Annotated in this window: 60 protein-coding genes (2 of these 60 only partly in view); 24 read left to right on the top strand and 36 right to left on the bottom strand. The window is 59.8% G+C overall.

Annotated features, from left to right (window positions below; translation table 11 throughout):
* On the bottom strand, window positions 1-524 hold the 5' portion of the coding sequence (locus CHH27_RS09085) for a thioredoxin family protein (protein ID WP_094071301.1). It extends 34 nt beyond the left edge of the window; the window shows 524 of its 558 coding nt (coding positions 1-524); it begins with the start codon at window positions 522-524; the stop codon falls past the left edge of the window.
* A gap of 660 nt (window positions 525-1,184) precedes the next feature.
* Here CHH27_RS09085 and CHH27_RS09080 point away from each other — a divergent pair.
* The gene (locus tag CHH27_RS09080; protein ID WP_094071300.1) at window positions 1,185-2,315 is read left to right on the top strand and encodes a type III PLP-dependent enzyme; all 1,131 of its coding nucleotides are present in this window, start codon (window positions 1,185-1,187) and stop codon (window positions 2,313-2,315) included.
* 11 nt (window positions 2,316-2,326) lie between these two features.
* The gene (locus tag CHH27_RS09075) at window positions 2,327-2,878 is read left to right on the top strand and encodes a GNAT family N-acetyltransferase (protein WP_094071299.1); all 552 of its coding nucleotides are present in this window, start codon (window positions 2,327-2,329) and stop codon (window positions 2,876-2,878) included.
* Here CHH27_RS09075 and CHH27_RS09070 read toward each other — a convergent pair.
* Window positions 2,864-3,661: a hypothetical protein gene (locus CHH27_RS09070; RefSeq protein ID WP_157738826.1), complete on the bottom strand. Its 798-nt coding sequence runs from the start codon at window positions 3,659-3,661 to the stop codon at window positions 2,864-2,866. The two genes, CHH27_RS09075 and CHH27_RS09070, sit on opposite strands and share 15 nt — an antisense overlap.
* 334 nt (window positions 3,662-3,995) lie before the next feature.
* On the opposite strand from CHH27_RS09070, the gene CHH27_RS09065 reads away from it, so the two are divergent.
* Both CHH27_RS09065 and CHH27_RS09060 read left to right on the top strand, forming a co-directional pair.
* Window positions 3,996-5,381 carry a homospermidine synthase gene (locus tag CHH27_RS09065; RefSeq protein ID WP_094071297.1) on the top strand — a complete coding sequence of 462 codons (1,386 nt, stop codon included), beginning with the start codon at window positions 3,996-3,998 and terminating at the stop codon, window positions 5,379-5,381.
* Between the two features lie 195 nt (window positions 5,382-5,576).
* On the top strand, window positions 5,577-5,870 hold the full coding sequence (locus CHH27_RS09060) for a hypothetical protein (RefSeq protein ID WP_094071296.1): 294 nt from the start codon (window positions 5,577-5,579) through the stop codon (window positions 5,868-5,870).
* 29 nt (window positions 5,871-5,899) lie between these two features.
* Here the strand turns inward: CHH27_RS09060 and CHH27_RS09055 are convergent, their stop codons facing one another.
* The 4 genes from CHH27_RS09055 to CHH27_RS09040 form a co-directional block, all read right to left on the bottom strand.
* Window positions 5,900-6,283 (bottom strand): hypothetical protein, encoded by a 384-nt coding sequence (locus CHH27_RS09055; RefSeq protein WP_157738824.1) that lies wholly within the window; start codon window positions 6,281-6,283, stop codon window positions 5,900-5,902.
* 235 nt (window positions 6,284-6,518) lie between these two features.
* Window positions 6,519-6,923 (bottom strand): hypothetical protein, encoded by a 405-nt coding sequence (locus CHH27_RS09050; protein WP_094071294.1) that lies wholly within the window; start codon window positions 6,921-6,923, stop codon window positions 6,519-6,521.
* A 26-nt stretch (window positions 6,924-6,949) separates the two neighbouring features.
* Window positions 6,950-7,339, bottom strand: coding sequence for a curli-like amyloid fiber formation chaperone CsgH (csgH, locus tag CHH27_RS09045; protein ID WP_094071293.1), 390 nt, complete (start codon window positions 7,337-7,339; stop codon window positions 6,950-6,952).
* A gap of 77 nt (window positions 7,340-7,416) precedes the next feature.
* Window positions 7,417-7,851 (bottom strand): curlin, encoded by a 435-nt coding sequence (locus CHH27_RS09040; RefSeq protein ID WP_094071292.1) that lies wholly within the window; start codon window positions 7,849-7,851, stop codon window positions 7,417-7,419.
* 178 nt (window positions 7,852-8,029) lie between these two features.
* Between CHH27_RS09040 and CHH27_RS09035 the strand changes: the two genes are divergently transcribed.
* Window positions 8,030-8,629 carry an MAPEG family protein gene (locus CHH27_RS09035; RefSeq protein ID WP_094071291.1) on the top strand — a complete coding sequence of 200 codons (600 nt, stop codon included), beginning with the start codon at window positions 8,030-8,032 and terminating at the stop codon, window positions 8,627-8,629.
* 85 nt (window positions 8,630-8,714) lie between these two features.
* Here the strand turns inward: CHH27_RS09035 and CHH27_RS09030 are convergent, their stop codons facing one another.
* Window positions 8,715-10,529 carry an adenylate/guanylate cyclase domain-containing protein gene (locus CHH27_RS09030; RefSeq protein WP_094071290.1) on the bottom strand — a complete coding sequence of 605 codons (1,815 nt, stop codon included), beginning with the start codon at window positions 10,527-10,529 and terminating at the stop codon, window positions 8,715-8,717.
* 154 nt (window positions 10,530-10,683) lie between these two features.
* Window positions 10,684-12,222, bottom strand: a complete 1,539-nt coding sequence (locus tag CHH27_RS09025; protein ID WP_094071289.1) for a SulP family inorganic anion transporter — start codon at window positions 12,220-12,222, stop codon at window positions 10,684-10,686.
* Between the two features lie 520 nt (window positions 12,223-12,742).
* On the opposite strand from CHH27_RS09025, the gene CHH27_RS09020 reads away from it, so the two are divergent.
* Both CHH27_RS09020 and CHH27_RS09015 read left to right on the top strand, forming a co-directional pair.
* Window positions 12,743-13,432: an ABC transporter substrate-binding protein gene (locus CHH27_RS09020; RefSeq protein ID WP_157738822.1), complete on the top strand. Its 690-nt coding sequence runs from the start codon at window positions 12,743-12,745 to the stop codon at window positions 13,430-13,432.
* 210 nt (window positions 13,433-13,642) lie between these two features.
* Window positions 13,643-14,311, top strand: a complete 669-nt coding sequence (locus tag CHH27_RS09015) for an ABC transporter substrate-binding protein (RefSeq protein ID WP_208988738.1) — start codon at window positions 13,643-13,645, stop codon at window positions 14,309-14,311.
* A gap of 116 nt (window positions 14,312-14,427) precedes the next feature.
* Here CHH27_RS09015 and CHH27_RS09010 read toward each other — a convergent pair whose 3' ends face one another.
* The gene (locus tag CHH27_RS09010) at window positions 14,428-16,278 is read right to left on the bottom strand and encodes an SPFH domain-containing protein (RefSeq protein WP_208988736.1); all 1,851 of its coding nucleotides are present in this window, start codon (window positions 16,276-16,278) and stop codon (window positions 14,428-14,430) included.
* Between the two features lie 107 nt (window positions 16,279-16,385).
* Here CHH27_RS09010 and CHH27_RS09005 point away from each other — a divergent pair, with 107 nt between their 5' ends.
* Window positions 16,386-17,564 carry an aminotransferase gene (locus CHH27_RS09005; protein WP_094071287.1) on the top strand — a complete coding sequence of 393 codons (1,179 nt, stop codon included), beginning with the start codon at window positions 16,386-16,388 and terminating at the stop codon, window positions 17,562-17,564.
* Between the two features lie 37 nt (window positions 17,565-17,601).
* Window positions 17,602-18,630 carry an asparaginase gene (locus tag CHH27_RS09000; RefSeq protein WP_094071286.1) on the top strand — a complete coding sequence of 343 codons (1,029 nt, stop codon included), beginning with the start codon at window positions 17,602-17,604 and terminating at the stop codon, window positions 18,628-18,630.
* A 71-nt stretch (window positions 18,631-18,701) separates the two neighbouring features.
* Here the strand turns inward: CHH27_RS09000 and CHH27_RS08995 are convergent, their stop codons facing one another.
* Complete coding sequence (locus CHH27_RS08995; RefSeq protein WP_198338382.1) at window positions 18,702-19,151, bottom strand: GNAT family N-acetyltransferase; 450 nt, start codon at window positions 19,149-19,151, stop codon at window positions 18,702-18,704.
* 12 nt (window positions 19,152-19,163) lie between these two features.
* Here CHH27_RS08995 and CHH27_RS08990 point away from each other — a divergent pair, with 12 nt between their 5' ends.
* The gene (locus CHH27_RS08990) at window positions 19,164-19,964 is read left to right on the top strand and encodes a dimethylarginine dimethylaminohydrolase family protein (RefSeq protein ID WP_094071285.1); all 801 of its coding nucleotides are present in this window, start codon (window positions 19,164-19,166) and stop codon (window positions 19,962-19,964) included.
* A 55-nt stretch (window positions 19,965-20,019) separates the two neighbouring features.
* Here the strand turns inward: CHH27_RS08990 and CHH27_RS08985 are convergent, their stop codons facing one another.
* The 3 genes from CHH27_RS08985 to CHH27_RS08975 all read right to left on the bottom strand — a co-directional run bounded on the left by CHH27_RS08985 (window position 20,020) and on the right by CHH27_RS08975 (window position 23,354).
* Window positions 20,020-21,231 carry a hypothetical protein gene (locus CHH27_RS08985; protein WP_094071284.1) on the bottom strand — a complete coding sequence of 404 codons (1,212 nt, stop codon included), beginning with the start codon at window positions 21,229-21,231 and terminating at the stop codon, window positions 20,020-20,022.
* A 121-nt stretch (window positions 21,232-21,352) separates the two neighbouring features.
* Window positions 21,353-22,723 carry a TIGR03808 family TAT-translocated repetitive protein gene (locus CHH27_RS08980; protein ID WP_094071283.1) on the bottom strand — a complete coding sequence of 457 codons (1,371 nt, stop codon included), beginning with the start codon at window positions 22,721-22,723 and terminating at the stop codon, window positions 21,353-21,355.
* Window positions 22,724-22,880: 157 nt separating this feature from the next.
* On the bottom strand, window positions 22,881-23,354 hold the full coding sequence (locus CHH27_RS08975) for a YHS domain-containing (seleno)protein (protein WP_094071282.1): 474 nt from the start codon (window positions 23,352-23,354) through the stop codon (window positions 22,881-22,883).
* A 205-nt stretch (window positions 23,355-23,559) separates the two neighbouring features.
* On the opposite strand from CHH27_RS08975, the gene CHH27_RS08970 reads away from it, so the two are divergent.
* Window positions 23,560-24,141: a TetR/AcrR family transcriptional regulator gene (locus CHH27_RS08970; protein WP_094071281.1), complete on the top strand. Its 582-nt coding sequence runs from the start codon at window positions 23,560-23,562 to the stop codon at window positions 24,139-24,141.
* Between the two features lie 30 nt (window positions 24,142-24,171).
* On the opposite strand, the gene CHH27_RS08965 is transcribed toward CHH27_RS08970, so the two are convergent.
* The 4 genes from CHH27_RS08965 to meaB form a co-directional block, all read right to left on the bottom strand.
* The gene (locus CHH27_RS08965; RefSeq protein ID WP_094071280.1) at window positions 24,172-24,633 is read right to left on the bottom strand and encodes an SRPBCC domain-containing protein; all 462 of its coding nucleotides are present in this window, start codon (window positions 24,631-24,633) and stop codon (window positions 24,172-24,174) included.
* On the bottom strand, window positions 24,626-24,928 hold the full coding sequence (locus CHH27_RS08960; RefSeq protein ID WP_094071279.1) for a helix-turn-helix transcriptional regulator: 303 nt from the start codon (window positions 24,926-24,928) through the stop codon (window positions 24,626-24,628). Before CHH27_RS08960 ends, CHH27_RS08965 begins: the two co-directional genes overlap by 8 nt.
* Before the next feature lie 207 nt (window positions 24,929-25,135).
* Window positions 25,136-25,747 carry a peptidase C15 gene (locus tag CHH27_RS08955; protein WP_094071278.1) on the bottom strand — a complete coding sequence of 204 codons (612 nt, stop codon included), beginning with the start codon at window positions 25,745-25,747 and terminating at the stop codon, window positions 25,136-25,138.
* Window positions 25,744-26,742 carry a methylmalonyl Co-A mutase-associated GTPase MeaB gene (gene meaB / locus CHH27_RS08950; protein WP_094071277.1) on the bottom strand — a complete coding sequence of 333 codons (999 nt, stop codon included), beginning with the start codon at window positions 26,740-26,742 and terminating at the stop codon, window positions 25,744-25,746. Before meaB ends, CHH27_RS08955 begins: the two co-directional genes overlap by 4 nt.
* Window positions 26,743-26,930: 188 nt before the next feature.
* Between meaB and CHH27_RS08945 the strand changes: the two genes are divergently transcribed.
* On the top strand, window positions 26,931-27,968 hold the full coding sequence (locus tag CHH27_RS08945) for a phytanoyl-CoA dioxygenase family protein (RefSeq protein WP_094071276.1): 1,038 nt from the start codon (window positions 26,931-26,933) through the stop codon (window positions 27,966-27,968).
* A 221-nt stretch (window positions 27,969-28,189) separates the two neighbouring features.
* Here CHH27_RS08945 and CHH27_RS08940 read toward each other — a convergent pair whose 3' ends face one another.
* The 5 genes from CHH27_RS08940 to CHH27_RS08920 form a co-directional block, all read right to left on the bottom strand.
* Complete coding sequence (locus CHH27_RS08940; RefSeq protein WP_094071275.1) at window positions 28,190-28,780, bottom strand: DUF1131 family protein; 591 nt, start codon at window positions 28,778-28,780, stop codon at window positions 28,190-28,192.
* 151 nt (window positions 28,781-28,931) lie between these two features.
* Entirely contained in the window at window positions 28,932-29,513 is a 582-nt protein-coding gene (locus CHH27_RS08935; RefSeq protein ID WP_094071274.1) for a TIGR00730 family Rossman fold protein, read from the bottom strand.
* A 56-nt stretch (window positions 29,514-29,569) separates the two neighbouring features.
* Window positions 29,570-30,958: a dipeptidase gene (locus CHH27_RS08930; RefSeq protein WP_094071273.1), complete on the bottom strand. Its 1,389-nt coding sequence runs from the start codon at window positions 30,956-30,958 to the stop codon at window positions 29,570-29,572.
* 163 nt (window positions 30,959-31,121) lie between these two features.
* Window positions 31,122-32,063, bottom strand: a complete 942-nt coding sequence (locus CHH27_RS08925; RefSeq protein ID WP_094071272.1) for a cation transporter — start codon at window positions 32,061-32,063, stop codon at window positions 31,122-31,124.
* A gap of 8 nt (window positions 32,064-32,071) precedes the next feature.
* Window positions 32,072-33,631 (bottom strand): helicase HerA-like domain-containing protein, encoded by a 1,560-nt coding sequence (locus tag CHH27_RS08920; protein WP_371681840.1) that lies wholly within the window; start codon window positions 33,629-33,631, stop codon window positions 32,072-32,074.
* Between the two features lie 232 nt (window positions 33,632-33,863).
* Here CHH27_RS08920 and CHH27_RS08915 point away from each other — a divergent pair, with 232 nt between their 5' ends.
* Entirely contained in the window at window positions 33,864-34,256 is a 393-nt protein-coding gene (locus CHH27_RS08915) for a DUF2780 domain-containing protein (protein WP_094071270.1), read from the top strand.
* A gap of 45 nt (window positions 34,257-34,301) precedes the next feature.
* Window positions 34,302-34,709, top strand: a complete 408-nt coding sequence (locus CHH27_RS08910; protein ID WP_094071269.1) for a DUF4332 domain-containing protein — start codon at window positions 34,302-34,304, stop codon at window positions 34,707-34,709.
* Window positions 34,710-34,807: 98 nt separating this feature from the next.
* On the opposite strand, the gene CHH27_RS28300 is transcribed toward CHH27_RS08910, so the two are convergent.
* The gene (locus CHH27_RS28300; RefSeq protein WP_094074618.1) at window positions 34,808-35,509 is read right to left on the bottom strand and encodes a helix-turn-helix transcriptional regulator; all 702 of its coding nucleotides are present in this window, start codon (window positions 35,507-35,509) and stop codon (window positions 34,808-34,810) included.
* A gap of 503 nt (window positions 35,510-36,012) precedes the next feature.
* Between CHH27_RS28300 and CHH27_RS08900 the strand changes: the two genes are divergently transcribed.
* Window positions 36,013-38,025 carry a methylmalonyl-CoA mutase family protein gene (locus CHH27_RS08900; RefSeq protein ID WP_094071268.1) on the top strand — a complete coding sequence of 671 codons (2,013 nt, stop codon included), beginning with the start codon at window positions 36,013-36,015 and terminating at the stop codon, window positions 38,023-38,025.
* Entirely contained in the window at window positions 38,022-40,187 is a 2,166-nt protein-coding gene (scpA, locus tag CHH27_RS08895; RefSeq protein WP_094071267.1) for a methylmalonyl-CoA mutase, read from the top strand. The genes CHH27_RS08900 and scpA overlap by 4 nt, the downstream gene beginning before the upstream one ends.
* A 67-nt stretch (window positions 40,188-40,254) precedes the next feature.
* Here scpA and CHH27_RS08890 read toward each other — a convergent pair whose 3' ends face one another.
* From CHH27_RS08890 to CHH27_RS08870, 5 genes are all read right to left on the bottom strand, one after another.
* Window positions 40,255-40,566 (bottom strand): hypothetical protein, encoded by a 312-nt coding sequence (locus CHH27_RS08890; protein ID WP_157738820.1) that lies wholly within the window; start codon window positions 40,564-40,566, stop codon window positions 40,255-40,257.
* Window positions 40,567-40,720: 154 nt separating this feature from the next.
* Window positions 40,721-40,942 carry a helix-turn-helix transcriptional regulator gene (locus CHH27_RS08885; RefSeq protein WP_094071265.1) on the bottom strand — a complete coding sequence of 74 codons (222 nt, stop codon included), beginning with the start codon at window positions 40,940-40,942 and terminating at the stop codon, window positions 40,721-40,723.
* A gap of 27 nt (window positions 40,943-40,969) precedes the next feature.
* Window positions 40,970-41,581, bottom strand: coding sequence for a DUF2975 domain-containing protein (locus CHH27_RS08880; RefSeq protein WP_157738818.1), 612 nt, complete (start codon window positions 41,579-41,581; stop codon window positions 40,970-40,972).
* A 6-nt stretch (window positions 41,582-41,587) separates the two neighbouring features.
* On the bottom strand, window positions 41,588-42,169 hold the full coding sequence (locus tag CHH27_RS08875; protein ID WP_094071263.1) for a hypothetical protein: 582 nt from the start codon (window positions 42,167-42,169) through the stop codon (window positions 41,588-41,590).
* 19 nt (window positions 42,170-42,188) lie between these two features.
* Window positions 42,189-42,764 carry a DUF2975 domain-containing protein gene (locus CHH27_RS08870; protein WP_208988734.1) on the bottom strand — a complete coding sequence of 192 codons (576 nt, stop codon included), beginning with the start codon at window positions 42,762-42,764 and terminating at the stop codon, window positions 42,189-42,191.
* 269 nt (window positions 42,765-43,033) lie between these two features.
* Between CHH27_RS08870 and CHH27_RS08865 the strand changes: the two genes are divergently transcribed.
* Window positions 43,034-43,711, top strand: a complete 678-nt coding sequence (locus tag CHH27_RS08865; RefSeq protein WP_208988732.1) for an outer membrane protein — start codon at window positions 43,034-43,036, stop codon at window positions 43,709-43,711.
* A 99-nt stretch (window positions 43,712-43,810) separates the two neighbouring features.
* On the opposite strand, the gene CHH27_RS08860 is transcribed toward CHH27_RS08865, so the two are convergent.
* The gene (locus CHH27_RS08860; protein WP_094071260.1) at window positions 43,811-44,473 is read right to left on the bottom strand and encodes a haloacid dehalogenase type II; all 663 of its coding nucleotides are present in this window, start codon (window positions 44,471-44,473) and stop codon (window positions 43,811-43,813) included.
* Between the two features lie 111 nt (window positions 44,474-44,584).
* Entirely contained in the window at window positions 44,585-45,019 is a 435-nt protein-coding gene (locus CHH27_RS08855) for a VOC family protein (RefSeq protein ID WP_094071259.1), read from the bottom strand.
* Between the two features lie 307 nt (window positions 45,020-45,326).
* On the opposite strand from CHH27_RS08855, the gene CHH27_RS08850 reads away from it, so the two are divergent.
* Complete coding sequence (locus CHH27_RS08850; protein ID WP_094074617.1) at window positions 45,327-46,184, top strand: branched-chain amino acid aminotransferase; 858 nt, start codon at window positions 45,327-45,329, stop codon at window positions 46,182-46,184.
* A 24-nt stretch (window positions 46,185-46,208) separates the two neighbouring features.
* Here the strand turns inward: CHH27_RS08850 and CHH27_RS08845 are convergent, their stop codons facing one another.
* Window positions 46,209-47,378, bottom strand: coding sequence for a YbfB/YjiJ family MFS transporter (locus CHH27_RS08845; protein WP_208988730.1), 1,170 nt, complete (start codon window positions 47,376-47,378; stop codon window positions 46,209-46,211).
* Window positions 47,379-47,662: 284 nt separating this feature from the next.
* On the opposite strand from CHH27_RS08845, the gene CHH27_RS08840 reads away from it, so the two are divergent.
* Together CHH27_RS08840 and CHH27_RS08835 are read left to right on the top strand one after the other, a co-directional pair.
* A complete protein-coding gene (locus tag CHH27_RS08840) occupies window positions 47,663-48,364 on the top strand; it encodes an ABC transporter substrate-binding protein (protein ID WP_094071258.1) in 702 nt (233 codons plus the stop codon).
* A gap of 89 nt (window positions 48,365-48,453) precedes the next feature.
* Window positions 48,454-49,230 (top strand): ABC transporter substrate-binding protein, encoded by a 777-nt coding sequence (locus CHH27_RS08835; protein WP_094071257.1) that lies wholly within the window; start codon window positions 48,454-48,456, stop codon window positions 49,228-49,230.
* Window positions 49,231-49,300: 70 nt separating this feature from the next.
* Here the strand turns inward: CHH27_RS08835 and CHH27_RS08830 are convergent, their stop codons facing one another.
* The gene (locus CHH27_RS08830) at window positions 49,301-49,681 is read right to left on the bottom strand and encodes a DUF1761 domain-containing protein (RefSeq protein ID WP_094074615.1); all 381 of its coding nucleotides are present in this window, start codon (window positions 49,679-49,681) and stop codon (window positions 49,301-49,303) included.
* Window positions 49,663-49,977 (bottom strand): hypothetical protein, encoded by a 315-nt coding sequence (locus CHH27_RS27600; protein WP_157738816.1) that lies wholly within the window; start codon window positions 49,975-49,977, stop codon window positions 49,663-49,665. Before CHH27_RS27600 ends, CHH27_RS08830 begins: the two co-directional genes overlap by 19 nt.
* On the opposite strand from CHH27_RS27600, the gene CHH27_RS08825 reads away from it, so the two are divergent.
* The 4 genes from CHH27_RS08825 to CHH27_RS08810 all read left to right on the top strand — a co-directional run bounded on the left by CHH27_RS08825 (window position 49,976) and on the right by CHH27_RS08810 (window position 52,747).
* Window positions 49,976-50,575, top strand: a complete 600-nt coding sequence (locus CHH27_RS08825) for a superoxide dismutase (protein WP_094071256.1) — start codon at window positions 49,976-49,978, stop codon at window positions 50,573-50,575. The two genes, CHH27_RS27600 and CHH27_RS08825, sit on opposite strands and share 2 nt — an antisense overlap.
* A gap of 201 nt (window positions 50,576-50,776) precedes the next feature.
* Window positions 50,777-51,238 (top strand): cytochrome c, encoded by a 462-nt coding sequence (locus tag CHH27_RS08820; RefSeq protein ID WP_094071255.1) that lies wholly within the window; start codon window positions 50,777-50,779, stop codon window positions 51,236-51,238.
* A gap of 55 nt (window positions 51,239-51,293) precedes the next feature.
* Window positions 51,294-52,226 (top strand): cytochrome c, encoded by a 933-nt coding sequence (locus tag CHH27_RS08815; protein ID WP_094071254.1) that lies wholly within the window; start codon window positions 51,294-51,296, stop codon window positions 52,224-52,226.
* Between the two features lie 29 nt (window positions 52,227-52,255).
* Window positions 52,256-52,747: a GNAT family N-acetyltransferase gene (locus CHH27_RS08810; RefSeq protein ID WP_094071253.1), complete on the top strand. Its 492-nt coding sequence runs from the start codon at window positions 52,256-52,258 to the stop codon at window positions 52,745-52,747.
* A 291-nt stretch (window positions 52,748-53,038) separates the two neighbouring features.
* Here the strand turns inward: CHH27_RS08810 and CHH27_RS08805 are convergent, their stop codons facing one another.
* The 3 genes in view from CHH27_RS08805 to CHH27_RS08795 are tightly spaced (at most 19 nt apart) and all read right to left on the bottom strand, a layout consistent with a single transcriptional unit that may run on beyond the window.
* Window positions 53,039-53,416: a RidA family protein gene (locus CHH27_RS08805; protein ID WP_094071252.1), complete on the bottom strand. Its 378-nt coding sequence runs from the start codon at window positions 53,414-53,416 to the stop codon at window positions 53,039-53,041.
* 19 nt (window positions 53,417-53,435) lie between these two features.
* The gene (locus tag CHH27_RS08800) at window positions 53,436-53,669 is read right to left on the bottom strand and encodes a DUF2798 domain-containing protein (protein WP_208988721.1); all 234 of its coding nucleotides are present in this window, start codon (window positions 53,667-53,669) and stop codon (window positions 53,436-53,438) included.
* On the bottom strand, window positions 53,662-53,684 hold the 3' end of the coding sequence (locus tag CHH27_RS08795) for a putative quinol monooxygenase (RefSeq protein WP_094074613.1). It continues 286 nt past the right edge of the window; the window shows 23 of its 309 coding nt (coding positions 287-309); its start codon lies off the right edge, out of view; it ends in the stop codon at window positions 53,662-53,664. Before CHH27_RS08795 ends, CHH27_RS08800 begins: the two co-directional genes overlap by 8 nt.

Below are 53,684 nucleotides of genomic sequence, written 5' to 3'. Positions count from 1 at the left end.
GAGGGGATCTGTTCGACCGGGCCCTTGCCCGTTTCGGCAATCTGCTTCATCGCCTCAAAAAGCTCGCGGCGCAGGTCCGGAGCGGAAGCCCCCATGCGGGTTGCGTCCAGACGGCCGCGATACTGCAGGCCGTGATCGCTGTTGAAGCCGAAAAAGTCCGGTGTGCAGATGGCACCATAGGCATTTGCAATTTTCTGATCGGCATCGTGCAGATAGGGGAAGGAAAAGCCGCGCTCCAGGGCCATCTTCTGCATGTTCTCGAAATTGTCCGCCGGGTAGGCAACCGGATCGTTGGAGCAGATCGCGGCCACACCGATGCCGTGTTGCTTCAGTTCATCCGCATCCCGCACGATCTTGTCGAGAATGGCAAGCACGAACGGGCAGTGGTTGCAGATGAACATCACCAGCGTGCCGTTCTCGCCCCGGACACTGTCAAGACTGTGCAGACCGCCATCGGTTGCGGGCAACTGGAAATGGGGTGCCTGCCAGTCGAAATCGCAGACAGGCGGTGTCACAGCGGGCATGGTTGTCTCATCACATTTGAAGTCCCGGAATGGTGAAGCCGCGATAGTTTGGGGCGTCACGACGGTACAGGGTGTCTCCGGCCCCGGAGATTTTGCAAGTTCTTTCTCCGAGCGTTAGGTCAAATTCCGGTTTTGAAGATTGTTCAACCACCCTGTTGTTAACCCTTGAGAAAAATCGTCCGACAGTCGAATTTTTCCTGTTGCATCCAGCGGCAAACGGGCGCATATACGCGCTGCCCAAATTCGCACGTGCCCGTGGTCGTTCATGGGGTGTCTCACAAGGCATCTCTTAAGGGGCAGCAGCCAATTCAACCGCCAAGGGGCGGGCTGCAGGTCCGGACGGCTTAAAGCAACGACGTAAGAGGGCTTTTTTAGTCTCGGCCGGGGTTTCCAACCTCCGGGGTCACTGAAGAGGCACTTGTTACATCCTTGCCCGACGTGCGGCTCGGTCTCTCCGATCCAATCAACGGCATTCCCGACGCGGGAAAGTTTTGCGCTGGTTTCAGCTGCAAGGCCCAACCGTCGCTGCGGTCAACCCGGCCTCCGGTTCCATCCCGGGGGAGGCCCGGTGCGTTCCGCAGCACCCTGCGACGTGACTTGCAGCGCGCCAATCAGACTTGATGCGCGTTTGCAGATTGATTTGAGAAAGGGGAATTCCCCATGAGCGACCGTATCCGCGACTTCCTCCGCCGACGGGACGACGATGGCCCTTGTGTTGTGGTCGATCTCGACATTGTGCGCGAGAACTTCGAAGCCTTTGCCAGGTCCCTCCCGGACACGTCTGTCTACTACGCCGTGAAGGCCAACCCGGCACCGGAAATCCTGTCGCTGCTGGAAAGCCTTGGGTCCTCTTTCGACTGCGCCTCCGTTGGCGAGATCGAAATGGTGCTGGCCACCGGTGCCACCGCCGACCGCATTTCCTACGGCAACACCATCAAGAAGGAGAAGGACATTGCGCGCGCCTATCAGCATGGCATCCGCCTCTTCGCCGTCGACTGTGTTGAAGAAGTCGAAAAGATCGCCCGCGTCGCTCCGGGATCCAAAGTCTTCTGCCGGGTCCTGTGTGACGGTGCCGGCGCCGAATGGCCGCTTTCCCGCAAATTCGGCTGTGACCCGGACATGGCGCCCGACGTCCTTGAGCACGCGCACCGTCTCGGCCTCGTCGCCTATGGCGTCTCCTTCCATGTCGGCTCCCAGCAAGCCAACCTCTCGGCCTGGGATTTCGCTCTCGCCATGGCGGCAGGCGTCTTCAAGGAAATGGCGCAGCGCGGCATCGAGCTGAAGATGGTCAACATGGGTGGGGGCTTCCCGACCCGTTACCTGAAAGACATCCCGGGCGTGCCGAGCTATGGCGAAGCGATCTTCCATGCGCTGACCAAGCATTTCGGCAACCAGCTACCGTCGACCATCATCGAGCCGGGCCGCGGCATGGTCGGCAATGCGGGCATGATCGAGGCCGAAGTGGTGCTGATCTCGCGGAAATCCGAACAGGATGAAACCCGCTGGGTCTATCTCGACATCGGCATGTTCAACGGTCTGGCCGAAACCATGGACGAGGCGATCCGCTATCCGATCCGGACTGCCCGCGACGGCGACCGGACCGAACCTTGCGTTCTGGCCGGTCCGACCTGCGACAGTGTCGACGTGCTCTACGAAAAGACGCCCTATCATTTGCCGGTCAGCCTTTCCATCGGTGACAAGGTGCTGATCGAAGCCTGCGGGGCTTACACGACCACCTATTCCACGGTTGGCTTCAACGGTTTCGCACCGCTGGCATCCCACGTCATCTGAGGCCTCCTGCCATGATCGACATTGTCGAGGAGGTGCCGGCTCACGCCGGCGCTCGCGAAGCGCTGCTCGACCTTTGTTTCGGCGACGAGCGGTTCAGAAAAACCTCCGAACGCCTGCGCGAGGGCCGTCTGCCCGTGTTCGCGTTTTCAGCGCTGGACGAATCTGGCAGGCTGGTCGGAACGGTAAGGCTCTGGTCTGTGGCGGACCGCAACGGCAATCAAAGCCTGTTGCTCGGACCCCTTGCCGTCGACCCTGCCTGCCGGGGAAGCAAGGTGGGAGACCGGTTGATGCGTCATGCGCTTAACCAGTGCGCAGTTTATGGCCACGGGTCGGTGATCCTGGTCGGCGATCTGTCATACTACACGCGTTTCGGGTTCGAAGCGGGGCGGCTGGACGATGCCAGTTTGCCGGGTCCGGTTTCCCGGGAGCGGTTTCTTGGCCTTGAATTTGCGGCTGGACATCTGGCTGGCCTCAACGGTCTGCTGTCAGCTGCCGGGCTTGCAGACCTTGCAGGACCGACTGCAGCGACCCAAGATCTTTATCCAGTCTCAAAGCTTGTTTGACTTGTTGTCCCTGGGTGGCGGCGATTTCTTCGCCGCCATCTCTTGCGTTTTCCTGACTGACTTTGTTTGCTGAGAAGTACAAACAGCCAAAGGCCTGTTGGTCGTCCTGACCAGGAAAACCGGACGCAAGACTTGAAATTCCATCAGAAACCGGTCACATCTTAGAAAAGGCGCATTAAGTGCGCTTTGGTGAATGAAGGAATTCCCAGCGGGCCGGACCCAGCTCCAGGAGAGGGGCGGCGACCATGGACAAGATTGGAGCTTGAGAATGACCGACGACAGCAACGGCGGCGCGCCAAAGAAACCAGCTCGCAAACCGGCTACGGCGAGCAAACCTACGGCGAAGGCGGCAACGGGCAAGCCAGCCGCTGCCAAATCGGCCAGCTCCACGACACGCAAGACCGCTGCCAAACCGCCTGCGGCAGCAAAGACCGCGGCGAAACCGGCCGCCAGAAGCGCTTCAAGCAAATCCAAGAAATCAGCGTCGGCGGCCAGACCGCCGGCAGCTGCAAAGCCGGCCGCAACCAAATCGATTGCCGCCACCAAGGCGGCCACTGCCCGGAAACCGGCTGCCACCAAGGCAGCTGCCACGAAGTCCGCCGCAAAACCGCCTGCGGCGGCAAAGACTGCGACTGCAAAGGCACCGGCTGCGTCAAAAACGGCGGCGGCTAAGAAACCAGCCGCTACCCGCAAGGCGGCCACCACCAAGGCAACCACGTCAACGCCAGCCACCAAGGCATCGGCCGAAACAAAGGCAATTGCCGCTGCCGGGAAACCGGCCACGTCGAAAACGCCTGCTGCGAAACAGGCAACCACCAAGCCGGCTGCGACAAAAACGGTTGCGGCTGCGAAAACGGTTGCCAGAAAGCCTGCGGCCACCCGGAAACCGGCCACTGTCAAGGCAACCGCGAAGCCGGCCGCCAAAGCGCCAGCGGCTGCGAAGACTGCAGCGGCCGCCAAGAAACCGGCGATGCAGAAACCTGCTGCTGCGAAACCGTCGGCCAAGTCAACGGCGGCAAAGCCGGCTGCAGCTGCAAAAGCACCTGCCAGAAAGCCGGCAGCCAAAGCGGGACCTGCGAAAGGGAGGATTCACGGCACCATCACCGGTCCGGTGGTGATGATCGGTCTGGGCTCCATCGGCAAGGGCACGCTGCCGCTGATCGAACGGCACTTCAATTTCGACGCATCCCGCTTCACCGTGATCGACCCGGTCGACACGGATGCGAAACTGGTGACCGATCGTGGCTACGCGTTCCAGAAGGTTGCGCTGACACCGGACAATTACAAGGACATCCTGACACCGCTCCTGACCGAAGGAGAGGGGCAGGGCTTTGTTGTCAACCTGTCAGTCGATACGTCGTCGCTCGATCTGATGAAGCTCTGCCGCAAGCTCGGCGTGCTTTACATCGACACCGTCGTCGAACCGTGGCTTGGTTTTTATTTCGACGAGACCGCCTCTGCGGCGGACCGGACGAACTATGCCTTGCGCGAAACCGTGCGCAAGGAAAAAGCCAGGAAACCGGGCGGCACAACAGCCGTTTCCTGCTGCGGCGCCAATCCGGGCATGGTCTCCTGGTTCGTGAAACAGGCCCTGGTCGACATTGCCACGGAGACAGGCGTCAAGTTCAAGGAGCCCAAGTCCCGCAAGGACTGGGGCAAGCTGATGAAGAAGGTCGGCGTCAAGGGCATCCACATTGCCGAGCGCGACACCCAGCGAGCCAAGGAACCGAAACCGGCCGGTGAATTCTGGAATACCTGGTCCGTCGAGGGATTTCTGTCAGAAGGCTTTCAGCCGGCGGAACTCGGCTGGGGAACGCATGAGACCTGGAAGCCGTCCAATGCCAGGAAACACAAGAAGGGTTGCAAGGCGGCCATCTACCTGGAGCAGCCGGGCGCCAACACGCGCGTCAGAACCTGGTGCCCGACCCCGGGTGCCCAGTACGGCTACCTGGTGACCCACAACGAAGCGATTTCCATCGCCGATTATTTCACCGTCGGGGAGGGCAAGAAGGTCAGCTATCGCCCGACCTGTCACTACGCCTATCACCCGGCCAATGTCGCGGTGTTGTCGCTGCACGAACTGTTCGGGTCCGCTGGCAAGATCCAGGAGAAACTTCATGTCCTGGACGAATACGAGCTTCAGGATGGCATCGACGAGCTCGGCGTCCTGCTCTACGGCCACAAGAAGAATGCCTATTGGTACGGATCCCAGCTCTCGGTTGAAGAGACACGCACGCTGGCGCCTTACCAGAACGCCACCGGCCTGCAGGTGACCTCGGCCGTCATCGCCGGCATGGTCTGGGCGCTTGAAAACCCGGAAGCCGGCATAGTTGAAACCGACGAGATGGACTACAAGCGCTGCCTGGAAATCCAGCGGCCCTATCTAGGACCGGTCAAGGGCTATTATACCGACTGGACACCGCTGGAAGGCCGGCCGGGTTTTTATCCGGAAGACATCGATACCAAGGACCCCTGGCAGTTCCGCAACATCCTGGTGCGGTAGATCCGACAGCGGCGTCTCGCCCATGAATAGGTTCTTGAAGACGCCGCCCAACGGGCGATGCCTTCCCGGTTGGGGCAGGGCTGAGAGGCAATCCGTGAGATCGGAATGCTCCCCGATAACGATTTTGGAACAGGGCGTTTGAGGAACAGGATCATCATGCTTTCGGGGGTGACCCGGAGAGATCGACACCTGGTGATGACCGAAGTGAATGACGCGGTCCTGCACTCAGGCGGTTGGGTCGAAGGTCACACGTTGCTTTCCAACATCGCAACGGTTTTCAAGCTTGAACTTCCCGTCAAAGGACTTCAGGTCCTGGCTGACAAGCTCGAGCCGTTGGAGGTGCGTCTCGATGAGGAGAGCAGGGAGACCGTGGCAAAGGTGACCGGCACGGCCGGGGACCCGTCTGTTGAAATCCGGGTTACGCTCAACGTGACCTTCATCCATGACGAGCCTGATTTGCGGCGCGCCGTCCCGGCTGTCCCGGGCTGAGGGGCTTGCGCCCCGCAGGTTCATTCGTGTCAGGTGGGCTGTTGGTCGGAGGCCGCCTTTTGAAGCTTCTGGTTCGCGACCTTCAGTGCCAGCAGCCGCGCCAGGACCACGGCGGCGGCAACGGCCCCCAGACCGATCAGAAGGTCGGGATAGGCGCCGAATGGCAAACGGAAGGACAGCGCGAAGATTTCCAGAAAACTGCCGGTGAAAGCCAGGAACAGGGTGCCAGCCAATGCGAAGGCCATTCCATCCCCGGAAAAGAAACCCCGGCGGCGTCTGGACTGGAAAAAGCCGGAGACGCGCAGATAGGCGTAAACGGTGCCGCAGAACAGGCCCGTGATCAGCAGCAGCAGTCCCGCGTCGGCGATGTGGTAGGTGGACAGAAAGGTCCAGGCTTTGTCGAAGTGTTGCATATTCCGCTCTCGGTGCTCCGGGCAGAAGAGGCTGCCGGAAGCCGTCAGTTCATTGATATTGTTCAGGAGCAATCAACGCTGAAGGAGCAGATGGGGATTGATTGATACACATGCCAGAGGCCCGCAAACAAATCTTTTTGTTGCCTTATTTGCCGGGCGCCGGATTGCTGTCAGGCAACTGGCGGCACCCGTTGGAGCGTGGAAGGCAGTGGGGCGGGGCAATGGTGCCACTTGATCACCAGCCGAACTGGAACGTTGTTCCGGTCTGGCCGTAGCCGTTTTGAACCACATGGCCGTTTGTGTTCTTGCCGAACTGAAACAGGCCATAGGCGTGATTGTTGCCATGCTGCTGAATGGTGCCGTTGTGACCATTGCCGTCCTGGACAAGAATGCCGTGATTGCCGAAACCGTTTTGCAGGATGCCCGCGGCATTGCCGAAACCGTTTTGCTTGATGCCGCCCTGTTTGCTCATCTCGTTGGCGATGCCAGCAGCAATGAGCCCGGCGCGCATCAGTTGTTCCTGCTCGTGGTTCTGCGGGTTCAACGTGATGGAAAACGAACCGCCTGCGAGGGCGGGAGAGGCGGAGAGACCGCTCAGTAGCACGGCTGCGGCTGTCAGGGATTTGATCTTGTAAGTCATTGAAGAATATCCTGGATCTGGTTCAGTTAAATGCTGTTGCCAATGCGCTTGCTGCAGGAATAGGTCTTGCCTGCGAGCGAGATTTCCAGGTCCGCGTCGTAGACGCCGGAGCTGGCAAGGCGAACGGTGCCGGTTGTTGCTTCACCGCTCGATCCGATGGCAAAGGCGCCGCCCTGGCTTGTGCTGGTGCTGTTGCGGCCGTCACCGCCCTTGAGCGTCAGCCTGTACTGGCCTGTCTCGCCTTGAATGCCTCTGGCGATGCCGGTCAGGACCGTCCCGCCCGATGTAGAAAGCGTTTCAATGGCGCAGGCGGACTGATAGTCCGTTTCCTGGGCATTCGAGCCGGACACAGCCTGACAGGCAGCCGCCGTTGCGGCGACCACGGCCAGAAATCCGATTTTTGCAAAGTTGCGCATGAGAGGGGCTCCTCAGGGTCGCTTCGGTGGCCAGGGGTGGCCACCGATAATGCGGGAAAGGTCAGGGAAAACCCGGCTTACGGGCAGGTCTGGACGAAGGCGGCAACGTTGCCGGAGCCGGCCTGGTTCACAGAGGCGTCGCAGCCATGTCCGACCTGAACACCGGCGGCGATGTTGCCGTTGCCATCCTGGGTCATGATTGCATTGTGATCGGTTCCGAACTGGCCCACACCTGCCGAGTTGCCGAAGCCGTTTTGCCAGGTGTCCGCGAAATGGTGAGCGCCGGTCTGACCGATGGCGGCCGTGTTGCCGTTGCCGAACTGGCGGCTGAGACCTTCATTGTGGTGGCCGTCCTGGAAGATGCCGATCAGGTTGTTGAAACCGTTCTGGGTTCCGCCGGTGACATGGCCAAAACCAAATTGCTCGATATTGATGCCGTTGGCGCTTGCAGGCAGGGAGGCAGCGGAAAAGGTCAGGGCGGTGGCGGTGGTGATGATCAGCTTGCGAAACATTTGAACGAACTCCTGTCGGGTCGGCTGTGCCGTTGTTTTGAAGACAGGTGGACGCTAACCGGCAAGCGCGGAACCCACGCTGAATGTCGCATTCAGGAAGTGTTCATCGAGCCGATTCTGGCTGGATTCAGGCCCAAAAGCCCTTATCTTGTGCCTGTTATTCGGAGGATTTTTTCAGATGTTTCAGGTCCAGGAAGGACGTCCCGTTCCCGATATTGAGCAAGACGCGCGCAAGCGGCGGCTGCGTCTTGTCGTCATCATTTACCCCTTTGCGCTGACGCTGATCGCCCTTGCCGCGAACCTGTTTCTGTTCGGTATTGGTCCGTTGGCCATGGCGTTGCCATCGCAGGAAGTGTTGGCGGTTCTGGCGGCATCAGCCGTATTGCTGCTGGTCAATCATTCCTGGCTGATGACGCAGACCGAGCTGACCAGAAGCCGGTACGGCTTGTACGCGACGCCCGAGGAATGGCAGGCAGCCCGAAAGGAGCGCGCCAAAGCGTCGGCAGAAGGGATTGCGGAGGTTGAAAGGTGTCAGAACGCCCATCGCAACACCACCGAGAACGCCGTCTATTTTGTGTTCCTGGCGGGGTTGATGGCTTTCGTGACGCCTTCATTCCCGGCGGTCGTAGCCTGGATCGGCGGTTTCGGATTGGCCCGGCTCGGATATACCTATGCCTATCTTTCGGGTAGGTCCGGGCTGCGCGGCGCATTCATGAGCCTCGGGCTCCTGAGCCTCTATGGCGTGGCCAGCTATCTCGTGCTCGCTCTGCTTCATTAAAGAAGCCGGACCAGGGTCTGCAGGCATCGATCAATCAGCCTAGCCGACAGGGCCCTGCAAAGAGACCTGATGGAACTCGCGGGGACTAAACCAGTAGCCGCACGACGTTGAGCGGTTCGGCTTTCCCCTTGACCTTTTGCGGTCCGATTGGCTGCTGTGCGAAGTCGTCTCCCAGGTTCATAGCGATTTCCTCGGAGGCCAGGATCACAACTTCGGCAGTTGCATCGATTTCCTTGCCCAGGCTTTCCAGGCGAGAGGCGGCATTCACCGTGTCGCCGATCACGGTGTAGTTGACACGCTCAGGTGCGCCGATGTCGCCGACAACAAGCGGCCCCATGTGAAGCCCGATGCGGAAGCGAACGGGCAGTTCACCGCGTTCGATACGGGTCTGGTTGTCGGTCATGACGGCGCGGGCCATGGCAAGTGCCGCCCTGGCCGCCGGAGCCGCCGCATTTTCCAGCCGTTCCGGAGCACCCCAGAAAGCCATGACGCTGTCGCCGATATATTTGTCGATGGTGCCGCCTTCCCTGGTGATTTCGGCACCAAGCAGCGACAGGTGATGGTTGACGAAGGCGGCCGTCTCGGTTGCCGACATGCCTTCAGAAGCTGACGTGAAACCGGCAATATCGGTAAAGAGCACCGCCACCTCGCGCTCTTCCGGCGGGGCGTCGGCTCGGCCTTCGCTCAAGAGCTTCTGCACCAGGGTCGTGGGCACATACCGGTTGAACGCCGTCAGTCCGCCGACCATGGCATTGAAGCCCTTCGACAGGTCGTCCAGTTCCCGGATCACGCTGGAGGGAAGGGGTGGCACGGCCGCAAGGTTCAGGTTGGCGACTTCCTTCGCGGCGTTTGACGCACGCTGGACCGGCCGTGCAATCCGCTGGGCCAGTAGAACGGCGCCGATCAGGGAGATGAACAGAAGTCCGGTCCCCACCAGAACGGCAAACAGGACCTGCTGCAACGGCTGGTCCAGGAATTCGGCCGGGAAATGCACGCCGATCCGGGCCGGCAACCCAAGCAGGTTCTCGTTCTTCTGTTCCAGAATGACAAACCGCTTCTGACCGTCCTCGGTATGGCCGACATGAAGATCGAGATCCTCGCCAAGATCGAAGGAGGCATTGTCCAGTTTCGGCATCTGTTCGAACCTGGCGAGAAAGGCATCCGGCACGTGCTTGACCGGAAACAGCGGCATGGACTCGCTCAAGGAGTCGAAAGCCTGATCGAGCGTCGGGTGAGCGATGATGTCAAAGGAGTCTTCCTTCATCAGGAAAACATTGATGTCGTCGGTCGAGATGTACCAGGTGATCTCGGACATGCGGTCCAGGGACATGCCCACCATCAGGCTGCCACGATACGTCTTGTCTTCATAAAGCGGCCGGACATAGACGAAGTAGGTGTGCTTGCGCTCCTTCATGTAAAGCGGCGCACTCCAGAACGGCGCCTTGTCCTGTCGGGCCTGGTCGGTCAGCTTGATGAGTTCGGGAATGTCCTTTGCAAGATCGACATCACCGCCGAGCAGTTTTCCGTCGGCGTCTCCTCGGTCTACATCCACGCCCAAATTCTGGTCGTCGACCATCACCAGAAAGGAAACCTGCTGGACCGGTGCCAGCATACCAAACAGATAGGTGATCAGAAGGTCAGGGTCTTCGAAGGGCAGCTCACCGGCTTCCCAGGAAAGCGCCGTGTATTCGGAGGCCTCGGTGACTGCGTGAAGTTGCTCGACAAAGGCGATCTCGGCCGAATCCATGCCGATGTCGACAATTTCGCCCCCGAGCTGGCGCACGACGGTCGAGGAGGTAAAGGCCTGTATCAGCAGGATGGTGGCTGCCGTGATCAGAACGAATGTGCCGATGACAGTGGCAAGTGTCGGCGTGATGAAAAGCTTCGTTTTTCGAGACACAATGGCAACCCGGTTCAGGATCGGTGGATTTCACATTGTGTATCTGTTCCAAATTCCGGCGATCAGGGCAATGCGGGATCGTGACCAGGCACCAAACAAAAGCCCGAGCGGCTGACCGCTCGGGCTTTTCCGGTTTTCAGCTCAGGAGCTGGGTCTAGGACGTTTTTTCCTGCGGATCGAACGTGTGACCGTAGTCGACGGCGATTTCGTAGTCGGGGTCTTCCAGAACGGAGACCTCCACAAGGTTTCCGGCCTTGTGCAGGAGTTTCTGACAGTCGGGCGACAGGTGTCGCAAATGCAGACGCTTGCCGGCGGCTTCGTATTTGGACGCCAGCGCGTCGATCGCTTCAAGTCCTGAGTGATCGACCACCCGGCTGTCGATGAAGTCGACGACCACGTCGTCCGGATCTTTCTGCGGATCGAACAGATCGACAAAGCCGGTGGCGGAGCCGAAGAAAAGGGGGCCGCTGAGGCGATAGACCTTCCAGCCTTCCTTGCTGGTGCCGATACGCGCGTCGATGCGGCTGGCTGCATTCCAGGCATAGGCGAGTGCCGAAATGATGACACCAACAACCACGGCAACGGCCAGGTCGGCATAGACGGTGACACAGGTGACCACGACCATGACCAGCGCGTCGGTGAGCGGGATCTTGTGCACGATCTTCAGGCTGGCCCAGGCAAAGGTGCCGATCACCACCATGAACATGACACCGACAAGCGCGGCGACGGGGATCTGCTCGATCAGAGGCGAGGCGATCACGATGAAGGACAGCAGGAAGAGCGCGGCCGCGATGCCGGAGATGCGGGTGCGGGCGCCTGATTTCACGTTGATCATCGACTGGCCGATCATGGCACAGCCGCCCATGCCGCCGAAGAAACCGGTGACGATATTGGCAGTGCCCTGGGCAACACATTCCTTGGACGCGCCGCCCTTGGTGTTGGTCAGGTCAGCAACAAGGTTCAGCGTCAGCAGGGATTCGATCAGGCCGATCGCGGACAGGATGACCGCATAAGGGAAGATGATCTGGAGCGTTTCCCAGGTCAGCGGCACCATCGGAATGTGAAACTCGGGCAGGCCACCGGCGATGGAGGCGAGGTCGCCCACCGACCGTGTATCGAGGTCGAAGCCGAGCACAAGGCCGGTCACGACCAGGATGCCGGCCAGGGGAGCCGGGAAGGCCTTGGTGAAGCGCGGCAGGAACCAGATCACGGCCATGGTCAGGGCGATCAGGCCGAGCATCAGGTAAAGTTGGGAGCCGGTCATCCAGGCCAGACCGCCGGCGCCGTCCGGCACCTTGAACTGGCCGAGCTGGGCCAGGAAAATCACGATGGCCAGACCGTTGACGAAACCCAGCATGACCGGATGCGGCACCATGCGGATGAACTTGCCCCAGCGGAGCAGGCCGACGGCGATCTGGATCACGCCCATCAGGACAACCGTCGCAAACAGGTATTCCACGCCGTGCTGGGCCACCAGGGACACCATTACCACGGCGAGGGCGCCGGTCGCGCCGGAGATCATGCCGGGACGGCCACCGATGCAGGCGGTGATCAGGCCGACAAAGAACGCTGCGTAGAGGCCGACAAGCGGATTGACACCTGCGACAAAGGCGAAGGCAACCGCCTCCGGCACCAGCGCAAGGGCCACGGTCAGACCGGCAAGAAGCTCGGTCTTGATGCGCATGGCATCCATTTTTACAGGTTTGACAGGCGCAAGGCCTTCCGCGCGTGCTGACACGAGCTGCTCCAGTTAATTCGTGTGGTTTTGAAGGCCGGTGCCAGATCTGCCCGCGTCTGACTCCTTGACCAAAATCAAGCTGCGACCTTTTAGTTGATTTTTTGCAATGCAGCAAGGTTGCCGTCGGGAAGCTGCCATGCAGATGACGCTGAACCATTCCATTTGCCGAACAAGAATTGAGCGCGCAAATTTCTGGTGATCTTCTATTTTGCAAAATCGATAATTGAATCTGGTCAGTGTCAGGTCAGGAGAACAGGAGCGCTTTTCTGTTTTGTAAAGAAATTCGCCTATCTTGGATCGAGGCGCTCAACTGCTCGGTTCGTCAAGGCGAAACCAGAGCAGTCAAAAGCGGGATTTTCAGAAACAAAGCGTGTCACGCTCAAGAACGACTGGTTTCAAACCGTTCCGGGGGGAAGTGTTGCTCAGGCGTCTCAGACCCTTTCTTTGCGTTTTTCTGCTAATGGCGGCCTCAGTCGTGCAGGCGCAGGAACGGCTGGTCCTTGCAACCATCGAGAACACTCCGAATGGCCGAATTGGCGCCGCCTTGCTGAAGGCAGCCTACTCCCGTCTGGATATCGAAGTCGACATTTACAGCACTTCCGGCAAGCGCGGTCTCATGCAGTCTTCGACCGGGGCAATTGACGGGGAGGTGGTTCGGTTCAAACTGGTCGGAGACATGCATCCAACGCTTCTGCGCGTGGATGTTCCCCTGATCGAGTTTGCCGTCACGGTTTTCGTCAATCAGGCGGATGGGGCCAGCGGGACCATCATGGACCTTGCAACGCGTCGAGTGGGGCATCTTGCCGGAGCCGTCAAACTGAAACAGTTGACGCTGAATTTTGACGATGTCTGGCAGGCCGCGTCCAATGAAGAGTTGTTCGGGATGCTGGCGGCCGGTCATCTGGAGGCCGTTGTCAGTGCCTCTATCGCGGGTCGCATCGCAACCAGGCAATTGGGCCTGAAGGGCATTGAGGAGCTTGATCCTCCGCTGGAGCGCGCGAACCTCTATCATTTTCTCCATGAGAAACATGCCCATCTCGTCCCGAAAATAACGCAGGTTCTGAGGCATATGCGGGAAACCGGGGAGTTGCAGGCCCTCATCGATGCCGAGATAACCGCCATGATGGAGAACATCAGTTCAGGCCCGGGTGCGGAAAAGCAGTGAAGGCCTAATTACTTAGGTAACTTCTTGGTGTTTAGGGTAAAAGTTACAATGTTTCGGGGGTGTTGTTGCTGCTATTCTCCTGAATGAAGAAGGTGTTAAATAAAAATGTAACCGGAGGTTGATAATTTGCTTGTATCCTCTATAAGGTTGCTTGTTGTGTTCGCCGTGTTTGCGGCATCTCTGCTCCCTGCGCGTGCCGACGATATGGTGATGGCGACCGATGACTGGCCACCCTTCCGGATCTCGACAGAACATGGCCTTGTGGGACTTGATCTGGACTTTATCGATGAAGTTGCCCGCCGCGCCGGCGCGGAATTGACCGTTTCCAAGATGCCCTGGGGGCGGGGCCTGACATCGATGCAATCCGGTTCGGTCGACGTGATGACCGGCCTGGCCTACAGGGACGAACGGGCTGAATACATCGCCTATACCGACACGCCCTATTTCAAGTGTTCAACTGCGTTTTACACGATCGCTGGATTGGCAGACAAGATTCAAACCTATGAGGACCTTGCGGATTACCAGATCGGATACGTGCTGCATTCCGCCTATTTTGACCAGTTCGACAACGACGAGTCCCTCGACAAGGTGGGTGTTGCCCAGGAGCAGATCCTGATCGAGATGCTGATGCGCCGCCGCTTCGGTGTCATGATTGGAACCGACTGCCAGGTCGACTATTTCATCAAGGAACAGGGCTTTGCCGGAAAGATCGAGAAGACGCCCTACGTTCCGGGCAATTCCGTCGACCTTTACCTTGGCGTCTCGAAAAAATCCGAGTGGGCCGAGAAGCTTGATCTCCTCAACAAGGTGGTCAAGGAACTCGTCGATGAAGGCTTTGTCGAGCAGATCTCGCAAGACTATTACGGGACCCATTCCTGACCCTCAAAAGAGGGTTGCCTTCTGATCGCCGACCGGCAGGCCCAGCCGCAGGTAAACCTGTGCTTTCCAATGCAGCGTCGGGAGGGAAAGGTCCCGTCTCAAGGACAACAGGTTTCCTATTGTCCGGCCGGGGGGCGTGGTGAAGCCGGCGGCTGTGCCTGGCCAAGACTGGCCCCCAACAGCGCGGCAGCCCCTGCAAACCCGCTGTCACCGCCGACAACGGTGTTGGGCACGAGCTTGCCGACCAATCCGACCAGTTCCGGTTTGCGCTCCAGCGAGGTCAGCAGCTTTTCCAGTGCCTGCAGCAGAGCAACGCGGTCCTGACCGAGGACATCCACCTGGGCGCGCTGGCCGCGGGCAAGTTCTTCCAGATACTGGCGTTCCGCACGGCCGAGCGCGGCACGTTCCTGCTCGCGCTGATTGGCCACCTGCACGGCGATCTGGGCTTCCACGAGCCGCGGCTGCTCGTCCGCCGTAGACCTGGCCTGCTCGGTTTCGATGCGTTTTTGCTGGGCGTCGGTTTCCCGTTCATAGGCGGTCGACAGCTGGTCGGCGAGCTGGACGCGCAGGCGCGAGACCAGAAGCTCGGGCGGGATGGCAGGTTCTCCCAGGCGGATTTCGCGAATGTCGACACCGGCCTTGTTGCCCTCCACCTTGATCTGCTGCTCGATGGTCTGTTCGAGCGCATCCCGGTTTTCGATGAGATCGAGCACCCGTGTCGGGCGAACGGTGAAACTCGGCGGCTGTTTCACCGTGCCGTCCGGGTTCTTGTCGGGCACCCGGATCGAGGCGCCGGCGACATTGCGCACGATGGAACGGATTGCAGGCGTCAGGATGCGGTTCTCGATTTCATCGAGACCGCCGACGGAGCCAACCACGACCGGGGCGTTGTCCGGATCAACCTGCACCAGGGCGCGCAGTTCCAGCGGAATGTCCCAGCCCTCGACCTTGACGAACACCGCCCGGTCGGCGGCGTCGCCGGGGATCTGTTCCTGTTCGGCGCGTTCGTTCTGCTGGATGTTGCCCTGCTGGTCGACGGAGAGATCGATGATGCGCTTGGTATAGCCGCCCTTGTATTCCCAAGTCTGGACGCGCGTGTCGACGAGGGTTACTTCATAGGCTTGTCTGTTGAGATAGTAGGCGCCCGGAAACAGCGGTTCCTTCCAGATACCGACGCAGCCGCGTGGCACGAGGGGCACGGTCAGAGCCTCGCGGGACACCGCGGAAGCGGAGACCTCCTCTTCAACACAGTTGATGCCCGGCTGGCTGACATTGGATTTCACGACACCGACATGGCCGGCCGGAATGATGGTTGCGTCGGTGTTTTCGTCGAGACGCACATCAAACAGATAGCGGTTGAGGCGATACTGTCCGGGTTTGAGCACGGTTTCCTGCGGGCCGCGCAGGCCGCCTTTGGTCAGGAAACTGTCAGCCTTCAGCATGTCGCCGACGCTTTCATCCGGTATGGCCGGTGCCATGAACATGCCGGATGGCATCGCCGCGCCGTCCAGTGCGGTCAGCTGGCCATAATAGCCCTCCGGAATGGTGACGACTTCCCATTCCTCGAAGTCGTAAAGAACGCGCACCAGCGGAATGAAATGGAAGCCCGGTCCGAGGATCTGCGCCTGCGGGCCCTTTTCGCCGTCAAGCGCGATGATGCGGCCCTCGGGAAGTTCCTTGAAGGCGTAAATGCGTTTCAGATGACCGACACCGTTGGCATCGACAAAGATGAAGGAGGTGGAGAGCAGCATGAATGCGCCGACCAGGACCAGGGCGATGCCCATGAACCGGCTGGCAAAAACCCGCAGGAGCCTGTGTCCGCCGGAGGGAGCAGCTGTCTTGCGCAACATGATGGCTGCACCCAGAACGATTGCGACAATTCCAACGATCACACCGAGCATTGCAGCGACCTCCCGCATGACTTCAGACCCGGGTTTCATCAGATCGCTGCGAGCGGGCTGTGTCAAATCTGATGCCCGGAATTTCCGGGTTTTTGACCACGGGGAGCGCGGAATTCGCTCGACGGACCACCGGTGGAGGATTAGAACCGGCGAAAACAGGCCCGGGAGGAAACATGAAACCGACCAATCCGGTCTTTACCGGCATCGACACGACCGTGTTTGAAACCATGTCCCGCCTGGCCATGGCGCACGAGGCCGTCAATCTCGGTCAGGGCTTTCCGGATGTGGATGGACCCGAAGACATCCGGGGCGTTGCCGCAGAGGCGCTGATCGCCGGCCCGAACCAGTATCCACCCATGCTCGGTCTGCCCGCGTTGCGACAGGCCGTCGCCGATGCCAACAAGCGTTTTTATGGTCTGGACGTCGATCCGGGCTCTGAAGTCATGGTGACATCCGGCGCAACCGAAGCACTGGCCGACTGCCTGTTCGCGCTGGTGTCGCCCGGCGACGAGGTTGTCCTGATCGAGCCGCTGTACGACTGTTATCTGCCGCTGGTGAAGCAGGCTGGCGGCGTTCCCGTCCGTGTGCGCGTGACGCCACCCACCTGGGGTCTCGACAGGGAGGCGCTCAGGCAGGCATTTTCAGAAAAGACCAAGGCCATTCTCATCAACAACCCGATGAACCCGACGGCAAAGGTGTTTTCCGAAAGCGAGTTGCAGCTGATTGCCGACCTGTGCGTCGAACACGATGTTTATGCCATCTGCGACGAGGTCTATGAACATCTGGTGTTCGATGGTGCCCGGCACCTGCCGCTCATGGGCTTTGACGGCATGCGCGAGCGGACCGTGCGGATCGGCTCCGCGGGCAAGACGTTTTCACTGACAGGCTGGAAGGTCGGTTATGTGACCGGTCCGGCGGCGCTGATGGACCCGATCGCCAAGGCGCACCAGTGGGTGACTTTCACCACGCCGCCCAACCTGCAGAAGGCGGTGGCCTATGGGCTTGCCAAGGACGACAGCTATTTCTCCGGTCTTGCCGGCGACCTGACCGCGAAGCGGGACCGTATGGCAGCCGGCCTGGCCGCGCTCGGCTTTTCCGTTCTGCCCTGCGCGGCGACCTATTTCCTGACCTGCGGCATAGCGGGGCTGGGGCTTGGCGCAACGGATGTGGAAGCCTGCGAGACGCTGGTGCGAGATGCGGGTGTTGCTGCCGTTCCCGTTTCGGCTTTCTATGGCTCAGACGCGCCGACGGGCTTTATCCGGTTCTGCTTCTGCAAGAGGGAAGAGGTCATTGACGAAGCCCTGGCGCGCCTGTCGGCATTTTTGACTGCCGACCGCGCCGAATCCGCCTAGCCTGTCATCATGCAAGTCGTCTGAAATGAGAAATTACATGGACAATCCAGCTCTGGTCGATGTCACGAGAGGCAACCTCACCGAAAGTCTTCACCGGGGCAGCGTTGCCGTGGTCGACACGCAGGGGAAACTTGTTTTCGCGATTGGCAACGTGGAAGCCCGTGTTTTCCCGCGCTCCGCGATCAAGGCCCTTCAGGCCCTGCCGCTGGTGGAATCCGGTGCGGCCGATGCGCTCGATTTGACGGACGCCGAATTGTCTCTGGCCTGCGCCTCGCATAACGGCGAAGAGATCCATGCCAATTCGGCGCGGGTGATGCTGATGAAAGCCGGCCTCACCGAGGACGATCTGGAATGCGGTCCGCAGTGGCCGAAACGCATGGAAGATGCCGCCCGACTGATCCTGGACGATGAGACACCTTGCGGCTTGCACAACAATTGCTCCGGCAAACATGCGGGCTTTCTTGGGCTTGCCAGGGTAATGGGCGTTGACACCAAGGGGTATGTGGAGCCGGGCCACCCGGTTCAACGAGAGGTCAAACTCGCCATTGAGCAGATGACGGGCGACAAGCTGTCTGAAGATGTCTGTGGCGTCGACGGCTGTTCCATACCGACCTATGCGTCACCGATGCAGAACTTTGCCCGTGCGTTTGCGGCGTTTGGCACCGGCGAGGGGCTCGAGCCCCTGCGCGCCGATGCTGCGCAACGGGTCTATGACGCCTGTATCAACGAACCCTATATGGTTGCCGGTGCCGACCGGTTCTGCACCAGGGTGATGGAGACCTTTCGCGGCCGCGTCTTCGTGAAAACCGGGGCAGAAGGTGTTTTCTGCGGCGCTGTTCCCGAGCTCGGTTTCGGTATCGCTTTGAAATGCGATGATGGCGCAACGCGTGCGGCCGAGGTGATGATGGCAACGGTTCTGGAAGCCATGCTCGACCTGAATGACGAGGAAGCTGCTCTGCTGGACGGTCTGGTCAATCCTCCGGTGTTGAACCGTCGCGGCATTCAGTCCGGCCACATCAAGCCGCGGCAGGACTTTCTGGCAGCCTTGAAGGCGGAGCTGCCGTAGGGCTGACACGAGAGGCTTTGCACAACGCTCTTATCCTCAGGGGGAGGGCATTGGTGTGGTGACTTATTCTGTCAAAGAGTTTTCTTCATCAACACCTTGTTGCCTTTTCTTGATGTTTCGCTCCAGCCGAGATGGCTGTAAAGCGCGACGTTGCCGGGCATGGCGACATGGGTCGCCAGATGGATTTCCTGCGCACCGCCGGCGCGGGCAAACTCTTCGACATGTTCCATCAGAAGCCGTCCAAGACCCTTGCCCTTGGTGGCCGGATCAACGGCGATGTTCATCAAATGGGCGGTGGTGCCGGCAAGATTCAAGATCGCACAGCCGACAATCCGGCCATCGAGTTCAGCGACAAAGACGTTGTGGGCCTCAATGTCTTCCGCAATGCCCGCAGAGACGTCGGGGAGGTCGGGCAACGCCGATTTTACCGGTTGATAGGCCTGGTCGATACAGTTTTTCAGGGCTTCCGCGTCTTGCAATTTTGCCATTCGAATGGCTGGGTGGGCGCTTGTCTTTGTCATTGGAGCTCTTTCATGGCGCATCGTCCCGGTCTGTCTTTCCGTTTCACTCACGCAATCACCCGCACACCAGCCGACAGTGTTGCCAACGGCATCCGGGCGGTGGATGCCGGAGATCCGAGTGGTGAAAAATTCCGGCAGGAACATGGGCTCTATGTGTCGGCGCTGCAAGAGGCAGGGCTGACCGTTGACGTTCTTCCGGCGCTGGAGTCGTTTCCAGACAGCTGTTTCGTCGAGGATCCGGCATTCTGCCTGCCCGAGGGCGCCATTCAGTTGAGACCGGGTACCGCAAGCCGGGAAGGCGAAGGCAAGGAAATCCGCGCTGCACTCGACAATCGTTTTGGCAAGGTCGTCGAACTGCCCGGGGCCGGCCATGTTGATGGCGGCGATGTCCTGATGCTGGATGATGTCATCCTGATCGGCCTGTCGGCACGCACCGATCGCGACGGGGCAGAGGCCTTTGCCAGGGTGCTGGGAGACTGGGGATACAACGCCGAAGTCTGCGAGACACCGGAAGGCGTGCTTCATTTCAAGACCGCCTGTTCCACGCTTGGCGATGATGTAATCCTGGCCACAAAGGTGATGGCCGACAGCGGTTTCTTCGGCCCGCGCAAGACCGTCGTGGTGCCGGAAGGCGAAGATTACGCGGCGAATGTCATTCGGGTAAATGATGTGGTGCTGGTACCGGAAGGCTATCCGAGGACGCTCGCTGCCATTGAGGCGGCCGGCTTCAGGACGGTCGTTCTGCCGACCCATGAGGCCCGCAAGGTCGATGGTGGATTGTCCTGCCTGTCCCTGCGGTTTGCGCTGTCCTAGGAGGTTCCCGCCCGGATAACGCACATCCGGACGGGAACTGTTTCTGAAAAGCCTGTTAAGGCGATACGGTCAGAACAAGTTCAAGTGCATCCCCGCTGATCCGGACGGACGGCGTGATGCCGTCCGGAAAGGCATTAAACCTGGCCCGCTGTGCGAGGCTCTGCAGCCCTGCCGACGAACCGGGGGCGGTGATCAGCGTAGAAACCGTGGACTGGGTTCCAACCGGGACAAAATAAAGCCCTGCATTGATCTCGAGCGTGCCACCCGACACGTCGACGGTGTCGGTCAGGGTGAGGTGTGCATTCAGACCCTTGAAATTGTCGATCTGGAATTTCAGGTTGCCGCCGGACTGCTGGTAATTCCTGACCGAACAGGTGCCGGTCGCCCCCATCTGAAAGTCACCGCTGGTGTTGATGATGGTATGGGCCCTGTTGCCGTTGAAGACCCCGTGCGGGTGGCTGTCGCTGACAACACCGCAGAACTGGCCACCGTCTTTCAGCTCGATCTTGTGGACGTTCGTCCCCTGAATACTGCCCGGATCCTGGAAGTTGTTTCCAACCACCTCGATCGTGTCCTTGCTCCACAGGCTGGCGGTGCCATCGGAGGAGACCTGGCAGATCTTGTCGATTGCGGTTCGGCCCACAATGAAGAAGACACCCGGGTCGATTTTCAGGAACGACTCGTCCTCCAGGGTCAGCGGACCCATGGCGGGTTGTGCGAGTTTCAGGTCCTCGTCCAGGCAGCTTCGCCCGGACTGGCCTTCCGGGGTTCCCTTGACGGTGATGATGGATTGCGCCGTCACAACAGGAAGCCTGTTGAACAGGATCCCGCCCAGGATAAGCCCGCCATAGACGCCCAGTGTCAGGTTGCCGTCGATGGTGAACCTTTCACCGGCGGGGATCTCGAACCCGGCATCGTTGCCGACGGTCAGGTTTGGCAGAGCACCACCGGTGACGCCTTTGAGCCTGGAGTTGCTGCCGTTGCCGTCGATGACGCTTCTGCCAGTTCCGCTGGCCCGGACACCATAGGTGACGGCAGCGCCCTGTTCGACCGTCAGGACCGCAAAGCCGCCATCCTGGATTTCGCTGTTCGTCGAACTTGTAACGGTTGCGTCTTTTTGGAAAGCCGTTGTGTCGGCACTGAGCGTGAAGGACGCCACAATGTCGATTGTGCTTGTCTCTCCGGCATTCACTTTCGAAATCGCGGCATTGAACTCCGCCTCGCTCGAGACGGATACGGTTACGTCTGCAGTCAGTACGTCGGCCATTGGATGCCCCCTGTCAATCAAGAGATGCAATCAATGGTGATATCAACTTCCTAATGCACTCTAAAGGAGGGTGGTGAAATTTGGAAATACACCCTTCGATTTAGATTGCCGCTCACGCGATTCAGGCTGCGACCTGGTTTCCGTGAATGGTCAGATTGGAAAATTCAGAGGCATTGTTGAGCTCACCGGTGGCTTTTTCCAGCCATCGGTAGCCGTTGATGGCACCTGTCTTCGAGCCCTGAACGATGTTCCCCGTGATAACGGCCGCGCCGGCGCCGTCGACAACGGTCACGGCAATGCCGGTGCCGCAGTCGCGAATGACATTCTGCGAAGCGGCGACATTGCGCATGTAAGGGCCCCAGCCGAGCATCAGACCGAATTTGGGAGCGCCTTCAACCACATTGCCGGTCAGGGTGGTGTCGGCTTCCACCGCTATGCCGATGCCAAAACCGGCCACTTCGGGCGGATAGGGGCCGTCTTTCTTGATGTTGCGAATGAGATTGCCGGAACACACGGCCATGCGGCCACCGTCCATGAAGTTTGCGATCGAAATGCCGATCGTGCCACCGTCGACAATGTTGTTGGCAATGACCGCGCCCTGGAAGCCGAACTCCGAATAGATGGCTGTCTCGCCAGAGCGCAGGCATGAATTGCCGATGATCTGGACATTGGAACCTGCATTGGAGCGGATCGCGGAAAAGGCGCAATCGGCGACGCGGTTGTTGGAAACCATCACGCCATGGGCACGGAAGACATTGATGCCATTGCCGAACTGGCCGGTGCCGCCATAGCGGGCGCCGATGCGTTCGACGCGGTTGCCCGAGACAATGGTGCCGTCTTCGCCTTCGCGCCAGCGATGCACCCAGATGCCGCCATTGGCACAATCGGTCACCGTGTTGCCGACAATCGCGAGCCCGGTTGCCTCGTTGGAGCGCAGACCGGCCTCGGCAGCGCCGGAGATGCGGCAGTTCTCGACACGTCCGGAGCAACGGTCAAGCAACAAGCCCATCTTGGTGGAACCGGCAATCTCGCAATTGTCGAGCGTCACGTTCCGGCAGCCGATAAAATGCAGCAGGCCTTCGGTGAAGTCGCCGATCGACCGGTTGGCACCGTCAAAGGTAATGCCGGTCAGGCCGATGTTGGAGACACCTTCGGCGCGGATGAGCTGCCCACCACCCCCCTGATAGACGAGACGGGTTCGGCCCGGAACGCCGACGATCAGGGTGCCCGACGGCAGCCGCAGATTTGCAACCGGGTAGGTTCCGGCCGGCAGAAACAGGGCGCGGCCGCGCTCCACGGCGCGGTTGACGGCGTTCTGGAACTGAGCGGTCTGGTCGTTGGCGGCATTCGGGAGCAGGCCGAGATCTTCCGAATCGATCGATCCTCGGAGATCGGCAACCTTCATCTGGGCATGGGCAACTGTCCCGGAAAGGCACAATGCTGTCCCGGCAAGAAACGCGCGTCGGTTCAGATTCGGTACGAAACGGGTCATCGGCCAGCCATTTGCTCAATTTGCGTCCCGGTTCGGGATGCGGTTCGGTGTCTGGTCCGGAAATCGCAAGTCTCGTGCCGACTGCTTGCATCTTTTCAAAAGAAAACCGGCCGGGAAGAACCCGGCCGGCTTTTCGGTCGTATGGGGCCACAGGGGATCAGAGTTCAGCCGGGTCGGCGTCCTTGAGGTCGCCCCACTTGCCGTCAGCGGCATCGATGAAACCCGGGATGTCGCCGTTCCAGCGTTCCTGAATGCTTGCAGACAGGTTCAGGTAGAGCTTGCCGTCGACGATCTTCCAGAGGTCCGGGTCTCCATCAACCTTGACGCCCATGGCCGTTCCGAAGGCGCAGAAACCACCATACTGCGGCAGGTACTGGTCCGGATTTTCCTTGAAGAGATCGCGGTTTTCCTCCGATACGAAGCGATAGGTCGCGCCATTGTGGACGGCGGTGATGGCAAAGTCGCCGTCCTGCGGTGCGCCGTTGGTGAAATAGGAAACCGGGTCGACACCACGCAGGGCCAGACCGGTCACCGTTGCATTGACGTCGAAGCCGGCGCCAAACGCGCTGGAGACAAGGCCGGCAACAATAACGAAGGCGGCAACGGAGCCGCGGATCAGATTGGCAATCATTTCTAGACACTCCCGAGGGGTTGAAGCTGGCCGGCCGTTTGCGGATTGTGCTGCTTGCCTTTTTTCGGTACCATTTGGTTCCTAATTGGGTGCAGAGCCGCGTTCAACCGGTGTGTTAGACATAGAGTTAGGAACCGATTGGTACAAAACACAAGCGCGTGAGATGTCGGTGAAGAGATCGTGATACAGCCAAGGATGGAAATACATGGCCAGACCGCGTGAGTTCGATCCTGAGATCGCCATGGACCGGGCAATGGCCCTCTTCTGGGATGTCGGCTACGAGGAAGCGTCGCTGGCCGAACTTCTGTCGGCGATGGAGATCACCAAGGGCTCGTTCTACAAGGCCTTCCAGGACAAGCAGTCCATCTATCTGGCGGCCCTGGACCGCTACAATGACAAGGTTGTCAGCGGCACGGTTGCTTTTTTATCGGACGCCAGGCAAGGCACCGGGCGTGACCGCATTCTGGGCCTGTTCGGCCGGATTTCCGAGGCGGTCCAGCGCGATGGCGACCGGCTTGGCTGTTTCCTGTGCAACGCCATGATCGACAAGGCCGGGGGCGGCGAAGCCGAGGCCAGGTTGCAGGCCATGACGCGCCGTCTGGAAGGGGCCTTTCAGCGTGCGCTGCTGGACGACGGCTGGGACATCAAAACGGCCCAAGCCACCGCCCGTGGCATCCTGTCGGCCTATTTCGGCCTGCGTGTTCTCGGGCGTGCGGGCCTGTCGGCCGACATGGCAGCCGACTGCATCGGTCAGGTAGAGCGGCTGCTGGAACCAGATGCAGCGTGAGCGGCTGGTAGTCGCCGCAGAATGGATAGATCAGGCATGATTCGAGCCCTGCGGTGCCTTTGAGGTGAACTCGGCGAAGTGGATCTGCAGGACCTGGCACCAGCCCCCAGAATAGCGCTCGCGGATCTGGGCCGCCTCGTCGGCAAGCGCCTCCCAGCCTGAATGCACAAGACGTATGCTTGTGGTGTCATCCCCATTCGGTTCAAAGGAAACCGAAATCTTCGTGGCAGCTTCGACGGTGCGGCCGACATACCACGCCAGTTCGATCCGCTGCGGTCTTTCTATGTCCGTGACATGGCCCCACACAAACCGCTCTCCGTCCGGAGAGATTTCGATGATCTGGCCCCCTGGTACCGGCTCCATGGACACGATGCCTCTCGACATCGAAAAGGGGTCCATCGGCCACCATTCTCCAATCTTGCCAACGAATGCCTCAAATGCGGCATCCTGCGGCGCTTCCACGGTGGTCTCCACAATGACTGGATCAAGCATCGCTGGACGGTTCCTTTCCAAGTTTCTTCAAGGAATTCTGCCAGTGCTCCTGGAGAAAGCGGCGTAACGCGTTCAGCTGGCGTTCCTGAATATGATAAAGCCTGCTGGCGCCCTGCGGCGTGGCAGCGACCAGGCCCGCGTCTCGCAACACTTTCAGATGCTGTGACATCACCGGCTGCGAGGTGTCGAACCGGTCCGTCAGGTCTCGAACCGTCAAGGGCGCGTCATGCAGGGCGTCCAGGATCTTCTGACGCAGTGGATGCGCCAATGCGGAAAACTGCTCTTCATAAGGCATTTCTTATATTAGGGATATCTTATGAAGCGGGTCAAGATCAAACTCATGTTGGGATCGCACGACCAGAACGGCTGGGAAAACCGAATTGCTCCCGCCAAGCGCTCACACAGGAAACTGGCGATGAGGGTGTGCCGCTGACCAGCGACAGAAGCCACACTGGATCAATTGCCAGGCTGGTCGCGAAGGTCTGTTTGCCGGCCGGGTTTCTCAGGTAATCTGGCGGGCGACTTCCTCGAGGATCTTTACGGCAGCATCTTCCACTTTTGAAAAGGCCGGCCGAGGATCGTCAGGGCCGTCCGGGAGGGCAGGCACATGCACGAAAATGCTCGGAATGCCGGAGCCGATGGAATCCCAGAGCGTGGCATTGCACAGATAGGTGCCCGCATCGTCCGACAACACAGCGGGGGCGTCTGCCAGACAGGCTGCAGCGCGAAGCGGTTCTGCAGGCAGGGTCGAGGCACGAGCCTGTTCGGCTCCAGCAGACAGCTCCGGTTTGTCCGGCAGCTTTCCAGCTGCATCCGGGCGCACCTGGTCGGTCTTGTTCACCGCACGGGTCTCAATATTGATTTCGGGACGGGTTCCGTCGACACCGAAATGGACAATCGCGACCGGCTTGATGTCCTGGCGGAGCTTTTCCGTCACGTCCTGCCGTCCGGTCCAGGTCGTCGGCAGGACATGAAATGAGAAACCAATGCCTTGCCGCGGCGCGGCCATCCGGTCGGGCAGGGACTGCATCAGGTGCTGTGTCGGATTGACGGGGGCTCCCGGAAAGGGCGAAAAGCCGGTGACCAGAATTGTCTTGGGAACAGCTTCACTCATTCATTCAATCCCATCAGGTCTGCAAGTTCGTCAACGGCCAGGGAAACAGCTGTCGTGCCCTCGCGCACTTCAGTTTCCAGCGTGATCAAGCGTTCGCCGGTGCGCTTGTTGGTTCTCAGGGCTTCCATCATGCGCTGCTGCAACATGTCCCACATCCAGGCAACCTGCTGGCGGCTGCGCTTGTCGGCCCATTCGCCGCTTGCTTCCATGCGTTCGCGGTAGATGCCGATCTGCTGCCAGAGCTGGTCAAGACCTTCATTGGCAAGGCCTGAGATGGTGATGACGGGCGGGGTCCAATTGGGGGACTTGGGCGCCAGAATATGCAGCGCTGCCCGGTAGTCGGAGGCTGCCGAGCGTGCCCGCGTGGCGCCGTCGCCATCGGCCTTGTTGACGGCAATCATGTCGGCGATTTCCAGAACCCCCTTCTTGATGCCCTGTAATTCGTCTCCGGCGCCGGGCAGCATCAGGACCAGGAAGAAGTCGACCATGTCGGCAACGGTTGTCTCTGACTGGCCGATGCCCACGGTTTCCACCAGGATCACATCAAAGCCCGCCGCCTCGCACAGCAACATGGTTTCGCGGGTTTTTGCGGCGACGCCGCCAAGGGTTCCGGCGGACGGAGAAGGACGGATGAAGGCATCCCGGTCGACAGCCAGGCGTGCCATGCGGGTCTTGTCGCCGAGAATCGAGCCGCCTGTGCGGGTGGAGGAGGGGTCGACCGCGAGCACGGCGACCTTGTGACCGGCCGCCGTCAAATTGGACCCCAGCGTGTCGATCGTCGTTGATTTTCCGACCCCCGGCACGCCGGTGATGCCGACACGCAGCGCCTTGCCGGTCAGCGGCAGCAGATCCTGGATCAGTCGCTGCGCAATCAGGCGGTGCTCCGCCTTTTTCGATTCGACCAGCGTGATTGCGCGCGCAAGCGCCGCGCGCTTTCCGATGCGCAGGTCTTCTGCAAGGCGGGCCGGGTCAATGGCGTTCGGTCGAGCGTTCATTTCTATGGCTTTAGCGCAGGTTGCGGCAAAGGTCACGGTCCCCAAAGGGCGAAGGCGGACGGCAGGGCAACAGTCCATGACTTTTTGACCCATGCCACGCTCAAGGTAAGGTTCAAGGATTGAAGTTGAGGTCAAAATCCGTGTTAGATACGCCCGATTGAGAAGAACCGTTTCCATCTTGGTGCAGCATGACACCCCTGTCTTATCTGAAAGCCCCGTTCTGGGTTCTGGGTCTTGCCGGAACCGACAAGTCGCCGCGCAAGAACCCTCTTCTGGGCAGCGAAAAGCTCAACAGTTGGGGACTTCATAAAAAACGAGTCGCTCTTGCCGCGAGCCTCGCGGCCTCCAGGCGGGTCCGGCTGGCCCGGCTGGTCGATCCGGAGCAGCGTGCGTTTTTTGACGAGAACGGCTACTTTCTGGTCAGGGATTTCCTGCCGGACGAGGTGTTTGCCCAGCTGAAGGAAGAGGTGTTCAATCAACCTTTCCCGACGCGGGAAATGCGCCAGGGCCAGGCCGTGACGCGCATGACCCTCCTGCCACCCCGGGTCCTTGGCAAGAACCCGGCGATTGCACAGGCCGTAAGGGATTCACGCGCGATCAACATGCTTCGATACGCGGCGTCGCAGGGCGGTCAGCCGCTCAACTTCCTCCAGACCGTCCTTGTCGAACCGCAAAAGGTGAAGAAGAAGGATCCGCAGTCGGATGCCCATGCAGACACATTCCACGCAACCTCCAAGGCCTGGCTGTTTCTGCAGGATGTGGCAGAGGACGAGGGGCCCTTCTTTTTCGTGCCGGGCTCGCACAAGCTCACCAAGGAGCGGCTGGAATGGGAATACGAATGTTCCCTGACGGCTGCAAGAGACCCGCGCTCGCATCACGCCAGCGGGTCCTTCCGCATTCGCACTGACGAGCTGGCCTCGCTCGGTCTGCCTCAGCCGGTCAAGATGGCGGTACCGGAAAACACCCTTGTGGTGGCCGATACGTTCGCCTTTCATGGCCGCACGCCCTCCGACAAGCCGACCATCCGTTCCGAGATCCACTGGCATATGCGCCGCAACCCGTTCCTTCCCTGGACAGGCGGTGATTTCAAATCCCTGCCATTCTTGAAAGACCGGGGCATGCCAGTGCTTATGGATCTCGCCGATATCGCTGATAAAACGCTGAAGATGCGCAACGTCTGGCGGCCGGTTGGGGACGTGATGGTGCGCTCAAAGGCGCATGTCTGAAGCGGTTGGATGAGAACCAGCCTCTCGAGATTTCCTGGTCCAACGCCCGTCCGGGGTGAACTGCCGCACCAAAGGAGTTCATCCTGAGGAGGCGTGTCAGCGGCGTCTTGAAGACTGGAACAATTGTTGTTCCCGGATGCGTTACAGATCCTTGGAGACAGCGCTAGGCGCTTCCTCAGGATAGGCTGTTATTTTTTTGGGGGCCCTTCAGGCTCGGCGAATCAGCTTTTCGGCGTCCAGAGAATCCGCTGCAGTTCGGCGTCAAACAGGTCGTTTTCTGCCGGCAGGCGGTCGAACGGGCCCTGGTAGCCCGGGATGGCGTAGACCAGTTCAACATTCGGGTGGCCGGTCGACTGGCAGATCGCCATGCCGCGCCAGAGGTTCTTGCCCACCCGGCAGTCGGCGCGCGACGTTCCGATTTCCGAGAAGGTCATGCCGATGCGTTCACCGTTCGGGCCTTGCAGATGGTGGGTCACGCCATGAACGGTGCGAACCTTGCCGTTCTGGCCCTTGAACACCTGCAGCACCTGGAAGCCGTCGCTGTTGAAGGCGGCCAGCGCCCACTCGGTGTTGTTTTCTACAGCGGTCTGGATGCCCTCGGTGGTAAAGCCGGGCAGGGCGGCCTCGATCGCCTTCTGGCCGTAAGTCGTTTCGCTGTTGATGCCGCCGATCCGGTCTTCGGTAATCTGAACCAGCGTTTCGTTCGAGGTGCGCACCAGTCTGCTGGACGTACCGTCGAGCTCTCCGGTCGGTGTACAGGCCGCAGCTGTGACGGCAAGAACAGACGCAATACCAAGGGCACTCAGACGCATAACGATACTCGGACATGTGGACGTTGCTTCGCTTTCCGCGAGCCACGAGGGATTTACCAAGTAACGTCCTGTTTGCAAAGGCGACTTTAGACCCCTGTGGAAAGTTCCTGACAAGTGCCGTAGGGGCTTTCAGGGGTTGGCAGGAGATTGCTCAGGTTTCGTCGCGCTTGATCCATTTGGGAGCAGAAGGCGGCTCATAAGCCCTGAACAGGTCGAGCATGTCTTCCGGCGTCTCCGCAATCTGGGCCATGTCGCGCATCACCTTCTTGGTGAAGCCCTCGTCGGTCTGGTGATCAAGAAACCGGATCAGGTGATCGTAGTAGCCGTCGATATTGAGAAACCCGCAGGGTTTCTGGTGGTAGCCAAGCTGGCCCCAGGTCCAGACCTCGAAAATCTCTTCCAGCGTGCCGACGCCGCCGGGCAGCGCAATGAAGGCATCGGACAGGTCGGCCATCATCGCCTTGCGTTCGTGCATGGACCCGACGAGGTGAAGTTCGGTCAGTCCCTCGTGACCGATTTCCTTGTCCTGAAGCGCGCGCGGCAGGACACCGATGACCTTGCCACCGGCTTCCAGCGCCGCATCCGCGACCGTTCCCATCAGGCCGACCCTGGCGCCGCCATAGACAAGTGCGTAGCCGCTGTCGGCAATGGCCCGTCCGGTGGTGCGTGCTGCCTCGGCATAGCTGTCGCGTGTGCCGTAGCTCGAGCCGCAAAAGACGCAAATGGCTTTCATATCTGATCTCCGTCGAACGGGCCTGGCGCGCGGCAGACCCGCGCACCGCCTGAGGATCAGCCCTCGGCCAGTTCCTTCAGGACCCGCGCCCAGGAGCGAATGCCCTTGTGGAAGCTGGTCAGGTTGTATTTCTCATTCGGCGAATGGATCTGGTCGTCTTCCAATCCAAAGCCGATCAGCAGTGAATCCATGCCCAGCATGCGCTTGAAGTCGCCGACAATCGGAATGGAACCGCCCATGCCGATCAGGGCCGCATCGGTTTCCCATTCGTCCTGTAGGGCCTTCTTGCCTTTTTCCAGGACCGGCATTGAAAAATCGAGCCGCAGCGCCGGGCTGCCTTCCTTGGCGATGAATTCGACACTGCAATCGGCCGGGATCTTGGAGCGCACATAGGCGCGGAAGGCTTCCTGGATCTTGTCCGGATCCTGGTCGCCGACAAGGCGGAAGGTGAACTTGGCATGGGCTTCCGCCGGGATCACGGTCTTGGAACCGGCCCCCTGATAGCCGCCCCACATGCCGTTCACTTCGACGGTCGGCCGGGTCCAGATATGCTCCAGCGGCGTGCGGTCGTTTTCGCCGCGCGGGTATTTCAGGCCGACATCTCCGAGGAACTCCTCGACCGAAAAGCCGAGCGTGTCCCACATCGCCTTGACGTCGTCCGGCATCTCGATGACACCATCATAAAAGCCGGGCAGGGTGATCTTGCCGTTTTCGTCGTGCAGGCCGGCAATGATGTTGGCGACGATGTGGTTCGGGTTCTGGGCCGAGCCGCCATACATGCCCGAATGCAGATCCCGGCTGGCGGCCTTGACGATGATCTCGTCGCCAACCATGCCACGCAGCATCACCGAGATGGCGGGTGTCTTGGCATCCCACATGCCGGTGTCACAGACCATGGCGAGGTCACAGGAGAGTTCGTCCTTGTTGGCCTCCAGGAACGGATGCAGTGATGGCGAGCCGCTTTCCTCTTCGCCCTCGAACAGGATCGAGACATCGACCGGCAGGTCGCCGGTTTCCTCGATATAGGCCCGGGCGGCCTCGACAAAGGTCATCAGCTGGCCCTTGTCGTCGGACGATCCGCGCGCAACGATGATCTTGCTGCCGTCTTCCCGCGTTTCGATGATCGGGTCGAAAGGATCGCGGTTCCAGAGTTCCAGCGGATCCACCGGCTGCACGTCATAATGGCCATAGAAGAGCACGTGCGGGCCAGGCTTGCCGGACTTGCGATGTCCGACGACCATCGGGTGGCCGGCGGTGTCGCGCACGGACGCCTCGATACCGATGTCAGTCAGCTCCTTCGCGAGCCATTCGGCGGCTTCGCGGCAGGGGGCCTTGAACTCGGGATCGGTGGAAATGCTCTTGATCTTGAGAAGGTCAAACAGACGCTCAAGGCTCTGGTCGAGATTGGCATCGATGCGTGCCAGGACCTTGTCGATGGAACTCATGACGGATCCTCAAAAATTGGAACTGAATGGATCGGGCCCGAAGACTCAGGCCCTTGAGAAGGCCCTAACAGGCCACAACACGGCGGGCAGCGCAAATGGATATTCTTGGACGCTGCGTCAATTGTCCGAGGCTGTGCGGCCTGCGCAGTTCCGGAAAATTCCCTTAACCGGATTGCAGCAGGTCGCTCGCCGTCACGACAATTTCCACGCGCACCGGGCCAACCGTATCCTCCAGCCGGGCAGCCAGCATATCGCGGAAGGTGTCGACGGCGCTCGCCTCGATCGGGTGTTCAGGGTCCAGATAGGCAACAACCCAGTGCATGCGACCGGCCTGCAGGACGGCGGCCCGGTGAAATCGATACTGCTTCTCCCGGGCAAGATCTCTTGCAGCGCGCGCGACCTTCGCGTGGGTGCCGCTGGGGGCGCTGACGCCGGCAAGATCGGCGAGGGTTGTCCGGAAGGAGGAGAGCGGCTGCCAGATGATCGCCAGGATCAGGATCAACACGATCACGGCATCGCCGATCGGCACATAAGGGGCCAGAACCGTGCCCTCCAGGAAGGGCAGGGACAGGAGGGCCGCTCCGGAGCCGAGGCTGAGCGCACCGTCGATGAGTGCCGCGCGGGCTTCGGTTTTCAAGATGGCGCTGCGTTTGCCGGTCTTGCGGTAGGCCCTGTGAAAATTGAACGCCAGTCCCAGGCAGATCAGCACGATGACCACAGCATAGATCGCGATCGGGCCGAAGATCAGTTCCGGTACGGTGCCGCCGGAAAAGAAGGTCCAGATCTTGCTGCCGGAGACAACCGCGGCAAAGACCAGAACACCGATCAGGATCAGGCTGCGGAAGGTGACATAGAGCACCTCGTCGAAATCATGGCCCCACGGGCGCTGGCGGGTCGGGGGGAGGCCGACACGGGCTCCGATCCGGGCTGCCGCAATGGCCGACACGAAATTGACGGCGGAATAGAGCCCGTCCACGAGCATGGCGTCGGAACGCGATGCCCAGGCCGTCGCGATACCGGCAAAGGCCATGAACAGATTGGACCATTTGCCAACAGCAAGAGCGTTGCGCTCGACATCCCGGTTCTGTGCCGCGGTGCCGTTCATGGTGCGACTCAGTTGCCTCGTTTCAGGGACCCGAGCAAGCCCCGAACCAGCGCACGGCCAAGCGAGTTGCCAAGGCTGCGCGCAGCCGACTTCAGACCGGCCTCAAGAACGGTGTCGCGCTGGCTGCGCCGGTTGCTGCGCCGCTGCCGGCTTTCCCGGCGCGGCCGGTCGTCGCGACCAAAGTCAGGCAGCTGAAAACCGGAGCGAGACCGGCGCGGTTCGCCGTGCTTTCTGGCGTGCCGGTCTTCCTTGTCCTGCCGCTTCTGTTCCTGCCTCTGGGCTTCCTCGGCGCGTTGCTGAAGCACTTCATAGGCCGAAATGCGATCCTTGGGTCGGTCGTAAAGACCGAAGACCGGGCTCGACTGGATCAGACTGCGCCGCTCCGCCTGGGTCACGGGGCCAAGGCGGGAGCAGGGGGGACGGATCAGCGTACGCTGGACAATGGAGGGAATGCCCTTGCCCTCAAGTGTCGAGACCAGGGCCTCGCCGACACCAAGCTCGGTGATGACGCGCTCTGTATCGAGATCCGGATTGGGACGGAAGGTCTCCGCAGCGGCGCGCACGGCCTTCTGGTCACGCGGGGTGAACGCCCTGAGTGCGTGCTGGATCCGGTTGCCGAGCTGGGCGAGCACGGTTTCAGGCACATCAAGCGGGTTCTGGGTGACGAAATAGACGCCGACCCCCTTGGAGCGGATCAGCCGGACCACCTGCTCGACCTTTTCGATCAGCGCCTTGGGCGCGTCGGAGAACAGCAGATGCGCTTCGTCGAAAAAGAACACCAGGCGTGGCTTTTCCGGGTCGCCGACTTCCGGGAGCTCTTCGAACAGTTCCGACAGCAGCCAGAGCAGAAACACGCCATAAAGCCGCGGGGCGGACATCAGCTTGTCGGCGGCCAGGATGTTGACAACGCCGCGCCCGTCGGGAGCGGTCCGGATGAAGTCCCGGATGTCGAGGGCCGGCTCGCCAAAGAAGGCCTCCGCGCCCTGGCGCTCCAGAACCAGAAGGCGGCGCTGGATCGCACCGATGGAGGACTTGGACACGTTGCCGTAAATCGTGGAAAGCTCGGAAGCACGCTCGGCGACATGGGCCAGCATGGCTCTGAGGTCCTTCAGGTCGAGCAGCAGCAGGCCTTCATCGTCGGCCAGCTCGAACAGGACATTCAGAACACCTTCCTGGGTGTCGTTGAGTTCCAGCAGCCGGGCCAGCAACAGGGGGCCGATTTCCGAGACGGTGGTGCGGATCGGATGCCCCTGTTCGCCAAGAAGATCCCAGAAAACCGCCGGAACGGCCTCGTAGGAATAGGAGTTGCTGATGCCGACGTCCTTGGCCCGTTTTTCCAGGAAGTCCTTGGACACACCCTCGGCGGCGAGCCCGGACAGGTCGCCCTTGATATCGGCGCAGAATACAGGCACCCCGGCCTTTGAAAACCCTTCTGCAAGGATCTGGAGAGACACCGTCTTGCCTGTTCCCGTTGCACCGGCGATCAGCCCGTGCCGGTTGGCAAGCTTGAGGGCAAGTGTTTCGTCCCTGGTGCTGGCACCGATGAAGATACTGTCTGTCGCCGTCACGTGTTCCCCCGAATCCATCCACCTTGCGGCAGCCTAGAATGTTTCGTCTGCCGAGAGAACCGCTCAGTTAGCCGGCCTGCGCAACAGCAGCATGAAACCCTCGACGCACGGGAAGCTGCGGCATTGTCGTGCACTGCCTGAAATGATCATCGACGGATGCCGTTCGGCACCTGTATAGAAAGCAAAGAAGCGCCGGGGAGACGGGCGTACAGGGATTAGGCAGGAGATTTCCATGGAAGAGCTCATCAACCGGATGATGGCGGCAGCCGGCATTGACGCAGACACGGCCAAGAGCGCGATCGGCATCATTCTCGGTTTCCTCAACAAGGAAGGTCCGGAAGACAAGATGCAGCTGATTTTCGATGCTCTGCCCGGTGCACAGGAGCTGGTGGCGGCGCGCGAAGAAGCCGGTGGCGGCGGCGGTCTCCTGGGTGGGCTCGGCAGCATGATGGGCGGCCAGATGGGCGCCATGGCCGCGCTTACCGAACTCAATGGCATCGGTCTGGACATGAGCGGCGTGCAAAGTGTTGCCAAGGAACTCATTTCCTATGCTAAGGAAAAAGCAGGGGATGACGTTGTGAATGAAGTGGTTTCACAAATTCCGGGGTTGAGCCAAATCGTCTGATTGCCCCAGGGTTCGGCTGCCGGTGATTGAGGGAGTTCTGTGCGGATGTCTTATTCCATCGACGAAATCGAGGGCATCGGCCCGACCTATGCGGCCAAGCTGGGCGAAATCGGTATCAAGACCACCGAAGCCTATCTGGAGCGGGCGAAAGACCCGAAAGGGCGCAAGGCGCTGGAAGACGAAACGGGAATCGATGGCAAGCGGATCCTTAAATGGGCCAACATGGCCGACCTGATGCGCATCAGTGGTGTCGGTGAGGAATATTCCGAGCTTCTGGAGGCTGCGGGCGTCGATACCGTGAAAGAACTCAAGCACCGCAATGCGGCCAACCTGGCGGCGAAGATGGCCGAGGTGAACGAGGACAAGAAACTCGTGCGCCAGGTGCCGAGCGAAAGCCAGGTCACCAAGTGGGTGGACCAGGCGAAAGAACTTGCGCCGATGATGACCTATTGAGGTCAGGTTCTTAAGAACGCTGAAAACAAGAAAAGGCGCGCCGGCAAGCGCGCCTTTTATTAGCCCCTGAAAATGGATCAGCCTTGCGTCGGCCAGTGTTAGACGCTGATCTGTCCGTAGCGAAGCGCTTCAACCACGGTGTGCGTCTTGTTCGAAGCGTTCAGTTTAACACTGGCATTTTGCAAATGTGCGTGGACAGTCCGCTGCGAAATGTCGAGCACGTCTGCGATTTCTCCGGCCGTCTTGCCATAGGCGGTCAGTTCCAGAACCCTGCGTTCGCGGGTCGACAACGCGCCCGGGCGCTGGCCGGAAATGACACCGAGTTCCCGCAGGCGCGAGAAGGCGGCAGCCGACAGGACTTCCAGATTGGAGAGGTCATACTTGTTGACCTGAAGCGACGGTCCGCTTGCAAACACAAAGGCCTGGAAGGGGTAGAGTTCCGTCACCGGAACCACGACGATCTGGCTGCCCTCGCCGGCAGAGGCGAGAAGATCGGAGTGTTCCATGTCGCCTGCGGTGATAGTCCAGACCCTGGCCCTGTTAGAGCCGAGGCCCAGCATGAGCGCGCTGTCATTTGCAGACAGGGACGTGCTCTCGATGCCGTCGTTGCGCTGATCCGGCCAGCGGAAACGCTGAACGAGATTGTCAATCGGACGGTTCGGCATCGGCAGGCCGGTTATGAGGATATGCGTCGCCCCCATGCGGCGGAGATTGGATTCCAAGATGTCGAGAACATGATGGGCGGCATTTGCTTCTGAGATGGCTCTCAGTTTGCTCTTCAATTCCGTTTGATCAAGCATTGTGCACATCCTTTGCGGCTTGAGGCGCCGCTTTTTGCGTCTGCTCCGACGGACGCCGGGACAGCCGCTGATGGGTGAAAGCGTGTCCACCAGCAACCCTTTCAGGCCATTGCCGGACTCGTTTGCCGCGCATTTCTTATGAGGGTAGAAATTCCCATGCGTCAGCACACATACGCTACAATACAATTGATGATCGTACCAATAGGGAAAACTGGCAAATTTAGCTTATTCCGCCAAAAAATTGGCAAACTACAACAAAATTGCTCCCAATTAGCGGCTCCTGAAATAGGTCAGTATTGTTGATCTGACGTAGTTTGGCGCACTTGTTGCGCAGGTGCTGATTATTTTGCATGCCAAATTAAGTATAGGCCGTTTTTGATTCTTGCCGAGCCTTGCAATGCGCCCTTGCGCCAGGGGCTGTGCCTCTCCAAAACCTTACCCTTTCTGCTGAGTTGCCAAGCTTTGCGGGCAGGGACTAAAACGGGCACAGGGAGACGATATCCATGCCCAACAGTTTTACCGGTCCTGATCATTTTTACACAGCGGACGAAGATGCCTGGTGGAGTGCTGTCGACAAGGCGCTCAAGGGGGCGTCACGACAGAAGCTCTTCGGAACGACAGAAGACGGGGCCCAGATCGCTCCGCTTTATGCGCGTCGACAGGACGGCCCGGCCCGCCAGTTGCGGCGGGGTCAGGGAGAATGGTCACTCGTGCAGCGGATCGACATTCCCGACGTCGGGGATGCAAATGCCCAACTTCTGGAAGACCTGACTGGTGGCGCCAGCGGGCTTGATCTGGTGTTCTCTGGGGCTGCGGCCGCCTATGGCCACGGCATCCGGATCGAGGATCTTGCCGGTCTGGAGAAGTTGCTGGCGGATGTGCAACTGGAGCTGATCGATCTGCGCTTCGAAGCCGGCCGGGAAAACATCGAGGTTTTGGCACTTCTCCTGGCTTATCTGGAAAAACATCAGATCGATCCGGCAAAGGTGAATATCACTGCCGGTTTCGACCCCTATGGCTGGATTGCGGCCAATGGGGTTGCCCTTGCGGATATGGAGCAGGCCTTCCGGCATTTCCGGGACGCAATTGTTTCCGCGGACCAGCTCGGCAGTCCGCTGCGCATGATGAAGGCGGAGGGCCGGATCTGGCATGAGGCCGGGGCGACGCCAGCGCAAGAACTTGCACTTGTTCTGGCCTCTGCGACCGAACATCTCAGAATGCTGGAAGGCACCGGACTCGCGCCGGACGCCTGGGCCGAGAAGATTTCCTTCAGCCTGATCGCCGATGCAGATCAGATCGGTACGATCGCCAAGGCCAGGGCCATCCGCGCGCTATGGTCCAGCGTGCTGGGGGAAACGGGCCTGCCGCAAGCCGCCGTGCCGCTTCACATGAGCACCTCTTATAGAATGCTGACCCGGCGCGACCCCTGGGTGAACCTGCTTCGCAACACGGTGGCCGTCTTTGCGGCAGGTGTGGGCGGTGCCGACAGCATCTGCGTGCTGCCGCACACGCAGGCCGTTGGACTGCCGGATGGTTTTGCCCGCCGGCTTGCCCGCAACACGCAATCCATCCTGCTGGAAGAGAGCAATCTGGCGAAAGTTACGGACCCGGCTGCCGGTTCGGGAGCGATCGAAGCCCGAACGGATGCACTATGCGACGGGGCGTGGGGACTGTTTCAGGAGATCGAAGCAGCCGGCGGTCTGATGAAGGCGCTTCACGAGGGCGTGGTACATGCCCGTATCGAGGCATCGCGCGCTGGTCGGGACAAGGATATCGCCCGCCGCAAACGTCCGATCACGGGGGTCAGCGAATTTCCGGATCTGAAGGAAACCGGCGTTGCGGTACTGGAACAGCCCGCGCCGGAACTGGCCGGTCTGGCATCGCCGCCGGCAGACCTGCCGGAGCCTGGCAACGGAGAACGTTTTGCTGCGCTTCGGAAACTGGCCCTGGAAGGGCGGCCGATGCAGGACCTTGGCATGCGCCTCGATCAGCTGCCGCGCGACACGAGCTATCCTTCGCTCGGCGGCGCGCGGTTGTCCGAGCCCTTCGAGAAGCTTCGCACCCGGGCAGAGGCATTCGAGGCGCAGAATGCGGTTGAACCGAAAATCTTCCTGGCAACGCTCGGCAGTCTGCCGCAATTCACCGCGCGTGCCACCTGGACGGCGAATGCTTTTGCCGCCGGTGGTTTCCAGCCGGTTGGCCAGGAGGTGTATGATACGATGGACGACCTGCTTGCGGCGTTCCGCAATAGCGGTGCGGTCTTGGCCTGTCTCGTGTCATCCGATGATGTCTATGCAGAAAAGGCAGGGTCCGTTGCCGAGGCGTTGAAGACGGCAGGAGCCCGTCATCTTTATCTTGCTGGGCGACCGGGAGAGCAGGAAGAAACGTATCGCGCGGCCGGGATCGGCGCCTTCCTTTTTGCTGGGGGTGATCTCCTGGAGCTGCTTGGCAATGCCCATGACTTGCTGGAGGCGCGCTACGGCGCCGAGCTGTCAGATCTGGAGGTCCAGTCATGAGTCGGATCCCGAATTTTGCAAAGACCCCGTTTCAAAACCGGCTGCCGAAAGCCGAGCTGGGCGACAAGGCCGCCTGGGAAACACCGGAAGGCATCGATGTGCCGCCGGTTTATGGCGCCGCCGATCTCGAGGGCTTGAAACATCTCGACACCTGGCCCGGATTGCCGCCCTTCATGCGTGGGCCCTATCCGACCATGTATGTCCAGCAGCCCTGGACGGTGCGCCAATATGCTGGGTTCTCGACGGCAGAGGATTCCAATGCCTTCTACCGGCGCAACCTGGCAGCCGGTCAGAAGGGGCTTTCAGTGGCCTTCGACCTGGCCACCCACCGCGGTTATGACAGCGATCATCCCCGCGTGGCCGGTGATGTCGGCATGGCCGGCGTCGCAATCGATTCCATTTATGACATGCGCACGCTCTTTTCCGGCATTCCGCTGGACAAGATGAGCGTCTCCATGACCATGAACGGGGCCGTTCTGCCGGTGCTGGCGCTTTACATTGTCGCCGCCGAAGAGCAGGGCGTTGCCCAGAAGGACCTGTCGGGCACCATTCAGAATGACATTCTGAAGGAGTTCATGGTCCGCAACACCTATATCTATCCACCGCAGCCATCGATGCGGATCATCTCGGATATCTTCAAGTTCACCTCGCAGAACATGCCGCGGTTCAACTCGATCTCGATTTCCGGCTATCACATGCAGGAAGCCGGGGCGACGGCTGATCTGGAACTGGCCTATACGATCGCCGACGGCATTGAATATGCCCGTGCCGGCGTGGCTGCCGGCATGGATATCGACCAGTTTGCACCAAGGCTTTCGTTCTTCTGGGCGATCGGCATGAATTTCTTCATGGAAGTTGCCAAGCTGCGCGCGGCGCGGTTGATCTGGGCGACGCTGATGCAGGAAAACTTCCAGCCGAAAAATCCGAAATCCCTGTCGCTGCGGACCCACTCGCAGACATCGGGCTGGTCGCTGACCGCCCAGGATGTCTTCAACAACGTGATCCGCACCTGTGTGGAAGCGATGGCGGCAACACAGGGACATACCCAGTCCCTTCACACCAACGCACTCGACGAGGCGCTGGCGCTGCCGACGGACTTCTCAGCCCGCATAGCCCGCAACACGCAGCTGTTCCTGCAGCAGGAAAGCGGCACGACCGGCGTGATCGACCCGTGGGGCGGGTCCTACTATGTCGAGAAGCTGACAGCCGACCTCGCCGAAAAGGCCATGGCGCATATCCGCGAGGTCGAGGAACTCGGCGGCATGGCCAAGGCCATCGAGAAAGGCATTCCGAAACTGCGCATCGAAGAGGCCGCGGCCAAGACACAGGCCCGGATCGACAGCGGCGCCCAGACGGTTGTCGGCGTCAACAAGTTCAAGCCGGAGAGCGAACAGGCGATCGACGTTCTCAAAGTGGACAATGCCCAGGTGCGGGCCGCCCAGATCGACAAGCTGCAGCGTCTGAGGGCCGAGCGCAATGAAACCGAGACCCAGGCCGCGCTGGATGCTCTCACACACTGTGCATCTTCCGGCGAAGGCAATCTTCTCGACCTGTCGGTGAAGGCTGCCCGGGCGAAGGCAACCGTCGGCGAAATTTCGCTCGCGATGGAGAAGGTCTTCGACCGGCACAAGGCCGAGATCAAGTCAATCGCCGGGGTCTACAAACGGGAGGCCGGTGCCATGTCCGACACGATCGAAAAAGTGCAGAAGCTGGTGGAGCGCTTCGAGGACAATGACGGACGCCGCCCGCGCATTCTCGTTGCCAAGATGGGCCAGGATGGGCATGACCGCGGCCAGAAGGTGATCGCGTCTGCCTTTGCCGATCTGGGCTTCGATGTCGATATCGGACCCTTGTTCCAGACACCGGAAGAAGCCGCCCGTCAGGCGGTGGAAAACGACGTCCACGTTGTCGGAGTTTCGTCACTTGCTGCCGGTCACCTGACGCTGGTGCCGGCGCTGAAAAAGGCGCTCGCGGACGAGGGCCGGGAAGACATCATGATCGTGGTGGGAGGTGTGGTGCCACCGCAGGATTATGACGAACTCTACAACTCCGGTGCCGCCGCCATTTTCCCGCCGGGCACCGTGATCGCGGAAGCTGCGATCGGGCTGGTCGGGAAGCTGAACGAACAACTCGGCTACGGGTCGGCAGAAGCTGCGGAATGACAAAGGGGCGTGGCGCCCATGCGTCACGTGCCGATTTCATTCTTTTCATGAGGCAGGCCAGGCGCCGTCAGGCAGAGCGCTTTGTCAGCGTGTGAAGCGGTGTGGGGGCCTCGAGATAGGCGATCTCGATGTGCGGTCGCGCGCGCTGCTGGACATGAGCGAGCCCGAGGCACATGTCGCCCTCGTCCTCGATGTAAAAAGTGTCGGGGAGATCGGCAGCCTCACCGGGCAGGATCAGTCCCGTGTTGCCGTTCTTGAGGTCATAAAGCGTGCAGGGACCGATGAGGTCCTGCGACATGGTCCTGAGTTTGCCGGCGCGAAGACGTGCCCGCGTCGCGGGGACCGTTCGTTTACCGGTATTGGCGTCTTTCATATGCACGTTACGGCCCTCGGTGATCCGAATTACAATCAGTGTAGAATTTACCGAGGGCGACTATTAACGCAGGAAACTTTTGGAAGGTTTGAACCGGAGATGCAGGTTTGAATCTGATTTTAGCTATCGGGGTAAGGATTAGAAGCCTGAAGGGGTTAGGTCATCCTTCGCCGGGGCCATCGGCTTCGTAGATCAGAATGTCACCAGGCTGGCAGTCCAGCACATCGCAGATCTTTTCCAGGGTTTCGAAACGCACGCCCTTGACCTTGCCGGATTTGAGCAGCGACACGTTCTGCTCGGTGATGCCGATGCGTTCCGCAAGCTCTTTCGAGCGCATCTTGCGGCGGGCGAGCATTACATCCAGTTCAATGATGATCGGCATGGTGGTCGGGTCCCCGGCGCGCTGTCGCTATATTATTTGTCTGTTTTCTTCTGCGAGCAGGGCGGCCTCGCGCAGGATCCATCCAAGCACCAGCATGAGAGCCCCAAGAATCAGGCAGGATATTTCACCGCCATCGACCGTTACGTCAACAATCCTTTGGGCCTCCGGATAGTCCATTGTTGTAATGAGGGCCGCGACGGGGTCGCTGGCGACATCAAAAAAGGCGTAGGAAATCAGCCAGACACCGGCCATGACCAGCCGCTTCAGCGTATTGGCTGAGAAAAAGTCCATGTTCTGGAGGCGGGCGCACAGCATGCGCAGGCTCCACAAGGCATTCATGAGCAGGAAGAACGATATGGCGACCAGCAGTGACAGCAAGGCACGCTGCAGGAACGACATGTTCAGAAAGCTGCGTTCAATGTCTCCGACAACAATCGATTCCTCGCCGTTGAAGGAAGGCCAGGTTGGAAAAAGGACTGAAAGAAACAGACCAAGCCCCATGATCGGCAGGGCAACGGCGCTCAGGGTCAGTAGCCATTTTACAAAGCCGGCGCACCCCCGAATGCGGCGCAGTCGTTGGTCTCTCAGTTCTGCTTCCATGGTTGTCATACCCACCTCACGAGACTGTTCAAAGGCCAACGGTCCTCAGACAAATTGCCGGTTTTCATCGGCGATCAAAGCGGCTTCCCTCAGGATCCAGCCGAACAGAAGCATCAAGGCACCGAGAATCAGAAAGAAGATTTCGCCACCATCCAGCGTGATGTCGACCTGACGCTCGCCAGGGGGAAGGTCAAAGGTCAGGATGAAGGACCCGAGCGGGTCGCTGATCAGGTCGAACACGGCGAAAGCGATCAGCCAGGTGCCGAACGCAATCACGTTGGCAAGCGTTTTGGGCGAGAAGAACTCCATCTGCTGAAACCGCTTGAAGACCTGGCGGATGTTCCAGCCCGCAATCATGAGCAGCGTGAAGGCGATCGCGGCCAGGGCAGCGATGCCGATGCGCTGAAGATGGGGAATTTCACCAAAGGAGCGTTCCACGTCGGCAACATCGAGTGTTTCGTCAGCCGCGAACATGAAGTCGTCCGGCAGGGCAATGCCAACCGTCACGATCACGCCAAAGATGAAGATCACTGCCAAAACGGCGGTCACCACCCACTTCATGATGCCCGAAACCCTGCGAATGCGGGTGAGGCGCCGTTCTCTGTCCGCGGTTTCTGAAACGGTCATGCGGGTAACTCCAAAAGTCTCAAACGAACTGCTTGTTTTCGTCCGCGATCATTGCTGCCTCGCGCAGGATCCAGCCAAACAGCAACATCAAGGTGCCGAGCACGACGAAGAAGATTTCGCCGCCGGTGATTTCCGTTTCGATGATCCGCTGCCCCTCCGGCAGATCGATGGACGCCAGCAGGGAACTGATCGGGTCGTTGGCGGCATCCAGGAGCCCGAAAGCAATGAGCCAGATGCCGAAGGTGAAGACGGTTGATAGCGTCAGGGGGGAGAAGAAGTCGGTCTTTTGAAACTGCGCAAATATCCGGCGGACGTGCCAGAACGCCCCCGTCAGCAGCAGAAAGGCAACACCGGTGAGCGCTGCCAGACCGAGCCGTTGCAACGGGGGCAGCTCGCCAATGGGGCGCTCAAGCGTGCCGAAGTCGATGGTTTCGGATCCCGCTCCAAAAGGTTCCGGCCAGATCAGGGCAGTCACCAGGAAAACGCCCACGAGCACCAGGAGCGCGATCACCACGGCCGCGGCCCATTTCATGATCCCCGCAAGACGGCGGATCCTGCCAAGTCGGCTGTGTCGTTCCAGTTCCAAGCTGCTCATCGCTGTCTCACGCAATCTTTTTCGCTGAGTGCCCATCGCGCTGACTACTCCGATGCCAGTTTTTTTGCAAGCGCAAAACAAAGTGGTTGACAAAAAAATTAACGCAGGCATTTTGCAAATTATCGTTTCACAATAAAAAATCAAAGTTGTGTTGCGTTGAAAATGTCATAAATGAAGTGAGTTCACTGATGGTAAGTTCTTTTGCCAATTATGATTTTCCTGCCCGTGAGCGGACCGGTCCCAACCGCCCGAGGACAAGACAGGGAATTGTGCGGCGCATTCTGCGTAGTCACTGGGTGCTCGAACCGCTTATTCTGTGTGCTGTGCTGTTCGTGCTGATCTCCGGCGCTTATGCGGCGGATCTCGACCCCTACCAGGAGCCGGTATTTCAATCGCCGGCGCCGCATTCGCTTTGGGCCGGGCCCTATCTCGGTTTCGAGACGGGCATTTCCCAGACCGCAACCGACGTCAAGTCCGGCGGGCGCTCGAAAGACCTGTCACGGGTCGACGCGGCGTTCGGCCTGTTCGGCGGCTATAACTGGGAAGTCTCGCGCTTCGTCCTGGGCGTTGAGGCTGGAGCAACCTATCTCGGCGGACGCGAGAAGGGCCGCCATCCGACACTCGGAACCGTGGAAACCGGCGCGAAGTGGTCGGTCAATGCCAAGGCGCGGGCCGGTCTGCCGATCAACAATTTCATGCCGTATCTCAGCCTCGGTATCGCTGCCACCGAGCACAGCCTGAAGGCCAACGGGACGGAAAGGAACTCGGTGTCGATCGGACCGGTTTTCGGCGGCGGCCTGGAAGTGGCCGTGACCGACGAGTGGCATCTCCGGGCGGACTATTCGGTGACGGGTATCATCGACGACACGGCGCGCTATGGCGGTGCCAGCGTCAAGCGGACCTCCGCCAATCACCGGCTGATGATCGGCGTTTCCCGCTCGTTCTGAGTTGTTGCCGGACGTGAGCGTCCGGCAACCCAAGGCACCCGCGTCTGATCCCACTGGGCGCGGGTGCTTTTTTGCGTGGGCAGTCCCCGGGGAGGCCGTTCAGCTGAGTGCGGCCAGTCCGGTCAGGTCGGCCAGAACGGCCTTGGGGGCAAGGTCGGCATATTCGTCCGGCATGCCTGTGCGGTTCATCCACACGGTGCGGAAGCCGAAGGCGGTGGCCCCTGCAACGTCCCAGCGATTGGATGACTGGAAAGAGACCTCTTCCGGATAGATGCGGAAATGGGTGGTCACCATTTCGTAGGTGCGCGGATCGGTCTTGAATGTCTTCAGTTCATCGACCGAAAAAATCTCGTCGAAAAGCTCGGTCAGGCCTGAGGCCTTGGCAGCGGCTTCCAGCATGGCCGGGGAGCCATTGGACAGGATCGTGATCTTGGCGCCGGTGGCCTTGAGGGCGGTCAGGACTTCCGGAACTTCCGGGTAACAGTCGAGTTCCCAGTAGGCGCTCAGCAGATCGTCGCGCAGCGACTTGTCCGCGCTCGGGACAAGGGCAAACGCGGTGTCGAGACCCTGCTGCGTCAGTTCCCAGAAATCCTGATAGCGCCCCATCAGGGCACGAACCCAGGAATATTCCAGCTGCTTCTCACGCCAGAGCGAGGATAGCCTCTGGGCGTCCGGGCCAAGTTTTTCGGCGTGTTTTCTGACGGCGGCATGCACATCGAACAAGGTGCCATAGGCATCGAACACAAACGCGGCATGTGCCATCTTTCAAACTCTCCAAGCCATTCTGCGGGAACCGCGGAAGAGAACAGGCTGGGAGCAGCTGCGTCAAGCACTGGTATCTGCGACAAAAGTCGCAAGGCAATTATTACAGTCTCATTGGGGAGGCGGCAAAGTGACAGAGCCGTCGGGGCCGAGCGTCCAGAAGGGATTGTGCGCAATCTCCAGCAAATGACCACCCGGGATCTCGACATAGGAGGAATAACCGCCCCAGAAGGCCTTTTCCGGGTGTTTGACGGGTTTTGCGCCGGCCGTGAGCGCCTCCTGAAATGCCGTGTCAACTTCGTCCGCCGTCGCCGTGTTCCAGGCAAGTGTGACGGCCCCTGTTCTGTCACCGGTAACGTCCCTGCCGATTTCCTGTTCCAGAGCCTGCCGACCGTAAAGGGCAAACACACCGCCGAGCACCTGGAAAAACACGACTTCCGGGGAAGGGGCGGCATTGACCTGCCAGCCGAGACCGTCCTCGAAGAAGCGCCGGGCTTCGGCAATGTCGTCAACCACAAGCGTGGTCATTGAAATTCGCTGTTGCATTAAAACTGCCTCCCATTTCGGAACATAAAGAGAACATTTGGTGCTGAAAGTCAATTGCCGGTTGTTTGCAGGCAGCGGTGCCTGTGCTCCTGAAAGCCTGCGCTGTTGCGCGTGGAAGAGGAGCCGGAGAAGTGGAAAAATGTATTCGCATACGGACCTGGACGGAATAATTTCATTTCGATTCCAGTCGGATTGGCGAAGAAAACCGGCAACTTTCCGGAATTCTGCGGTAAGCTATTGACCTGGACCGGCGGGCGGTGTTGTGTCGGCGCAAGACCAGCAAATCAGCGGCGAAAAGGGAAGAGACATGAGCGGATGGAGCGACACCTGGACCTGGATTGACGGGGAATGGCACGAGGGCAATCCGCCGATCATGGGACCGCGCACCCACGCTTCCTGGCTTGGATCGAGCGTCTTTGATGGGGCCCGTTTTTTCGAAGGGGTGCTGCCCGATATCGACCTGCACTGCCAGCGGGTGAATGACAGCGCGCTTGCGCTCGGCTTGAAGCCAACCATGCAGGTTGGTGAAATGGCCGAGCTGACGCGGGAGGGCTGTGCCAAGTTCAAGAGCGACCAGCAGATTTACGTCAAACCCATGTACTGGGTTGAGGGGGACGGTCCTGGCGTGATTGTCGGCGACCCGGAGAGCACCCGTTTCTGCCTGTGTCTGTTCGACGCGCCGATGGCGCCGAAGGACGCGGCGATGAGCATCACGCTGTCACCGTTCCGCCGCCCGACAATGGAATGCATGCCTGTCAACGCCAAGGCGGGCTGTCTCTATCCCAACAATGCCCGGGCGATGGTGGAAGCCAAGGGCCGCGGTTTTGACAATGCCGTGGTGCGTGACATGCTCGGCAATGTCGCGGAACTGACCTCGGCCAATATCTTCATGGCCAAGGAGGGAAAGGTTCATACACCGGCGCCGAACGGCACCTTCCTGAACGGGATCACCCGCCAGCGTGTCATCCAGCTGCTGAAGAGCGCCGGGTATGACGTCTTTGAACGCACCATGGACTATGGCGAATTCCTGGAAGCGGACGAGATCTTCTCCACCGGCAACTATAACAAGGTGACGCCGGTCAAGCGTATCGAGGAGCGTGACCTCCAGCCGGGGCCGATTGCGGCACGGGCGCGCGAACTCTACTGGGAATTCTCGCACGCCTGACAACGTGCTGGAGCGTTGAACCGGTTACCGGGCAACGAGGGCTGCGGCGACCATCAAGGAGGCCGCAGCCGCAAGCGAGGCTGCCGAGAAGGATCCCGTGGCGTGATGCAGTTGTCCGGCAAACCAGGGACCCGCCATCTGCCCCAGCCCGAAACTGGCCGTCAGCACGGCGAGCATCCGACGGATGGCGGCGGCACCGCCGTCGCTCGCTTCGCGCCGCGCTTCCATCAGTCCGAGGGCGGTGATGCCCATGAACGTGCCTCCGAGCAGGCCTGCGCCGAGCAGGAACAGCACGGGTTGCAGGGTAACGGCCGTCAGCGCCACACCGCCGGCCTCCAGCACGCAGGCCATGGCGAAGGCCTGTCGGGTGCCAAGACGCCCCGCAATCCTGTTCCAGATGTAAATGGACGGCGCTGCGCATAATCCGACCGTCAGCCAGACAAAGGGCTCCGTTGGCTGGAGGGCGGGCGTGGCACGGGCAATGGCGTTCACGAATGTCGCCGTGATCACGTAGCCAAAGCCGAAAAGACCGTAAGCCAGGATCAGACGCACCCTGCTGCCGCTGGAAAACGGCGAGGCAGCTGGCTGGAACCCGGCTTCTGCTGAGCCAGCTTTGCGGGTGTTGTCAGCTGGGACAAGCCAGGCTGCTAGGAGGAAAAAGAACAGCGTTACACCGCCGCTCGCCAGCCAGAGAAGCCGCCAGTCGGCTGACAGGTGTGCCAGGGCCGCGACCAGCAGGGCAGAAAAGGCAATACCGCATCCGACACCTGCAAAATGCAGGGCAGACAGGCCGGCGCGACCGGACGATGCGAGGCGTTCAAGGATCAGGCTTGTTGAAAACACGAGCACAAAGGCGCTGGCGATACCGCTGATGAACCGGATCAGGAGAAAGGCGGGCAGGGCGGTGGTTGCGGCCATGGCGCAACTGGTCAGCGCGCTGACGGCAAGACCGCTTAAGAACCAGAAGCGGGGGCTGCCGGGCAGGAACCTGGACGCGCCAAGAAGGGCACCGGCGAGATAACCGAGAAAGTTCGCCGAGGCGATCAGGCCTGCATCATCTGCCGGCAGGCCCAGGCCCTCGCTCATGAAAGGCAGGATCGGGGTATAGACAAACCGGCCGATGCCCATGGCTGCTGCAAGGGCCAGAAGACCGCCAAAGGCGAGCGCGACCGGGGATCGGGCAGGTGTCGTCATGTTTTGGTTCCGGATCGCAATAGGAGGTGTGGCTGGGCGAGGCGTGGTTCCCGGCAAAATGCCATTATTGCGGGGGATTGTCATTTACGGTGTCTGTGTCCGATGGATTGTCGATTAAATATTTTCGGTTTTCTTCTTTTTTCTGATTATTGTAGTTATTTACGATGGCGGTTGATGTCTAATATTGTTGTATTTACGTAGTTTCAAGAGAAAGCTGTTGTTCATACCTGATTGATATTTTGTGCTGCCCTTGAGGTATTCAAAATATCGGACAGGATAGAGACATGCGTCATCTCCTTACTGCTACGGCGATACTGGCGGCCTATGCCGGACCGGTTGCGGCTGAAACCGTGAAACTGACAACCCTGGAATGGCCGCCCTATGTGACGGCAGATGCCAGCGGCCCCAGTACCGATGCGGTCAAATCGACTTTCGAAAAGGCGGGTGTTTCGGCGGAAGTACAAGTCTTTCCCTGGAACCGGGCCATCAATCTTGCGCAGAAGGATCCGGCCTGGATCGGCGTCTATCCGGAGTACTACTCCGAGGCCAGCGACGTTGAGAAGGGGGGCGATCGCTGCCTGTTCTCCAAGTCGTTCGGCATAAGCCCCGTGGGTTTTGTCCAGCGCAAGGACTCCGATTTTACCTGGAGCAGTCATGACGATCTGAAGGCTTATTCCATCGGTGTTGTGCGCGGTTACAACAACGAGGAAAAATTTGATGCGATGGTGGCGGCCGGTGACATCAAGGTTGAAGAAGCCGATGATGATGCGCAGAACATCTTGAAGGTTGCAGGCGGCCGCGCGGCCGCCGGCGTGATCGACAAGCTCGTGTTTGAACACCTGGCACAAAATGACCCGGCAGTCGGCAAGGTTGCGGGTGACCTGACCTTCAACGACAACCTTCTGGTTGAGCACGGTCTGTTCATCTGTTTCGAGAACAGCGACGCGGGGCGCGCGGCGCGCGACAAATTCAATTCTGCCCTGTAAGCTAACAGCGGAGACGCCCTGACCGGGCGGTCTCCACCCGAACGGGCAATGGCAGGCCGGACAGCGGGCCTGCCTCGCAAGAGGCATTGATGCGTACGGTTCTTGGGATCGTTTTTACTGCAATCCTTGCAGTTTTTCCGGCTGCTTCGGCGGAAAAACTGAAGCTGACGACGCTCAACTGGCCGCCTTACGTTCTTGAAGACGGATCGGGTCCGAACACGGACACGGTGCGCGAGATCTTTGCCCGTGGCGGCATCGACATGGAACACCAGGTGTTTCCCTGGAACCGGGCCATCAAGCTGGCCGCCGACGATCCTGAGTGGATAGGCGTATACCCGGAATACTATTCAGAGGACATCGACGCGGAAAAGGGCGGCGACAGGTGCCTGTTTTCCGAGTCCTTCGGCGTAAGCCCCGTTGGCTTCCTGAAGCGACGGGACTCGGATTTTACCTGGTCCAGCCATGACGACCTGAAGGACTATGTTATCGGCGTGGTGCGTGGATATGTGAATGAAGACCGTCTGGATCACATGATTGCAGCGGGTGAGATCACCGCCCAGCTTGCGGAGGACGACACTCAGAACATTCTTCAGGTTGCTGCTCAACGGACCGATGCGATCGTCATCGATCGTCTTGTCTTTGAGTATCTGAAGTCAAAAATGAAAGTCGTGGCCACCGTGGCCGAAGATCTCGAGTTTCACGACAAGCTCCTGGTTCAGCATGGGCTCTACGTCTGTTTTGAGAACTCGGCCGCCGGCCGGGCTGCGCGCCAGGTCTTCAACAGCCAGATGCCTGACAAGGACCTGACAGCCGAGACCATCGACGGAGATCAGGACATCCGCCAAGGATCTGCGACCGGCGGCTGAAACCGGCAAGGGATCACGGCAAGTCGAATCTGCCGCGACCCGGGCGAGGTGCCGACCGATGCCTAAGATCTCAAATCAGGGCCTGTGCCACGATCATGAGAATACCGGCGCCGATGATATAGCCGGCGTCAATGGCGATGGCGGCCGCCGACTTGCCGCTGAACCCGCCATTTGATGCCGTCAGGCTTGCTGCGCTCAGAATGGCGAGAAGGGCAGTGATCAGGGCATCGTGGGTTGCCGTGACCCCGATAACGGTGGCCAGAAAAAGCAGGCCGAGAATTTGTGCGAGCATGGCCCCCATCGGCGGCTTGCTGTCCGGCGTCAATTCCACACCGGAGCCTTCTGCCCAGGTCTTGAAAAACAGCAAGGGCGAATAGACGAGCCAACCGAACAAAAATGCGGCAACGGCCCCCACGATCACGGCTATCCAGTTTACAGAGTCGAATTCCATCTTTGCCCCCGGCTTGCTGTTGTCCAACCTTCGGAAATGTACCGATGAAGCGGATAATAGTCAACCAAATGGTTGAGTTTATCGTCTGCTTGCAGCCAAGACTTGGGAAAGAGGGCGGCGAACAGGTCAATTGCCCCGCTTTCTGTCGAAGGTGTGTTTTGAAAAGAAAAAAATTTCTTTATTTTGACGATCGCCGCTTGCCGACCGGCCTTGGCGATCCTATTTTGCCGCTCGACGCGGTCTGTTTGGGCGTTTTGCCCGGCCGCTGGTCCCAGACCCATTGAGGAGATTGTCATGTCTTTCGAATTGCCTGACCTGCCGTATGCTTATGACGCGTTGGCACCCTACATGTCTGCCGAAACGCTTGAGTTTCACCACGACAAGCACCATCAGGCCTATGTCACCAAAGGCAACGAGCTGCTCGCCGGCAGTGGCCTGGAAGGCAAGTCTCTGGAAGAGATCGTCAAGGAGAGCTACGGCAAGAACGCGCCGCTGTTCAACAATGCCGGTCAGCACTACAACCACATTCATTTCTGGAAGTGGATGAAGAAGGACGGTGGCGGCACGTCGCTGCCGGGCGTTCTGGCCTCTGCGATCGACAGCGATCTGGGTGGCTACGACAAGTTCCGTGCCGACTTCATTGCCGCCGGTATCGGTCAGTTCGGTTCCGGTTGGGCCTGGCTGGCAGTCAAGGACGGCAAGCTTGAAATCATGAAAACGCCGAACGGAGAAAATCCGCTGGTTCACGGCGCGGCGCCGATCCTCGGCTGCGATGTCTGGGAGCATTCCTACTACATCGACTACCGCAACGCGCGTCCGAAGTATCTGGAAGCTTTCATCGACAACATGGTCAACTGGGACTACGTCCTGGAGATGTACGAAGCCGCAAAATAATTTTGCCGGATTTCGCGAAATCAGGGGCCCCGGTTCAGACGAGCCGGGGCCTTTTCCTATCCGGGCATACACCTTGTTACATTTTTGCGAGCGTGTTCACGGGACCGTGATTTAGCGCACCGCAGGCAAATGCGCTGTACTCCCCTTGGCGCGAAGACGCGACGCGCCTTTGATCGCCTTGTTTGCGAGAGGGAGAACTACATGCGCATTTTTCAGAAGATTGCAGTGATCGGTTTGGCCGCGGGCCTTGGTGTTGCCGGTTTCACGGCCCAGGCCGCTGATGATCCCGTTGCAGCCCGGCAAGCCGTCATGGCGTCGGTTGGCGCGGCTGCCGGACTTGGCGGCGGCATGATGAAGGGCGAGATCGATTACAATCCTGCAGCCGGCAAGGCTGCCATCGCGACCATGAACGCGGCTGCCGCGACCTTCGGGGACTTCTTCCCGGCCGGCTCCGACCAGGGTAACACAGGTGCTGCCCCGGCGATCTGGGAAAATGCAGACGGTTTCTCTGCCGAACTTGCCAAGTTTGCGGCTGCTGCGAGCAAGGCCATGGAAGCGTCCGGTAAATCCGGTCCTGCCGATCTGGACGCATTCAAAGCCGCCATGGGTCCTGTCTTCGGCACTTGCAAATCCTGTCACGAGACTTACCGTAAGAAGAACTGACCGGAAATCAGTCCCGACTTTCCGGTGATTTCATCATGACACCTGGAGAGGTCCTTTGAAAAAGGCGATCATAGTCCTCATTCTGTTCGGCGTGATCGCCGCCGGTGTCGGCTGGCTCCTCTCTGCACCGACGCGCATGTCCGACGCTGAGGCATCGGCCTTGAAGGCCGGTGATCCTGAGAAGGGTGAGCTGGTGTTCTGGGCAGGGGGCTGCGCCTCCTGCCACGCGGCCAAGGGCGCAGAAGGAGATGCACTTCTGGAGTTGGGCGGTGGGCTTCGGCTGGATACGCCCTTCGGCACCTTCGTGGCCCCGAACATCTCTGCCAGCGAGGCAGATGGTATCGGTGCCTGGTCGCTGATCGATTTTGCCAACGCCATGACCCATGGCACTTCACCGGACGGACAGAACCTCTATCCGTCGTTTCCCTATACGTCCTATGCCAGAATGAGCGGCGAAGACCTTGGCGATCTTTATGCCTTTCTGAAAACCCTGCCGGCCGTCTCGGGCAAGGCCGCCGATCATGAACTCGGTTTTCCCTTCAACATCAGACGTGGTCTCGGTTTGTGGAAGCGCATGTTCCTGGATCCAGATCCGGTCGTATCTGCACCGGTCGGGACCGCCGAAGTCGACCCGGCCGTCTGGGCGCGGGGGCGTTATCTGGTTGAAGGCCCTGGTCATTGCGGAGAATGCCATACGCCGCGTGACTTCGCCGGCGGGCTGATCCTCGGCAGCTGGCTCGGGGGGGCGCCGGCACCCACAGGAGAGGGGCGCATTCCGGACATCACTCCGGTCGACGGTGGTTTTGGCAGCTGGAGCGCAGCCGACATTGCCTATTATCTGGAGAGCGGCTTTACGCCGGATTATGATTCCGTCGGTGGTGAGATGGTGCATGTTCAGGAAAACATGGCGCGGCTGCCGGCAAGCGACCGCGAGGCAATTGCAGCCTATCTGAAGGCCATCCCGGCTGTCGTCCCTGCCAATAACTGAGATCAAGCGAATTTGGATATAGCTGCCACATGACCGGCTCGCCGACGTTTTCCATCCGCCAGGCCGACAGGGAGGAGGATCTGGAGACCATCCGGTCCCTGTTCCGGGCCTATGTCGACTGGCTGGCGATCGACCTCAGCTATCAGGGCTTCGAAGAAGAGCTGGCCGGACTGCCAGGCAAATATGCACCGCCGGCGGGCGGGCTGTTTCTGGCCAAGAATGGGGCGGGTGCGGTTCTGGGCTGCGTGGCGCTGCGCCCGTTCGGCGACGCCGGTGCCTGCGAGATGAAGCGGCTTTACGTTCTGCCGGAAGGGCGGGGGCGTGGCGTCGGCGCCGGGCTTGTTTCGGCTGTTCTGGAAGCTGCAGAAACGGCCGGCTACAGCGACATGTTGCTCGACACGCTGCCGACGATGACAGGGGCAATCAAACTCTACAGAGCAGCGGGGTTTGAAGAGGTCGGAGCCTATTACGACACGCCGATCTCTGAGACCGTGTTCTTTAGAAAAAGCTTGGGAGACTGATCAGGGGTGCCTCAAACAAAACCACCTGCAAGCAGGTGGTCAGTTGCTGTTTTTTTGTTTTTTGGGTCGCATTGCCCGTGCACAGTTATCTTTTTAATCAAATCCAGCCTAACACAGGTTGTAGGGCGGGTGTATTGCTGATCAAGCGCGGGGCTTCACGTTTTCTTGCAAAACCCCGCAAGTTTTCAACCAGCGTCAACGAAAGATGAATTCAGCTGACGAGCCAGCGGGTTTTCCTGTTCCGTTCCTGGCTGCTGTTCCGTTTTTGGCCTGTAGAGGCATGTCTTCGGCTTAGGGCATGGCAATCACGGCCTCGATTTCGACACGGAGCTCTGGCGCGAACAGGCCGGAAACCATGACCAGTGAACTGGCGGGAACGGCGTCACCATAGCGCTCAGCCAGTGCGGTCCGGATGCCGGGAATGTCGGCGGGATCGCAGACAAAAACGGTGACCTTGACCAGATCGCGCAAGGTGCGCTCGTGCTCTTGGGCAATGACCTCAAGCTGATCGAGCACGGCCGCAGTCTGGGCCCTGGCGTCAAGGGTCTGGGCGTTCGTGCCAAAGGCGGTAAAGCCTGACGTATAGAGTGTATCGCCATGGACGACGGCATGGGCATAGGGCCCGACCGGCAGGCCAAGCTGTTCGAAGTTCCGTCTGGAGACAGGCATCTTGCTTCCTTTTTGAAGATCAGGGAAGGCGCTGGACCAGGAAAGCTGTTGCCTTCTGGACAGCAGGTCCGAGGGAAAAGGCGATGAGCGCAGCCGCTGGCCAGGCCAGCTGAAAAGCCTTCATCCACTGAGTGACAAAGGCTTCCGTCAGGCCCAGATTGATGAATGTCACCCAGCAGGACATGAGCAAAGACAGGCTGAAGGACATCAACAGGGCTGCAATCAGCCGGGTTTTCAGGACCTGGTCAGGCATCGACTGCTTCAAGCG

Origin of the sequence: Labrenzia sp. VG12 (genome assembly GCF_002237595.1) — a bacterium.
GTDB lineage: Bacteria > Pseudomonadota > Alphaproteobacteria > Rhizobiales > Stappiaceae > Roseibium.
Note: the sequence above shows the minus strand (reverse complement) of the source record. Positions and strands in the feature narration are given on the sequence as shown.

What these genes read in the sequence shown, in the direction of transcription:
- CHH27_RS08960 (WP_094071279.1), bottom strand. Translation starts at nt 24,928, where the DNA reads ATGCCTTATGAAGAGCAGTTTTCCGCATTGGCGCATCCACTGCGTCAG.
- CHH27_RS08930 (WP_094071273.1), bottom strand. Translation starts at nt 30,958, where the DNA reads ATGAGTTCCATCGACAAGGTCCTGGCACGCATCGATGCCAATCTCGAC.
- CHH27_RS09050 (WP_094071294.1), bottom strand. Translation starts at nt 6,923, where the DNA reads ATGACTTACAAGATCAAATCCCTGACAGCCGCAGCCGTGCTACTGAGC.
- CHH27_RS09075 (WP_094071299.1), top strand. Translation starts at nt 2,327, where the DNA reads ATGATCGACATTGTCGAGGAGGTGCCGGCTCACGCCGGCGCTCGCGAA.
- CHH27_RS08800 (WP_208988721.1), bottom strand. Translation starts at nt 53,669, where the DNA reads ATGCCTGACCAGGTCCTGAAAACCCGGCTGATTGCAGCCCTGTTGATG.
- CHH27_RS08980 (WP_094071283.1), bottom strand. Translation starts at nt 22,723, where the DNA reads ATGACCCGTTTCGTACCGAATCTGAACCGACGCGCGTTTCTTGCCGGG.
- CHH27_RS09015 (WP_208988738.1), top strand. Translation starts at nt 13,643, where the DNA reads ATGGCGACCGATGACTGGCCACCCTTCCGGATCTCGACAGAACATGGC.
- CHH27_RS08845 (WP_208988730.1), bottom strand. Translation starts at nt 47,378, where the DNA reads ATGACGACACCTGCCCGATCCCCGGTCGCGCTCGCCTTTGGCGGTCTT.
- CHH27_RS08965 (WP_094071280.1), bottom strand. Translation starts at nt 24,633, where the DNA reads ATGCTTGATCCAGTCATTGTGGAGACCACCGTGGAAGCGCCGCAGGAT.
- CHH27_RS08820 (WP_094071255.1), top strand. Translation starts at nt 50,777, where the DNA reads ATGCGCATTTTTCAGAAGATTGCAGTGATCGGTTTGGCCGCGGGCCTT.
- CHH27_RS08955 (WP_094071278.1), bottom strand. Translation starts at nt 25,747, where the DNA reads ATGAGTGAAGCTGTTCCCAAGACAATTCTGGTCACCGGCTTTTCGCCC.
- CHH27_RS08995 (WP_198338382.1), bottom strand. Translation starts at nt 19,151, where the DNA reads ATGACAAAGACAAGCGCCCACCCAGCCATTCGAATGGCAAAATTGCAA.
- CHH27_RS08810 (WP_094071253.1), top strand. Translation starts at nt 52,256, where the DNA reads ATGACCGGCTCGCCGACGTTTTCCATCCGCCAGGCCGACAGGGAGGAG.
- CHH27_RS08830 (WP_094074615.1), bottom strand. Translation starts at nt 49,681, where the DNA reads ATGGAATTCGACTCTGTAAACTGGATAGCCGTGATCGTGGGGGCCGTT.
- CHH27_RS08855 (WP_094071259.1), bottom strand. Translation starts at nt 45,019, where the DNA reads ATGCAACAGCGAATTTCAATGACCACGCTTGTGGTTGACGACATTGCC.
- CHH27_RS08900 (WP_094071268.1), top strand. Translation starts at nt 36,013, where the DNA reads ATGCCCAACAGTTTTACCGGTCCTGATCATTTTTACACAGCGGACGAA.
- CHH27_RS08945 (WP_094071276.1), top strand. Translation starts at nt 26,931, where the DNA reads ATGACACCCCTGTCTTATCTGAAAGCCCCGTTCTGGGTTCTGGGTCTT.
- CHH27_RS08870 (WP_208988734.1), bottom strand. Translation starts at nt 42,764, where the DNA reads ATGAGCAGCTTGGAACTGGAACGACACAGCCGACTTGGCAGGATCCGC.
- csgH (WP_094071293.1), bottom strand. Translation starts at nt 7,339, where the DNA reads ATGCGCAACTTTGCAAAAATCGGATTTCTGGCCGTGGTCGCCGCAACG.
- CHH27_RS09005 (WP_094071287.1), top strand. Translation starts at nt 16,386, where the DNA reads ATGAAACCGACCAATCCGGTCTTTACCGGCATCGACACGACCGTGTTT.
- CHH27_RS08825 (WP_094071256.1), top strand. Translation starts at nt 49,976, where the DNA reads ATGTCTTTCGAATTGCCTGACCTGCCGTATGCTTATGACGCGTTGGCA.
- scpA (WP_094071267.1), top strand. Translation starts at nt 38,022, where the DNA reads ATGAGTCGGATCCCGAATTTTGCAAAGACCCCGTTTCAAAACCGGCTG.
- CHH27_RS08935 (WP_094071274.1), bottom strand. Translation starts at nt 29,513, where the DNA reads ATGAAAGCCATTTGCGTCTTTTGCGGCTCGAGCTACGGCACACGCGAC.
- CHH27_RS08975 (WP_094071282.1), bottom strand. Translation starts at nt 23,354, where the DNA reads ATGATTGCCAATCTGATCCGCGGCTCCGTTGCCGCCTTCGTTATTGTT.
- CHH27_RS08840 (WP_094071258.1), top strand. Translation starts at nt 47,663, where the DNA reads ATGCGTCATCTCCTTACTGCTACGGCGATACTGGCGGCCTATGCCGGA.
- CHH27_RS08835 (WP_094071257.1), top strand. Translation starts at nt 48,454, where the DNA reads ATGCGTACGGTTCTTGGGATCGTTTTTACTGCAATCCTTGCAGTTTTT.
- CHH27_RS27600 (WP_157738816.1), bottom strand. Translation starts at nt 49,977, where the DNA reads ATGACAATCTCCTCAATGGGTCTGGGACCAGCGGCCGGGCAAAACGCC.
- CHH27_RS08910 (WP_094071269.1), top strand. Translation starts at nt 34,302, where the DNA reads ATGTCTTATTCCATCGACGAAATCGAGGGCATCGGCCCGACCTATGCG.
- CHH27_RS09080 (WP_094071300.1), top strand. Translation starts at nt 1,185, where the DNA reads ATGAGCGACCGTATCCGCGACTTCCTCCGCCGACGGGACGACGATGGC.
- CHH27_RS08970 (WP_094071281.1), top strand. Translation starts at nt 23,560, where the DNA reads ATGGCCAGACCGCGTGAGTTCGATCCTGAGATCGCCATGGACCGGGCA.
- CHH27_RS08940 (WP_094071275.1), bottom strand. Translation starts at nt 28,780, where the DNA reads ATGCGTCTGAGTGCCCTTGGTATTGCGTCTGTTCTTGCCGTCACAGCT.
- CHH27_RS08985 (WP_094071284.1), bottom strand. Translation starts at nt 21,231, where the DNA reads ATGGCCGACGTACTGACTGCAGACGTAACCGTATCCGTCTCGAGCGAG.
- CHH27_RS08915 (WP_094071270.1), top strand. Translation starts at nt 33,864, where the DNA reads ATGGAAGAGCTCATCAACCGGATGATGGCGGCAGCCGGCATTGACGCA.
- CHH27_RS08990 (WP_094071285.1), top strand. Translation starts at nt 19,164, where the DNA reads ATGGCGCATCGTCCCGGTCTGTCTTTCCGTTTCACTCACGCAATCACC.
- CHH27_RS09055 (WP_157738824.1), bottom strand. Translation starts at nt 6,283, where the DNA reads ATGCAACACTTCGACAAAGCCTGGACCTTTCTGTCCACCTACCACATC.
- CHH27_RS09025 (WP_094071289.1), bottom strand. Translation starts at nt 12,222, where the DNA reads ATGGATGCCATGCGCATCAAGACCGAGCTTCTTGCCGGTCTGACCGTG.
- CHH27_RS08805 (WP_094071252.1), bottom strand. Translation starts at nt 53,416, where the DNA reads ATGCCTGTCTCCAGACGGAACTTCGAACAGCTTGGCCTGCCGGTCGGG.
- CHH27_RS08875 (WP_094071263.1), bottom strand. Translation starts at nt 42,169, where the DNA reads ATGACCGTTTCAGAAACCGCGGACAGAGAACGGCGCCTCACCCGCATT.
- CHH27_RS09035 (WP_094071291.1), top strand. Translation starts at nt 8,030, where the DNA reads ATGTTTCAGGTCCAGGAAGGACGTCCCGTTCCCGATATTGAGCAAGAC.
- CHH27_RS08860 (WP_094071260.1), bottom strand. Translation starts at nt 44,473, where the DNA reads ATGGCACATGCCGCGTTTGTGTTCGATGCCTATGGCACCTTGTTCGAT.
- CHH27_RS08885 (WP_094071265.1), bottom strand. Translation starts at nt 40,942, where the DNA reads ATGCCGATCATCATTGAACTGGATGTAATGCTCGCCCGCCGCAAGATG.
- CHH27_RS09065 (WP_094071297.1), top strand. Translation starts at nt 3,996, where the DNA reads ATGATCGGTCTGGGCTCCATCGGCAAGGGCACGCTGCCGCTGATCGAA.
- CHH27_RS09060 (WP_094071296.1), top strand. Translation starts at nt 5,577, where the DNA reads ATGACCGAAGTGAATGACGCGGTCCTGCACTCAGGCGGTTGGGTCGAA.
- CHH27_RS09000 (WP_094071286.1), top strand. Translation starts at nt 17,602, where the DNA reads ATGGACAATCCAGCTCTGGTCGATGTCACGAGAGGCAACCTCACCGAA.
- CHH27_RS08850 (WP_094074617.1), top strand. Translation starts at nt 45,327, where the DNA reads ATGAGCGGATGGAGCGACACCTGGACCTGGATTGACGGGGAATGGCAC.
- meaB (WP_094071277.1), bottom strand. Translation starts at nt 26,742, where the DNA reads ATGAACGCTCGACCGAACGCCATTGACCCGGCCCGCCTTGCAGAAGAC.
- CHH27_RS08925 (WP_094071272.1), bottom strand. Translation starts at nt 32,063, where the DNA reads ATGAACGGCACCGCGGCACAGAACCGGGATGTCGAGCGCAACGCTCTT.
- CHH27_RS09040 (WP_094071292.1), bottom strand. Translation starts at nt 7,851, where the DNA reads ATGTTTCGCAAGCTGATCATCACCACCGCCACCGCCCTGACCTTTTCC.
- CHH27_RS28300 (WP_094074618.1), bottom strand. Translation starts at nt 35,509, where the DNA reads ATGCTTGATCAAACGGAATTGAAGAGCAAACTGAGAGCCATCTCAGAA.